Source organism: Blastococcus sp. SYSU DS0669 (genome assembly GCF_054050895.1).
In genome coordinates this window covers 1-41975 of sequence record NZ_JBJHAE010000027.1, presented here as the reverse complement: position 1 = coordinate 41975, position 41975 = coordinate 1, and the positions used below count along the sequence as shown (strand labels likewise).

General features: G+C 74.3%; 42 protein-coding genes. 12 read left to right on the top strand and 30 right to left on the bottom strand.

The window, feature by feature from the left end; all coding sequences use genetic code 11:
* Nucleotides 1–81: 81 nt before the first annotated feature.
* A complete protein-coding gene (locus ACI792_RS18995) occupies nt 82–1146 on the bottom strand; it encodes a BMP family lipoprotein (RefSeq protein ID WP_456579585.1) in 1065 nt (354 codons plus the stop codon).
* 249 nt (nt 1147–1395) lie between these two features.
* Between ACI792_RS18995 and ACI792_RS18990 the strand changes: the two genes are divergently transcribed.
* The gene (locus ACI792_RS18990) at nt 1396–2688 is read left to right on the top strand and encodes a D-alanyl-D-alanine carboxypeptidase family protein (RefSeq protein WP_456603969.1); all 1293 of its coding nucleotides are present in this window, start codon (nt 1396–1398) and stop codon (nt 2686–2688) included.
* Here ACI792_RS18990 and ACI792_RS18985 read toward each other — a convergent pair.
* The 4 genes from ACI792_RS18985 to hisC form a co-directional block, all read right to left on the bottom strand.
* A complete protein-coding gene (locus tag ACI792_RS18985) occupies nt 2591–3586 on the bottom strand; it encodes a YihY/virulence factor BrkB family protein (RefSeq protein WP_456603968.1) in 996 nt (331 codons plus the stop codon). The two genes, ACI792_RS18990 and ACI792_RS18985, sit on opposite strands and share 98 nt — an antisense overlap.
* Nucleotides 3587–3641: 55 nt before the next feature.
* Nucleotides 3642–4208 carry a 2'-5' RNA ligase family protein gene (locus ACI792_RS18980; RefSeq protein ID WP_456603967.1) on the bottom strand — a complete coding sequence of 189 codons (567 nt, stop codon included), beginning with the start codon at nt 4206–4208 and terminating at the stop codon, nt 3642–3644.
* On the bottom strand, nt 4205–5230 hold the full coding sequence (gene trpS, locus ACI792_RS18975) for a tryptophan--tRNA ligase (protein ID WP_456579589.1): 1026 nt from the start codon (nt 5228–5230) through the stop codon (nt 4205–4207). Before trpS ends, ACI792_RS18980 begins: the two co-directional genes overlap by 4 nt.
* An 83-nt stretch (nt 5231–5313) precedes the next feature.
* A complete protein-coding gene (gene hisC, locus ACI792_RS18970; RefSeq protein WP_456603966.1) occupies nt 5314–6423 on the bottom strand; it encodes a histidinol-phosphate transaminase in 1110 nt (369 codons plus the stop codon).
* 45 nt (nt 6424–6468) lie between these two features.
* Here hisC and galE point away from each other — a divergent pair, with 45 nt between their 5' ends.
* The gene (galE, locus tag ACI792_RS18965; protein ID WP_456603965.1) at nt 6469–7428 is read left to right on the top strand and encodes a UDP-glucose 4-epimerase GalE; all 960 of its coding nucleotides are present in this window, start codon (nt 6469–6471) and stop codon (nt 7426–7428) included.
* 7 nt (nt 7429–7435) lie between these two features.
* Here galE and ACI792_RS18960 read toward each other — a convergent pair whose 3' ends face one another.
* Together ACI792_RS18960 and ACI792_RS18955 are read right to left on the bottom strand one after the other, a co-directional pair.
* A complete protein-coding gene (locus ACI792_RS18960; RefSeq protein WP_456579592.1) occupies nt 7436–8767 on the bottom strand; it encodes a hemolysin family protein in 1332 nt (443 codons plus the stop codon).
* 232 nt (nt 8768–8999) lie between these two features.
* On the bottom strand, nt 9000–9209 hold the full coding sequence (locus ACI792_RS18955) for a hypothetical protein (RefSeq protein WP_456603964.1): 210 nt from the start codon (nt 9207–9209) through the stop codon (nt 9000–9002).
* A 328-nt stretch (nt 9210–9537) separates the two neighbouring features.
* Between ACI792_RS18955 and ACI792_RS18950 the strand changes: the two genes are divergently transcribed.
* Nucleotides 9538–9900, top strand: a complete 363-nt coding sequence (locus tag ACI792_RS18950; protein ID WP_456603963.1) for a CAP domain-containing protein — start codon at nt 9538–9540, stop codon at nt 9898–9900.
* Nucleotides 9901–9955: 55 nt separating this feature from the next.
* Here ACI792_RS18950 and ACI792_RS18945 read toward each other — a convergent pair whose 3' ends face one another.
* The 5 genes from ACI792_RS18945 to ACI792_RS18925 form a co-directional block, all read right to left on the bottom strand.
* On the bottom strand, nt 9956–10855 hold the full coding sequence (locus ACI792_RS18945) for an endonuclease domain-containing protein (protein ID WP_456603962.1): 900 nt from the start codon (nt 10853–10855) through the stop codon (nt 9956–9958).
* A 232-nt stretch (nt 10856–11087) separates the two neighbouring features.
* Nucleotides 11088–12302 (bottom strand): NADP-dependent isocitrate dehydrogenase, encoded by a 1215-nt coding sequence (locus ACI792_RS18940; RefSeq protein ID WP_456579595.1) that lies wholly within the window; start codon nt 12300–12302, stop codon nt 11088–11090.
* Nucleotides 12303–12387: 85 nt separating this feature from the next.
* The gene (gene mdh / locus ACI792_RS18935; RefSeq protein ID WP_456603961.1) at nt 12388–13341 is read right to left on the bottom strand and encodes a malate dehydrogenase; all 954 of its coding nucleotides are present in this window, start codon (nt 13339–13341) and stop codon (nt 12388–12390) included.
* A 48-nt stretch (nt 13342–13389) separates the two neighbouring features.
* The gene (locus ACI792_RS18930; RefSeq protein ID WP_456603960.1) at nt 13390–13689 is read right to left on the bottom strand and encodes a DUF3017 domain-containing protein; all 300 of its coding nucleotides are present in this window, start codon (nt 13687–13689) and stop codon (nt 13390–13392) included.
* Nucleotides 13690–13691: 2 nt separating this feature from the next.
* Nucleotides 13692–14561 carry a bifunctional methylenetetrahydrofolate dehydrogenase/methenyltetrahydrofolate cyclohydrolase gene (locus ACI792_RS18925; RefSeq protein WP_456603959.1) on the bottom strand — a complete coding sequence of 290 codons (870 nt, stop codon included), beginning with the start codon at nt 14559–14561 and terminating at the stop codon, nt 13692–13694.
* Nucleotides 14562–14657: 96 nt separating this feature from the next.
* On the opposite strand from ACI792_RS18925, the gene ACI792_RS18920 reads away from it, so the two are divergent.
* Nucleotides 14658–15179, top strand: coding sequence for a hypothetical protein (locus ACI792_RS18920; RefSeq protein ID WP_456603958.1), 522 nt, complete (start codon nt 14658–14660; stop codon nt 15177–15179).
* 3 nt (nt 15180–15182) lie between these two features.
* Here ACI792_RS18920 and ACI792_RS18915 read toward each other — a convergent pair whose 3' ends face one another.
* The 9 genes from ACI792_RS18915 to ACI792_RS18875 all read right to left on the bottom strand — a co-directional run bounded on the left by ACI792_RS18915 (nt 15183) and on the right by ACI792_RS18875 (nt 24410).
* The gene (locus ACI792_RS18915) at nt 15183–15794 is read right to left on the bottom strand and encodes a pentapeptide repeat-containing protein (protein ID WP_456603957.1); all 612 of its coding nucleotides are present in this window, start codon (nt 15792–15794) and stop codon (nt 15183–15185) included.
* A 128-nt stretch (nt 15795–15922) separates the two neighbouring features.
* On the bottom strand, nt 15923–17473 hold the full coding sequence (purH, locus tag ACI792_RS18910) for a bifunctional phosphoribosylaminoimidazolecarboxamide formyltransferase/IMP cyclohydrolase (RefSeq protein ID WP_456603956.1): 1551 nt from the start codon (nt 17471–17473) through the stop codon (nt 15923–15925).
* Nucleotides 17470–18096 carry a phosphoribosylglycinamide formyltransferase gene (purN, locus tag ACI792_RS18905; RefSeq protein ID WP_456603955.1) on the bottom strand — a complete coding sequence of 209 codons (627 nt, stop codon included), beginning with the start codon at nt 18094–18096 and terminating at the stop codon, nt 17470–17472. Before purN ends, purH begins: the two co-directional genes overlap by 4 nt.
* A 94-nt stretch (nt 18097–18190) precedes the next feature.
* A complete protein-coding gene (locus ACI792_RS18900) occupies nt 18191–19387 on the bottom strand; it encodes a cell division protein PerM (protein WP_456603954.1) in 1197 nt (398 codons plus the stop codon).
* An 85-nt stretch (nt 19388–19472) separates the two neighbouring features.
* Complete coding sequence (locus ACI792_RS18895; RefSeq protein WP_456603953.1) at nt 19473–20609, bottom strand: hypothetical protein; 1137 nt, start codon at nt 20607–20609, stop codon at nt 19473–19475.
* 147 nt (nt 20610–20756) lie between these two features.
* Nucleotides 20757–21632 (bottom strand): succinate--CoA ligase subunit alpha, encoded by an 876-nt coding sequence (gene sucD, locus ACI792_RS18890; protein ID WP_456560410.1) that lies wholly within the window; start codon nt 21630–21632, stop codon nt 20757–20759.
* 31 nt (nt 21633–21663) lie between these two features.
* Nucleotides 21664–22824: an ADP-forming succinate--CoA ligase subunit beta gene (gene sucC, locus ACI792_RS18885; protein ID WP_456603952.1), complete on the bottom strand. Its 1161-nt coding sequence runs from the start codon at nt 22822–22824 to the stop codon at nt 21664–21666.
* 100 nt (nt 22825–22924) lie between these two features.
* Entirely contained in the window at nt 22925–23335 is a 411-nt protein-coding gene (locus ACI792_RS18880; RefSeq protein ID WP_456579607.1) for a cobalamin B12-binding domain-containing protein, read from the bottom strand.
* Nucleotides 23336–23378: 43 nt separating this feature from the next.
* The gene (locus ACI792_RS18875) at nt 23379–24410 is read right to left on the bottom strand and encodes a hypothetical protein (protein WP_456603951.1); all 1032 of its coding nucleotides are present in this window, start codon (nt 24408–24410) and stop codon (nt 23379–23381) included.
* Nucleotides 24411–24594: 184 nt separating this feature from the next.
* Here ACI792_RS18875 and ACI792_RS18870 point away from each other — a divergent pair, with 184 nt between their 5' ends.
* Nucleotides 24595–25488: an esterase/lipase family protein gene (locus ACI792_RS18870; RefSeq protein ID WP_456603950.1), complete on the top strand. Its 894-nt coding sequence runs from the start codon at nt 24595–24597 to the stop codon at nt 25486–25488.
* A 224-nt stretch (nt 25489–25712) separates the two neighbouring features.
* A complete protein-coding gene (locus tag ACI792_RS18865; RefSeq protein WP_456603949.1) occupies nt 25713–26522 on the top strand; it encodes a M23 family metallopeptidase in 810 nt (269 codons plus the stop codon).
* A 213-nt stretch (nt 26523–26735) separates the two neighbouring features.
* Here ACI792_RS18865 and pcrA read toward each other — a convergent pair whose 3' ends face one another.
* Entirely contained in the window at nt 26736–29036 is a 2301-nt protein-coding gene (gene pcrA / locus ACI792_RS18860; protein WP_456579611.1) for a DNA helicase PcrA, read from the bottom strand.
* A gap of 313 nt (nt 29037–29349) precedes the next feature.
* On the opposite strand from pcrA, the gene ACI792_RS18855 reads away from it, so the two are divergent.
* Entirely contained in the window at nt 29350–29643 is a 294-nt protein-coding gene (locus ACI792_RS18855) for a chorismate mutase (RefSeq protein WP_456603948.1), read from the top strand.
* Between the two features lie 15 nt (nt 29644–29658).
* Here ACI792_RS18855 and ACI792_RS18850 read toward each other — a convergent pair whose 3' ends face one another.
* Nucleotides 29659–29952, bottom strand: coding sequence for a hypothetical protein (locus ACI792_RS18850; RefSeq protein WP_456603947.1), 294 nt, complete (start codon nt 29950–29952; stop codon nt 29659–29661).
* Between the two features lie 59 nt (nt 29953–30011).
* On the opposite strand from ACI792_RS18850, the gene ACI792_RS18845 reads away from it, so the two are divergent.
* Entirely contained in the window at nt 30012–30743 is a 732-nt protein-coding gene (locus ACI792_RS18845) for a PIG-L deacetylase family protein (protein WP_456603946.1), read from the top strand.
* 119 nt (nt 30744–30862) lie between these two features.
* Here the strand turns inward: ACI792_RS18845 and ACI792_RS18840 are convergent, their stop codons facing one another.
* Together ACI792_RS18840 and ACI792_RS18835 are read right to left on the bottom strand one after the other, a co-directional pair.
* On the bottom strand, nt 30863–31543 hold the full coding sequence (locus ACI792_RS18840; RefSeq protein ID WP_456603945.1) for a response regulator: 681 nt from the start codon (nt 31541–31543) through the stop codon (nt 30863–30865).
* Nucleotides 31540–32718 (bottom strand): ATP-binding protein, encoded by a 1179-nt coding sequence (locus tag ACI792_RS18835; RefSeq protein ID WP_456603944.1) that lies wholly within the window; start codon nt 32716–32718, stop codon nt 31540–31542. The genes ACI792_RS18840 and ACI792_RS18835 overlap by 4 nt, the downstream gene beginning before the upstream one ends.
* Nucleotides 32719–32842: 124 nt before the next feature.
* On the opposite strand from ACI792_RS18835, the gene ACI792_RS18830 reads away from it, so the two are divergent.
* Both ACI792_RS18830 and ACI792_RS18825 read left to right on the top strand, forming a co-directional pair.
* Nucleotides 32843–33766 (top strand): PspC domain-containing protein, encoded by a 924-nt coding sequence (locus ACI792_RS18830; protein ID WP_456603943.1) that lies wholly within the window; start codon nt 32843–32845, stop codon nt 33764–33766.
* Nucleotides 33759–34052 (top strand): hypothetical protein, encoded by a 294-nt coding sequence (locus ACI792_RS18825; protein ID WP_456603942.1) that lies wholly within the window; start codon nt 33759–33761, stop codon nt 34050–34052. Before ACI792_RS18830 ends, ACI792_RS18825 begins: the two co-directional genes overlap by 8 nt.
* A gap of 67 nt (nt 34053–34119) precedes the next feature.
* Here ACI792_RS18825 and ACI792_RS18820 read toward each other — a convergent pair whose 3' ends face one another.
* From ACI792_RS18820 to guaB, 4 genes are all read right to left on the bottom strand, one after another.
* Entirely contained in the window at nt 34120–35196 is a 1077-nt protein-coding gene (locus ACI792_RS18820) for a sodium:calcium antiporter (RefSeq protein ID WP_456603941.1), read from the bottom strand.
* Nucleotides 35197–35437: 241 nt separating this feature from the next.
* Complete coding sequence (gene guaA, locus ACI792_RS18815; protein ID WP_456603940.1) at nt 35438–37000, bottom strand: glutamine-hydrolyzing GMP synthase; 1563 nt, start codon at nt 36998–37000, stop codon at nt 35438–35440.
* Between the two features lie 2 nt (nt 37001–37002).
* Nucleotides 37003–38130 (bottom strand): GuaB3 family IMP dehydrogenase-related protein, encoded by a 1128-nt coding sequence (locus ACI792_RS18810; RefSeq protein WP_456603939.1) that lies wholly within the window; start codon nt 38128–38130, stop codon nt 37003–37005.
* Between the two features lie 3 nt (nt 38131–38133).
* Nucleotides 38134–39660: an IMP dehydrogenase gene (gene guaB / locus ACI792_RS18805; protein WP_456603938.1), complete on the bottom strand. Its 1527-nt coding sequence runs from the start codon at nt 39658–39660 to the stop codon at nt 38134–38136.
* A 137-nt stretch (nt 39661–39797) separates the two neighbouring features.
* Here guaB and ACI792_RS18800 point away from each other — a divergent pair, with 137 nt between their 5' ends.
* Nucleotides 39798–40196, top strand: a complete 399-nt coding sequence (locus tag ACI792_RS18800; RefSeq protein ID WP_456579625.1) for a DUF5319 family protein — start codon at nt 39798–39800, stop codon at nt 40194–40196.
* 206 nt (nt 40197–40402) lie between these two features.
* On the opposite strand, the gene ACI792_RS18795 is transcribed toward ACI792_RS18800, so the two are convergent.
* Nucleotides 40403–41113, bottom strand: coding sequence for a response regulator transcription factor (locus ACI792_RS18795; RefSeq protein WP_456603937.1), 711 nt, complete (start codon nt 41111–41113; stop codon nt 40403–40405).
* 363 nt (nt 41114–41476) lie between these two features.
* On the opposite strand from ACI792_RS18795, the gene ACI792_RS18790 reads away from it, so the two are divergent.
* Entirely contained in the window at nt 41477–41776 is a 300-nt protein-coding gene (locus tag ACI792_RS18790) for a WhiB family transcriptional regulator (RefSeq protein ID WP_091929063.1), read from the top strand.
* Nucleotides 41777–41975: the final 199 nt, after the last annotated feature.

Here is a 41975-nt window from a genome sequence, read left to right as displayed (position 1 = left end):
GCGCGGGCCCCCCCCGGCCCCCCCCGGGGGGTTGTGGGCGGGGGGGGGCCGCGGGCAGCGCGCGGCCCGCCCCACCCTGGCTCACGGGGTCGTCGGGACCGTGATCTCGCCCGAGATGATCTGCTGGCGGTAGTCCTCGATCTGCTGCTGGATGTCGTCGATCTGCCCACCCGAGGTGGCCAGGCCGACGCCGTCGCTCTCCAGGTCGTTGAGGATGTCGATGCCGCCCTGGACGTTGCCCTCGGAGTAGTCGGTGATGAACGACTCCACCGCGTTGTCCACCCGCTTGAGCATCGAGGTCATGATGACCGCCTGCAGCGCCGGGTCGTCGACGGTCTGGTACTGGTCGGAGTCGACACCGATCGCCCGGTTGCCGGTGTCGGCGGCCGCCTGGAAGACGCCGCTGCCCGAGCCGCCCGCCGCGTGGAAGACGATGTCCGCGCCGGCGTCGTACATGCTGCGGGCCAGGATCTGGCCGCGGGCCGGGTCACCGAAGCCGGAGAAGTCACCGGCGGGGGAGATGTACTCGACGTCGACCTGGATGTCCGGGTTGACGGCCTTGGCGCCGGCCGTGAAGCCGGCCTCGAACTTCTGGATCAGCGGCATCTCGACGCCGCCGACGAAGCCGACGTGGTCGGTCTCGCTCTTCAGCGCGGCGGCGACGCCGGCGAGGAAGGAGCCCTGCTCCTCGGCGAACAGCAGGCCGGTCGCGTTCTCCAGGCCCATGTCGGCCACGGAGGAGTCGACGACGGCGAACGTGGTGTCGGGGAACTCCTCGGCGACCTCGGCGATCGTCTCGGCGTAGGCGAAGCCGACGCCGATGACCGGGTCGTAGCCGGCCTCCGCCAGGTTGGCCAGCCCCTCGACGCGGTCGGAGCCGTCGTCGTTCGGGCTGAACTCCTGGACCTCGCCGTCCAGGGCCGTGATCGCCGCCTCGACACCGGCGTACGCCGAGTCGTTGAACGACTGGTCACCACGGCCGCCGACGTCGTAGGCCAGGCCGACCTGCGGTCCACCTTCCGCGGCGGCACCACCGCCGGTGTCACCACCGCCCGCCGCGGGCTCCTCGTCGCTCGCGCAGGCCGCCAGGGCCAGGCTGCCGGCCAGCAGCAGCGCCGCGGCCTTCGTCATCCGCGCTCGGCGCAAGACGGTCTCCTTTTCTGGGGGAAGCTCCCGCCGCATGGCGGGCTCTCCCGGGTGTGGGTTGCTCGCGCCCCGGAGCCGCCCCGAGGGGTGGCCCGCAGGGGGCACGACCCCGGACGCTAACCGCGGTGACGGGGCCCGCTACCACCTCTCGCCCGGACTGAGACCCGATCGTTGCGAACACTCCTCCGTTCGGGGCCGCGCCTCCCCTGGGGCCCGTGTCCCACCTCACGTCCGCCTAGCCTCCTCGTCGTGGGAGGACGACGGGCGACCTGGCTGGCGGCCGCCGCCGCTGTCCTCGCGATCGCGGCCGGGCCGGCGCCCGCCGTGGCGGGTCCCCTCCCGACCTCGACACCGACGGCGGCGCCGCGCCCCACGGTCGACCCGGCTGCGCCCACGCCGACCGCGCCGCGCACCGCCCTGCCACCCCGGGGCACCGCGCCCGACGGCAGCACGGTGGGCGGCGAGCGGCTGCGGACACGGGGCGTGGTCGTCGCCGACGGCGCTCCCCCGCTCCCCGACGGCCTCGCCGCGTCCGGGTGGCTGGTCGCCGACGCCGGCTCGGGCGCCGTCCTGGCCGCCCGCGACCCGCACGGGCGCTACTACCCGGCGAGCACGCTCAAGACCCTGACCTTCCTGACGCTCGCGCACCGGCTCGACCCGGGCCAGGTGGTGGTCGGCACGGAAGAGGACGAGCGCGTGGAGGGCAGCCGCGTGGGGCTGGTCGCCGGCGGGCAGTACCCCGTCCCGCTGCTGTTCCGGGCACTGGTGCTGCAGTCGGGCAACGACGCCGCGACGGCCCTGGCGCGGGCCTTCGGCGGTGAGGCGGCCACGCTCGCCGAGATGAACCGCACGGCGGCCGCGCTGGGGGCCTACGACACGGTCGCCGGCTCCCCCTCCGGCCTCGACGTCGCCGGGCAGTCCTCCTCCGCGTACGACCTGGCGCTGATCTTCCGCGCGCTCGTGGAGGACCCGGTCACCGCCGAGGTGCTGCGCGTCCCGACGGCCGACATGCCGGCGGTGGAGGGCCGGTTCCCCGGCTACCAGATCCAGAACCAGAACCCGCTGCGGACGACGTATCCCGGCAACCTGGGTGGCAAGACCGGCTTCACCGACGCCGCCCGCCACACCTTCGTCACCGCCGCGGAGCGCGACGGCCGCCGGCTGGTGGTCAGCGTCCTGGACACGGAGAACCGGCCGCTGACCGCGGCCGACCAGGCGGCCCGCCTGCTCGACTGGGGGTTCGCCGTCCCGGCCGCCGTCCCCGGGGTCGGGCGGCTGGTCCGACCGGGTGATCTGGTCGCCGCGACCCCGCGGCCGACCCCGCCGCCGACCAGCACCGCGCCCTCCCCGTCGCTGCGGCGCACGGCGCTCGCCGCCTCCGAGGCGCAGCCGGCTCCCGCTCCGTGGGCCCTCGCCGTCCTCGCCGGGGTGGGGCTGGGCGCGGTCACTGCGATCGTGCGTCGACGTCGCCGGCCGTCTCCCGCTCCGGTGGCCGGCCGGCCGCCTCCACCGCCGGCAGGGTGGCGGTCCAGGCAGCGGTGAAGAAGGCGAACCGGAAGACGATGTTGATCCAGACGAGGATGCCGACCGCGCCACCGAAGGCCGAGGCGGTCACGCTGCCGGAGATCAGCGAGAGGTAGAGGTTCCCGATCAGCTTCATCACCTCGAAGCCGGCCGCGCCGAACAGCGCCCCGGGCAGCAGGCGGCGCACGGGGTGCGGGGTGGAGGGGACCACCTTGAGCAGCCACAGGAAGACGACGACGTCGCCCAGGAACGCCAGCGCCAGGCTCGCCACCGTGGCGAGCAGCGCGAGGCCTGGCGCGCCCTCGAGCCCGAGCACCCCGAGGAGCCACGACGTCGCCCCCGTCGCGACACCTGTCAGCGCGAGGCTCAACAGGCCGACCGCCCCGAGCAGCAGCAGGGCCAGGAGGTCCTGCACGTTGTCCCGGAGGAACTCCGGCTCCTCGGCGCGCCCCTTCCAGATGCGCTCCATGCCGATGCGCAGCTTGTCCATCGCCCGGAGGCCGGCGTAGACGAAGCCGACCAGCCCGATCACGCCGACCACCTCGGCGGAGCCGACCGCCCCGCGCAGGTCGGCCACGAGGTCCTCTCCGGTCCTCCCCGGGAAGGTGGTGCGGATGGCCTCGTAGAGCTCGCGCTGGAGCAGCTCGTCCCCGGCCAGCACGAGACCGATGCCCGAGGCGACCAGGAGCAGGACGGGGAACAGCCCCAGGAAGACGAAGTAGGTGACGCCCGCCGCCATGAGGTCGCCCTGCGTCCGCCGGTAGCGCCCGCCGGCCCGGGCCACGTGGTCCAGCCGGGGCGACCGCCGGCGGGCGGCGTCGACCGTCCTCTCGACGCGGTCCCACGCGCGCGACGGCCACCCCTTCCGGACGGCTGCCTCCTGGTCGGGGGCCTCGCGGGTGGGGGTGGAGCTCACCGCCCGAGTCTGGGGCCTGCCCCGTCCCCTCGCAGGGTCCTGACGCGGTGCCGGCTCAGTGCGCGGGGCCGGTGAGGGGGTACTCGCGGGCGACGACCCAGCTGCCGGCCGCCGACTGCTCGAACTCGGTGAAGTGCTCCACCCGGAACTCGGCCGAGAGGTCCTGCAGCCCGCAGTAGGCGAGCTCCAGCATGTCCGCCGGCACGTCGTGGGCCACGGTGACGTGCGGGTGGTACGGGAAGGAGAGCGAGCGGGCGAGCGGGCCCTGGCGGACGTCGTTGGCCAGCAGCTCGCAGTTGCCGATCCCCCGCGCAACGGTCACGAAGACCACGTCGGAGACCGGCGTGAAGGTGCCGGTGCCGGCCAGGTGCATGTCGAACGGCGGGTGCGCGGCGGCGACGGCCGCGAGGTGCTCGGTGATGGCGTCGCGGTCCGCGACCGGCACCTCCGTCGGCGGGAGCAGGGTCACGTGCGGCGGCACCAGCGCCGCCTGCCGGTCGCCGACCTTGGTGCGCCAGTCGACCAGCAGCGCCGACCAGGGCTCGGGGACGGGCACGATCACCCCGAGCACCGCCGTCTCCGGTCCGGTCGCCAGCCGGCCGACGAAGGTGTCGTCGTTCATGCCGCCGGCCCGGCCGGTGGGAGGAAGCCGACCCGCTCGTACACGGCGGCCAGCGTGCGGCCGGCCACCTCGCGGGCCCGCGCGGCGCCCGCGGCGAGCAGGCGCTCCAGCTCGGCGCTGTCGGCCAGCAGCTCGGCCGTGCGCCGCTGCACGGGGGCGAGGGCGTCGGTGACGACCTCGGCGAGCTCCTTCTTCAGGTCGCCGTAGCCGCGGCCGGCGAAGTGCTCCTCGAGCTGGGCGATGCTCCGCCCCGAGAAGGCGGAGTGGATGGTGAGCAGGTTCGTGACGCCGGGCTTGCCCTCGGGGTCCGCGACGACCTCCCGCCCGGTGTCGGTGACCGCGGAGCGGATCTTCTTCGCGGTGACCTTCGGGTCGTCCAGCAGGTTGACGCAGCCCGCCGGCGGCAGGCTCTTGCTCATCTTCTTGTCCGGCGACTGCAGGTCGAGGATCTTGGCGGCGCCGGCGGGGATGTAGGCCTCGGGGAGCGTGAAGGTCTCGCCGTACCGGCCGTTGAACCGGCCGGCCAGGTCGCGGGTGAGCTCCAGGTGCTGCCGCTGGTCCTCCCCCACCGGGACCCGGTGGGCCTGGTACAGCAGGATGTCGGCGGCCTGCAGCACCGGATAGGTGAACAGCCCCACCGACGTCGGGCCGGCCCCCTCGCGCGTGCTCTTGTCCTTGAACTGCGTCATGCGGCTGGCTTCCCCGAAGCCGGTGAGGCACTGCAGCACCCAGGCCAGCTGGGCGTGCTCGGGCACCTGGCTCTGCACGAACAGGGTGCTGCGGGCCGGGTCGACGCCGAGGGCGATCAGCTGCGCCGCCGACACCAGGGTGCGCTGCCGCAGCACGGCCGGGTCCGGCTGCTCGAGGGTGATCGCGTGCAGGTCGACGACGCAGTAGAAGGCGTCGTGGTCCTCCTGCATGCTGACCCACTGCCGGAGGGCGCCGACGTAGTTCCCGAGGTGGAAGGAGTCCGCCGTCGGCTGGATGCCGGAGAGGACGCGGGGAAGAGCCACGTCGGCCATCAAACCAGCCGGGGCCGCCGTCCGTTCCGGGCTCCCCCGTTCCGCCCGGGCGCCGGCCGTCGGTACGGCCCGGTCAGCGCTGGTCAGCGGAGCGCGTCGGGCAGCGCGTCGTCGAGCGCGGCCAGGAAGACGTCGTCCTCCTCGGGCGTGCCCACCGTGACCCGGATGCCCTCGCCCGCGAACGGGCGCGTGATGACCGCACGGGACTCCAGCGCGGCCGCGAGCTCCGCCGTCCGCTCGCCGGTCGGCAGCCAGACGAAGTTGGCCTGGCTGTCGGAGACCTCCAGGCCCCGGTCCCGCAGGGCGGCGGTCAGCCGCTCGCGCTCGGCGACGACGGCGGCGCACCGGGCCCGCACCTCGTCCTCGCTGGCCAGCGCCGCGACCGCCGCCGCCTGGGCGACCATGCCGACGCTGAACGGCAGGTGGGTCTTGCGGACGGCCTCGGCGACCGCGGGGTCCTCGGCGAGCAGGTAGCCGACGCGCAGCCCGGCCAGCCCCCAGGCCTTGGAGAAGGTGCGCAGCACGGCGACGTTGGGCCGGCCGCGCATCAGCTCCACGCCGTCGGGCACCCGCGGGTCGGTGACGAACTCGCGGTAGGCCTCGTCGAGGACGACCAGCGTCTCCGCCGGCACCGCGTCGAGGAAGCGCTCCAGTTCCGCGCGGTGCACCGCGGTGCCCGTGGGATTGTTCGGGTTGCAGACGAACACCAGCCGGGTGCTGTCATCCAGCGCCGCGGCGAGCGCCTCGAGGTCGTGGGTGTCGGGCGACCCACCGGGCCGGCCCGGCACCAGCGGCACCTGGACCGCGCGGGCGCCGGCGACGCGGGCCAGCAGCGGGTACATCTCGAAGGAGCGCCAGGCGAAGGCCATGCTCGTGCCCGGGTCGTTGTAGGCCTGGGCGAGCTCCTGGCAGATGGCAACGGCCCCGCAACCGGTGGCGACCTGGGCGGGGTCGACGCCGTAGCGCTCGGCCAACGCCCCGGTGAGGACGACGGCGCCGTTGTCGGGGTACCGGTTGGTGCCGGCGACCGCGGTGTTCACCGCCTCGACGACGGCGGGCAGTGGCGGGAACGCCACCTCGTTGCTGGCGAGCTTCACGGCGCGCTCGACGCCGATCTCGCGGGCGAGGTCGGCCGGGTTGCGGCCGGGCCGGTACGCGGGGAGCGACTGCACCGCCGGTCGGGCACTGACCACGTGGACCTCCACCTCCCGGGGGCCCGCCCTTCTAGGGTGTGCCCCATGCGCGTACTCGTCGCCGGCGGCGCCGGCTACATCGGCAGCGTAGTGACCGCCGCCCTGCTCGCCGGGGGGCACGAGGTCACCGTGCTCGACGACCTCTCCACCGGGCACGCGGACGCGGTGCCCGAGGGCGCGGCGCTGGCGGAGGTGTCGCTGCACGACTCGGCGCCGGTGCTCGCCGAGGTCCGCCCCGAGGCGGTGCTGCACTTCGCGGCCAGGTCGCTGGTGGGCGTCTCCCAGCAGCAGCCCGAGGACTACTGGCACACCAACGTGGGCGGCTCCTTCGCGCTGCTGGAGGCGATGCGGGCCGCCGACTGCCGGCGGATCGTCTTCTCCTCCACCGCGGCCACCTACGGCGAGCCCGACCAGGTGCCGATCCGCGAGGACGCGCCGACCCGGCCGACCAACACGTACGGGGCCTCCAAGCTCGCCGTCGACCACATGCTCACCTCGTACGCGGTCGCCCACGGCTTCGCCGCGGTGAGCCTGCGGTACTTCAACGTCGCGGGCGCCGCCTACGGGCTCGGGGAGCGGCACGCCACGGAGACCCACCTCATCCCGATCGCGCTGCAGGTCGCGGCCGGGCAGCGGGAGTCCATGACCGTCTACGGCCAGGACTACCCGACCCCCGACGGCACCTGCATCCGCGACTACGTGCACGTCGAGGACCTCTCCGACGCGCACCTGCTCGCGCTGCCCGCGCCGGCGGCCGGGGAGCACCGGATCTACAACCTGGGCAACGGCACCGGCTTCTCGGTGCAGGAGGTCGTCGAGGCGGCACGCGAGGTGACCGGCCACCCCATCCCGGTGACGATCGGCGAGCGACGGGCCGGCGACCCGGCGCAGCTGGTGGCCTCCAGCGACCGGCTCCGCGCCGACCTGGGCTGGGCCCCGAAGCACACCGACCTGGTCGGCATCGTCCGGGACGCCTGGGACGTCGCCCAGGCCCGCCGGGGCTAGCTCTGGGCTAGCTCGCCTCGGTCGACTCCGAGGCGTCCTCGGGGACGGCGGGGGCCGGCGGTGGGCCGACGCGCAGGCGCGCGATCCGCCGGCCGTCGAGCTCGAGCACCTCGATGCTGCGGCCCTCGACCTCGACGGTGTCGCCCACCTCGGGCAGCCGGCCCAGCTCGGCGAGGACGAAACCGGCAGCCGTCTCGTACGGCCCCTCGGGCAGCCGCAGGTCGGTCGCGTCGGCGAAGTCGTCGAGGTTGAGCAGGCCGTCCACCTCGCGCGGCGCGTCGGGCGCCTGCCGGGCCTCGGGCGCGACCTCCTCGTCGTACTCGTCGTAGATCTCCCCGATGACCTCCTCGATGAGGTCCTCGAGGGTGACGATGCCGTCCGTGCCGCCGTACTCGTCGACGACGATCGCGAGGTGCTGGTTGTCCCGGCGCATCTCGCTGAGCACCGTGAGGACGGCGGCGGTGCCGGGCAACCGGGTGACCTGGCGGGCCAGGTCACCCACGGTCGCCGCCCGTCCCGCCGGGTGGTTGGGCAGGAACAGGTCGCGCACGTGCACGAACCCCACGACGTCGTCCTGGTCCTGGCCCGCGACGGGGAACCGCGACCAGTTCGACTCCGCGACCAGCTTGGCGGCGCGGCTGGCGGTCATCGAGGCCTCCAGGAACTGGACCTCGGTGCGCGGCGTCATCACCTCGCGCACCTCGCGCTCGCCGGCGCGGAAGACCTCGTCGATGAGCCGGCGCTCGTCGCTGCTCAGCGACTCGTGCGCGGCGACCAGGTCGCGCAGCTCCTCCTGGCTGATCGACTCACCGCTGGCCTTGGGGTCACCTCCGACCAGCCGGACGAGTCCGTTGGTGGACTTGGAGAGCAGCCAGATGATCGGCCGCGACAGCTTGGCGATGGCGTTCAGCGGGGCGGCGACCATCAGCGAGAAGCCCTCGGCCCGCTGCAGGGCCAGCCGCTTCGGGGTCAGCTCGCCGACGACGAGGGACACGTAGCTGATCGCGACGGTGACCAGGACCAGCGCCAGCGTGCCGGCCAGCCCTTCGCCCACGCCCTGCGTCTGCAGCCAGTCGGCCAAGGGCGCCGACAGGGTGCTCGCACCGAACGCGGCGGAGAAGAACCCGGCGAGGGTGACGCCGACCTGCACGGCGGCGAGGAACTGGTTGGGGTCCCCGAGGAGCTTCTGCACCGCCTGACCGCGGCGGCCACCCTGCTCGGCCATGGCCCGCACCTGCGACTCCCGCAGCGAGACCAGCGCGATCTCCGCACCGGCGAACGCGCCGCCGATCATGATGAAGACGACGACCATGACGATGTTGAGCCATACGTCGCTCACCGGCGGCGTGCTCCTCAGGGGTTCGGGGTGGGCGGACCGTTCCATGGTGCCGGGTCCATGCTGCCCGCCGGTGGCCCGCGCACGCTCGGGGGCCCCTGCCGGGTGGCGTGAGGGTGGACACGCCGACGGCCTTCCCCGGGGCTCCGAACACGATAGTCTCGTTCCGATAACGGACCGTGCTCATCTTGAGGACCCGCATGCACCACCGGCCGTCCGGTCCCCCGCTCCCCGCTCACCGCTCCTCCGCCGCCGCCGGCAGCGCGCGACGCCGCCGTCTGCCACGGGTGGGGCTCGGCCTGGCGCTGACCTCCGTGGTCACCGCCGTTCTCCTCACCGCCCCGGTGGTCTCGGGCCCGGAGGTGAGCCCGCGCGCGATCGACGCGTCGTCCTCGGCCGGGTCGGCTCCCGGCTCGTCGACGTCGGTGTTCCCGGGCGCGCCCACGCAGCCCGAGGTCCCGGGCGACGCCGGTGGCGACCAGCCTGCGGGCGCCGTCCCCGGGCCGGCACCCGAGCCCTCCGGCTCCGCGGGGACCCCGACCGCGCCGGCCGCCCCTGCCCCGGCCGCCACGAGGGCCCCGGCTCCACCGCCGGCTCCTGCTCCGGCCCTCGCTCCGGCCCCCGCACCGGCTCCGGCCCCCGCACCGGCTCCGGCCCCGGCTCCGACCCCGGCCCCTGCTCCCGCTCCCGCCGTGACGCGCGCCGCACCCGCACCACCTCCTCCGGTGGCCCCGCCGCCCCCCGCTCCCGCGGTCGCGCCGGCGGCTCCGGGGGTGGAGGGCGAGGTCCTGGCCCTGGTGAACGCCGAGCGCGCGAAGGCCGGGTGCGGCCCGGTGGGCGGCGACGCCGGGCTCGCCTCGGTCGCCCGGGCGCACAGCGCCGACATGCGTGACCGCGGCTTCTTCGACCACGTGAACCCCGACGGAGTCGGCCCGTTCGACCGCGCCGACCGCGCGGGCGTCTCCGCCCGGGCCGAGAACATCGCCCGCGGCCAGTCCGGGCCGGCCGCCGTCATGACCTCGTGGATGAACAGCCCCGGGCACCGGGCCAACATCCTGAACTGCGGGCTGACCCGGCTCGGCGTCGGTGTGGCGACCGGCAGCGGCGGCCCCTGGTGGACCCAGCTGTTCGGCTGACCCCGCCCGCACCCGAGCCCAGCGAGATCCGCCATGTCGGGCTCGCCGGCGCCGATCAGACCCCGATCCGGCGTCTCTCGGCTGACACCACCAGGGTGCGTAGCTGTGCGAGCAACCTTTCGGGACTCCGCAGGTCCGCCGCGGTCACGTGCAGGACCGTCCACCCCGCAGCCACCAGGCGGTTGAGCCTGCGGCGGTCGCGGCGGAACTGGTCCGGCGCGCCGTGCCAGGCGCCGTCGTACTCCAGCGCGATGCGGAGGTCCGGGAGAGCCAGATCGACCCGTGCGACGAAGCCTTGGGCATCCCGGACGACGTGCTGCGGCACCGTCGGCAGCCCGGCCAGCGCGAGCACGACGCGCAGCCGGGACTCCTGGGGCGACTCCGCCCGCGGGTCCACGAGCGAGACCGCCCGGCGGCACCGACTGGCGCCCCGCACTCCTCGCAGCCCCGAAGCCGCCTCCGACAGCGGCACCAGCCCCACGACCCGGGCCGCGACCAGCGCATCGAGCGCCGGGACCGCGTCGAGCAGCGGCTCGAACCGGGCGAGGTCCACGCCCGTCCGCACGCCGGTCGTGAACCGGAAGGGTCCCCTCTGCACCACGTCGAAGTCTTCGACCGCGGTCCGCCGGACGGCCAGACCCGCCGCCGCACCGCAACGCGACGACGGCGGCACGATGAATTCGACGGGGCTCTGCGCATCGACGAGCCCGGTGACGCCGTGCAGGTAGGCGGCCGTGCGGCCCCAGAACACCGCGCGGTCCGGCGCGAGCAGCCGGGCACCGCGCACGCGGAGGCCGAACGACTCCGGCAGCCGCGCGTCGGCGTAGATCCCGTGGAACAGCCGCCGCCACGCTGAGCTGCGCAACTCTTCCGCCGTCAGCACGCCGTCGGCGACGACGTCACGGCCGCGGAAGACGGCACCGTGCAGGACCTCGGGACGGCGAGCGCTGGGCACGACGGGAGCCTGCCGGGGACGGCGGCGCTCGGCGGGCGCCGTCCACAGGCCCGGCGAGACGCGCCAGACCGGGCCTCCGGGGGGTCCGTGAGGACCGATGCGGCGCATCTGGGCAGCGGGCAGGCCCCGGATGCGCGGCGGCCCCCGCACCCGCAGGGGGTGCGGGGGCCGCCCGGCCCCGTCCAGAGGCTCACCCCGAGCCTGCGAGGGGTGAGGAGGACGGGGTCCTTCTTCAGGCCATGGCCTTCTTGAGGTTGGTGTCGATGGCCGCCAGGAAGTCCTGGGTGGTGAGCCACGGCTGGTCCTTGCTGATCAGCAGCGCCAGGTCCTTGGTCATCTGACCGCCTTCGACGGTGTCGATGCAGACCTTCTCCAGCGTCTCCGCGAAGCGGGTCACCTCGGGGGTGCCGTCCAGCTTGCCGCGGTGGGCCAGGCCCCGCGTCCAGGCGAAGATCGACGCGATCGGGTTGGTCGACGTCTCCTTGCCCTGCTGGTGCTGGCGGAAGTGCCGGGTCACCGTCCCGTGCGCGGCCTCGGCCTCGACGGTGCGGCCGTCGGGGCTCATCAGCACCGAGGTCATGAGGCCCAGCGAGCCGAAGCCCTGCGCCACGGTGTCGGACTGGACGTCACCGTCGTAGTTCTTGCAGGCCCAGACGTAGCCGCCCTCCCACTTGAGGGAGGCGGCGACCATGTCGTCGATCAGCCGGTGCTCGTAGGTGATGCCGGCGGCGTCGAACTTCTCCTTGAACTCGGCCTGGAAGACCTCTTCGAACAGGTCCTTGAACCGGCCGTCGTAGGCCTTGAGGATCGTGTTCTTGGTGGAGAGGTAGACCGGGTACTCGCGCTGGAGCCCGTAGTTCATCGAGGCGCGCGCGAAGTCGCGGATCGAGTCGTCGAGGTTGTACATCGCCATCGCGACACCGCCGCCGGGCGACTGGAAGACCTCGTGCTCGATCGGCTCCGAGCCGTCCTTCGGCGTGAAGGTGATCGTCAGCGTCCCCTCGCCGGGGAACTTGAAGTCGGTCGCGCGGTACTGGTCACCGAAGGCGTGACGGCCGACGACGATCGGCTTGGTCCAGCCCGGCACCAGCCGCGGCACGTTCTCCATGATGATCGGCTCGCGGAAGATGACGCCCCCGAGGATGTTGCGGATCGTCCCGTTGGGCGAGCGGTACATCCGCTTGAGGCCGAACTCCTCGACGCGCGCCTCGTCGGGCGTGATCGTCGCGCACTTGACGCCGACGCCGTGCTTCTTGATGGCGTTCGCGGAGTCGACGGTGATCTGGTCGTCGGTCGCGTCCCGCGATTCGATGCCCAGGTCGTAGTACTCCAGGTTGACGTCGAGGTAGGGGAGGATCAGCTGGTCCTTGATGAACTGCCAGATGATCCGGGTCATCTCGTCGCCGTCGAGCTCGACGACGGTGCCCTCGACCTTGATCTTGCTCACGCATTCTCCTTGTGAGGTCACGGCCCCGTCCCGAGGCTCGCCCCGAGCTTGCGAGGGGTGAGGAGGACGGGGTCCTTCTACTTCTTCAGAGGTCGGCTACGTCGGCCTGCTTCGCGCGCACTGCTTCGGCCGCCTCGCGCAGACCCGCCACTTCGCTCTCCGCCAGGTCGCTCTCGACGACCCGGCGGACGCCTTCCCGGCCGATCTCGGCCTCCACCCCGAGGTAGACCCCCGAGATGCCGTACTCGCCGTCGACCCAGGCGCACACCGGCATGACGGCGCCGGAGTCCTCCATGACCGCGCGGGCCATGCGGGCGGCAGCGGCGGACGGAGCGTAGTAGGCCGACCCGGTCTTGAGCAGGGCCACGACCTCCGCACCACCGTTGCGGGTGCGCTGGACGAGGTGCTCGATGCGGTCGGGCGCCATCACCTCGGACAGCGGCTTGCCGTCGACCGTGCAGCGCGACGGCACCGGGACCATGGTGTCGCCGTGCGAGCCCAGCGTCAGGGTGCGCACCGAGGAGACGGGGACGCCCAGCTCCTCGGCGACGTTGTTGGTGAAGCGCGCCGTGTCGAGCATCCCGGCCTGGCCCATGACCCGCTGCTTCGGGAAGCCGGTGGCCAGCTGCGCCAGGGCGGTCATCTCGTCGAGCGGGTTGGAGACGACGATGACGACGGCGTCGGGCGAGGTGCGCGCGATGTTCTCCGCGACCTGCCGGACGATGCCCGCGTTCGTCTCGATCAGATCCATGCGGCTCATGCCGGGCTTGCGCGGGAGGCCCGCGGTGATGACGACGACGTCGGAGCCCTCGGTGCCCTCGTAGGAGCCGCCTCCGACGCCGATGACCTCGGTCTCGAATCCCTCGATCGGCCGGGACTGGTTCATGTCCAGCGCCAGGCCCTCGGGCTTGCCCTCCACGATGTCGGTGAGGACGACGGTCTCGAAGACGTCGTACTCAGCGAGCCGGAGCGCGGTGGTGGAGCCGTAGAAACCGGCACCGACGACGGTGACCTTGCCGTTCCTGGGCTGCTTCGCCATGGCCGTCAACCTAGCGGTGCTCGGCGCCTCGTGCCGCCCCGGGGACCCTCACGTCCCGGGGATGGCCAGCGCGACGGCGGTGAGCGTGATCCCGGCACCGGCGAGCAGCACGACGTCGACCGCCCGGCTGCGCACCGCGAGGAAGCCGACCCGGCGTACCGGGAGGAGGAGCCGCAGCAGTGCTGCGCCGACCATCGCCAGCCCGATGACGACCAGCCCCCGGCGCCAGTGCTCGAAGGTGACCAGCAGCAGCCCGGACCCGACCACGACCAGCACCGCCAGCAGCGGCAGCTGCCGCACCAGCCCCGCGAGGAAGGGGCGGCGGACGTAGAGCGGCGGGCGGGTCACGGTCAGGCCGAGAGGGCCTCGAGCGCGGCGGCCCGCTCGGCGGCGAGCACGACGTTCTGCAGCAGCATCGCCCGCGTCATCGGCCCCACCCCGCCCGGGTTCGGTGCCACGTGGCCGGCCACCTCGACGACGTCCTTCGCGACGTCGCCGGCGATCTTCCCGTCCACCCGGCTCACGCCGACGTCGAGGACGGCGGCCCCGGGCTCGACCATCCCGGCGGTGATCAGGCCGGGCACACCGGCTGCGGCCACCACGACGTCCGCCGAGCGCACGTGCGCGGCGAGGTCCCGGGTCCCGGTGTGGCAGAGGGTGACCGTCGCGTTCTCGGTGCGCCGGGTGAGCAGGAGGCCCAGTGGCCGGCCCACGGTGATGCCGCGGCCGATGACGACCACCTCCGCGCCGGCGATCGGCACGTCGTAGCGGCGCAGCAGCTCCACGATGCCGACCGGTGTGCACGGCAGCGGCCCGGGGACGTTCAGGACCAGCCGGCCGAGGTTGACCGGGTGCAGGCCGTCGGCGTCCTTGGCCGGGTCCATGGCCTCCAGCACCCGGCTCTCCTCGATGCCCGCCGGCAGCGGCAGCTGCACGATGTAGCCGGTGCAGCCGGGGTCGGCGTTCAGCTCGGCGACGACGGCCAGCACGTCGGCCTCGGTGGCCGTGGCCGGCAGCTCGCGCTGGATGCTCGCGATGCCGACCTCGGCGCAGTCGGAGTGCTTGGCGTTGACGTACCACCGGCTGCCGGGGTCGTCACCCACCAGCAGGGTGCCGAGACCGGGCCGGTGACCGGCCGCGGAGAGAGCGGCCACCCGCTCGGTCAGCTCGGCGCGGATCGCCGCCGCGGTGGCCTTGCCGTCCAGGATCGTCGCGGGCACGCGCACAGTCTGCCGGAACGGCTCCCGCCGGCGTCGGTGCGGCCCTAGGGTCGAGCGCAACGGGGCGCCCGGCCCCGCCGACCCCGGAGGTGCGCGATGACCGAACGCGACCACGGCGCGACCGCGTCCTACGGCACCGGACCGGCGGCGACCGACCCCGCCTACTCCGACCGCCCGGTGGCCTTCCGCGGGCCGGAGAGCCTGGGCGGGCTGCTGCTCATCCTCGCCGGGATCGTCGCCGCCGTCAGCCTCCCCCTGGACTGGCTGCGGGACCGCGACGACAGCGGGTGGTCGCTGGTGCGCGATGCCTTCGACGACCTCGGGCGAGTGTTCGACGACGGCGGCTGGCAGCCCCTGGCCATCGTGCTCGGTGGTGGACTCCTGCTGCTCCTCGGCGTGGCGCTGTGGCTGCCCGCCCGCAGCCACCGGTTCGTGGGGCTCCTGGCGCTGGTGGTCAGCGGGATCGTGACGGCCGCGGTGCTGGTGCCGCTCGCCGACGCCGGCTGGGACCTCGGCTTCTTCGGCCCCGGTTTCTGGTGCGCGATCGCCGTCGCCGTCCTCGGGCTGCTCGGCTCGCTCAAGGCCGCGCTCACCGGTCCCCGGTACGTGACGAGGTAGCCCTCAGGCCTCCACGCGCGCGCCGTGGGCGCGGGCGAACTGCACCGCCTGGACGGCGTCGAGCCGCACGTCGGTCAGCTCGAAGGAGCGCCAGTTCAGCTCGTCGGTGGAGGCGCCGCGCAGGTCGGCCCCGCGCAGCTTCGCGTTCTGCAGCCGCGCCCGGTCCAGGTCGGCGGAGCTGAGGTCGGTGCCGCGCAGGTCGGCGTCGGTGAGGTCGGCCTCCCGGAACCGCTGCCCCGACAGCTGCAGCGCCGAAAGGTCGACCCCGCGCAGCGACGTCCACGACCAGTCGCAGTCGATCGCCGTCAGCGGCCGCAGCTGCGCGCCGGCGAAGTGCGAGCCGGTGAGCTTGCAGCCGTCCAGGGTGGTGTCGAACAACCGCGCCCGGTCGAAGCGGCAGGAGAGGAAGGCCGTGCCCAGGTGCCGCGAGCCGCCCATGCGCACACCGGTGAGCACGCAGTCCTCGAAGACGCAACGGCGGGTGACCAGCTCCTCCAGGCCGGCGTCGTCGAACCGGCACCGGCGGAAGGTGACGCCGTCGAGCTGCACCCCCCACCAGTCGACCCGCGCGAAGTCCTCCCCCTCGACGACGGCGCCGGCCTCCGGCGGCCGCACGTGCGGGCGGGACGAGAACGCCCGTGGCCCCGTGTGGGGACCCGCGCCGAGCCTGCGAGGTGTGGGGGGTTGAAGGACCCCGTCCCCCTCACCCTTCGCAGGCTCAGGGTGAGCCTCTGGACGGGGCCTCAATGGGCGAAGTGGCGGGTACCGGTCAGGTACAGCGGCACCCCGGCCCCGGCCGCGGCCGCGACGACCTCCTCGTCGCGCACCGACCCACCGGGCTGGACGACGGCGCGCACCCCCGCGTCGAGCAGCACCTGCAGGCCGTCGGCGAACGGGAAGAACGCGTCGGAGGCGGCGACGGCGCCCGCGGCCCGCTCCCCCGCCCGCGCGACCGCGAGCCGTGCGGAGTCGACCCGGTTCACCTGGCCCATGCCCACGCCGACGGTGGCCCGGTCGTGGGCGAGCAGGATCGCGTTGCTCTTCACCGCGCGTACCGCCCGCCAGGCGAAGACCAGGTCGTCGAGGCCCGCGGCGTCCAGCGGCTCGCCGGTCGCGAGGGTCCAGGTGGTGGGGTCGTCGCCCGCGGCGTCGATGCGGTCCCGGGTCTGCAGGAGCAACCCGCCGCTGATCGGGCGGGACTCCACGCCGTTCTCCGGCAGGTGCGGCAGCCGCAGCAGCCGGATGTTCTTCTTGCCCGTCAGCACCGCGACGGCGTCGTCGGTGAAGCCGGGGGCGACGACCACCTCGGTGAACACCTCGGCCACCTGCTCGGCCATGGTCAGGTCGACCTCGCGGTTGGCCGCGATGACGCCCCCGAAGGCCGACACCGGGTCGCAGGCGTGCGCCTTGCGGTGGGCCGCGGCGATGTCCGCGCCGACGGCGATGCCGCAGGGGTTGGCGTGCTTGATGATCGCCACGCACGGCTCGTCGTGGTCGTGCGCGGCCCGCCAGGCGGCGTCGGTGTCGACGTAGTTGTTGTAGGACATCTGCTTGCCGTGCAGCTGCTCGGCGTGGGCGAGCCCCGGCCTCTCCGAGCGGTACAGCGCGGCGGCCTGGTGCGGGTTCTCCCCGTAGCGGAGGACGTCGGCCCGCTCCCAGCTGCCACCCACCCAGGCGGGGAATCCGCTGTCGTCGTCGGGGGCGAGCACGTTCCCCATCCACGAGGCGACGGCGACGTCGTAGGAGGCGGTGTGCCGGAAGGCGGCGGCCGCCAGTCGTCGCCGCTCGGCCAGCGTGAAGCCGCCGGCGGAGACCGCGGTGAGGACGTCGTCGTACCGGGCCGGGTCGACGACGACGGCGACCGAGGGGTGGTTCTTGGCCGCGGCGCGCACCATCGCCGGCCCGCCGATGTCGATCTGCTCCACGCACTCGTCGGGGGCGGCCCCGGAGGCCACCGTCTCGGTGAACGGGTAGAGGTTGACGACGACCAGGTCGAAGGCGGCGATGCCGAGCTCGGCGAGTTGCGCGACGTGCTCGTCCTTGCGCCGGTCGGCGAGGATGCCCGCGTGCACGGCGGGGTGCAGCGTCTTCACCCGGCCGTCGAGGCACTCGGGGAAGCCGGTGACCTGCTCGACCGGGGTGACCGGGATGCCGGCGTCGGCGATCCGGCGCGCGGTGGCCCCGGTGCTCACCAGCTCCACCCCGGCGGCGGCCAGCCCGCGGGCGAGCTGCTCGACGCCGGACTTGTCGTAGACGCCCAGCAGGGCGCGGCGGATCGGGGTGCGGTCGCTCATCGGGTGCTCTTCCTCGTCCGGTGGGGGGTGGTCGGGGGCGCGGCGACGACGGCCGCCACCGTCTCCACCAGGAGCTGGCGCTCCACGTCCTTGATCCGCTCGTGCAGCGTCGCCTCGTCGTCCCCGGGGAGCACCGGCACCTCGCGCTGGGCGAGCACCGGGCCGGTGTCGACTCCGGCGTCGACGAGGTGCACGGTCGCGCCGGTCACGGCGGCGCCGGCCGCCAGGGCGTCGCGGACCGCGTGCGCCCCGGGGAACGCCGGCAGCAGCGCCGGGTGGGTGTTGACGAGCCGACCCTCGAAGGCGGCGAGCACCGCCGGCCCGACGATCTTCATGAAGCCGGCCGAGACGACGAGGTCGGGCTCGAACCCGGCGATCCGCTCGGCCAGGGCGCGGTCCCAGGCGGGCCGGTCGGGGTGCTCGCCGAGGGCGCAGACGAAGGTGGGCAGCCCGCGCCGCCGGGCGTGCTCGAGCCCCGGGGCCTCGCGGTCGGCGCCGACGGCGACCACCTCCGCCGGGTAGCCGGGGTCGTCGGTGGCCTCCAGCAGGGCCTCGCACAGCGATCCGGTCCCCGACAGCAGGACGACGACCCTCGCCCGGGCAGGAGACGCGTGGGCGGGCACGGCGCCGACCCTATAAGGACCCCCTCGCCCTCCACCGCTCGCACGCTCGCGGCGGGCCCCTGCGAGGGAGCCGGGCGACGGGATCCTGCTCCTTTCAGCCCAGGGCCCGCCAGCGGGTGATCGCGCCGGCGAGAGCCGCGGCGATCGCCGCCTGCGCCGCGATCGCGATACCGGTGGCCACCGGTGCGGCGCCGACCGGCGAGAGGGCGCCGTCGCCGAGCGTGCCCCCCGCGGTCCAGGCGAGCAGCCCGGCGAGCAGGCCGAGCAGCGACCCGGCCAGCAGCCCGGCGAGACCGGCGACGACCGAGCCGCCGTCCCGGTCGGTGAACCACCGGCCCAGGGTGACCCCGGTGACCAGGCCCGCCACGGCGGGGATGACCTGCGAGACGAAGGCGACCAGCGGCACCGCCTGCGTGTCCGGCAGCGCCGCGAGCAGTGGCAGCGCGGGGACGCTGCCCAGCGTGACGCCGTGCACGGACACCAGCGTGCCGGTGCCCACGGAGAAGCCCGGCCCGGCGGCCAGCCCGAGGACGGCGACCGCCGCGTTCGGCAGGTAGAGCGCGCTCAGGCCGAGCAGGCCGAGGGCCCCCGCGCCCGCCCCACCGAGCGCGCCGGAGACCGCGGCGTACCCCGAGGCGTCGCTGGCCAGCGCCACCGCCACCACGAGGAAGGCCAGGGCCAGCGCGGTCAGCAGCCCGGCGAGGACCCCGCGGAGCACCGGGCGGACGACGCCCGGCAGCCGGTCCAGCCCGGCGTCGACGAGCCCGGACTCGCGGCCCGCGCCCCACCCGACGGCGAGCAGCGTCAGACCCGCCGGGAGCAGCAGCGTGCGCGGCCAGCCGGTGCCGGCCGTGTTGCCGTCCACCGCGAGCGCGAGCAGCCAGGTGAGCGCCAGGTGGACGAGCACCACCGTCGCCGCCGCCCGGGCCACCGACCGGCCGTGCGCCCCGTCGTCCAGGACCCGGACGGCGACCCGCCCGGCCCACGACAGCCCCCCGGCCGCGAGCAGGGTCAGCAGCAGAGGTGCCAGCGCCAGGGGGCCGGAGGCCGGCCGGAGCTCGGCCCCGTGCGCGAGCAGCCACAGCCGGGTGCCGAGGGCCGCCGACCCGCCGGCCGACATGCCGCCGGCCGGGTCCAGGGTCTGCACGACGACCAGCGCGAGCCAGAGACCGACGAGCCCGACGACCGTGACGGCGGCCGCGCCGAGGGCGGCCAGGACGGCCGGGGGTGCCGGCCACCCGGCCGACCCGGCGTCCCGCCGGAAGGGCAGACGTGCGAGCAGCGGGACCACCTCACCACTCTCGCAAGCTCCCGCGGCCGATGTCCGCCGCACGCGCCGAGCCGGCCGACCTCCAGCGACCGCGCCGGGACGCCGGTCAGGTGTCCGTGCCCGGCCGGTCGCTCTGCGTGGTGCCGGACGCCTCCCCGGAGGCCGTCGAGCCGCCGGGGCCGCCGGTGCCCCCCGGGAGCTCCTCGGACGCGGGCCGCGCCTGCTGCGGCGGCCACGGCGCCTGCTGGTGCGGGTAGGGCTGCCACGGCGCGTAGGGCTGACCGTGCGGCGCGTAGGGGTAGGGCTGGCCGGGCCACTGCCCGCCGTGGTGCTGCACGACCGGCCGCGGGGGGCGCTCCCGCAGCTCACGGCGCAGGGCGAGCACCGCCACCACGGTGATGGCGACGCCGGTGAGGAAGCCCAGCAGCGCCCAGAACGAGAAGGCGTACCGGAGGGTGTCCAGCCAGGAGAAGAGGGTGAGCGTGAGCCCCAGACCGGCCAGGCCGGCGGTCACCGCGGAGCGGGGGAAGGTGAGCGTCGTCCGGACGAAGGCGGGGAGGACGGCCCAGGCCGTCGCCAGCAGGAAGAGCACGAAGGCGGCCACCACCATGCCGTCCTCGAAACCGCTGAAGGTCACCCCGAACGTCGCGTCGCCGAACCGCCACCAGGGCAGGAAGCCGACGAGGAGGAACAGCAGCGTGCCGCCCGCGACGGCGAGATCGGTCCAGGTCAGCCGCCTGGGGTCGACGGAGAACTCCGCGCCCCCCGGCCGCCCCCCGGTCGGCTGACCCGGGCCGTACGGCGGCGGTCCGTACCCTGGCGCGTAGGCCGGCTGACCGTAGGCCGGCTGCCCGTAGGCCGGCGGGGGTGCACCGTAGGGCTGCGACCCGTACGGGGGCTGCCCGTAGCCCTGCCCATAGGGAGGCTGGCCGTACTGCGGCTGCCCGTAGGGGGCCTGCCCGTACGGGGGCTGCCCGTACGGGGGCTGCCCGTACTGCGGCTGCCCGTAGCCCTGCCCATGGGGAGGCTGGCCGTACTGCGGCTGCCCGTAGGGGGCCTGCCCCTGCGGGGGCTGGCCGTAGGGCGCCTGCCCCTGCGGGGGCTGTCCGTGCGGAGCCTGGCCGTGCGGCTGCTGCCCCGGCTCAGCCGTCCGCGGGGCCTCGTGCGCCTGCCCCTCGGGTGGCTGGGCACCCGCGGGAGAGCCGCCGTCCTCGGGCGGCTGCGGGGGCTGGCTGGCGGTCACGGTGATCTCCTCCGGACGGAACGGGTGCGCGTCGATCGTGGCGGTCGGGGCGCGGCGCGCGCAACGGCGCACCACGGCCCGGACGCACCGCTGCCCGGTGACCAGGAGGGTCACCGGGCAGCGGGGCGGTCGGGGGGGCAGAGTCCGCTAGCCGACGATCTCGCGCATGAGCTGCGCGGTCTCCGACGGCGTCTTGCCCACGCGCACGCCGGCGGCCTCCAGGGCCTCCTTCTTCGCCTGGGCGGTGCCGGCCGAGCCGGACACGATGGCGCCGGCGTGGCCCATCGTCTTGCCCTCGGGCGCGGTGAAGCCGGCGACGTAGCCGACGACCGGCTTGGTCACGTTGGCCTTGACGAAGTCCGCGGCCCGCTCCTCGGCGTCGCCACCGATCTCACCGATCATCACGATGGCCTCGGTCTCCGGGTCGTCCTGGAACGCCTGGAGCGCGTCGATGTGCGTGGTCCCGATGACCGGGTCGCCGCCGATGCCGATCGCGGTCGAGAAACCGATGTCCCGCAGCTCGTACATCATCTGGTAGGTCAGCGTGCCCGACTTCGACACCAGGCCGATCTTGCCCTGCTTGGTGATGTTGGCCGGGATGATGCCGGCGTTGCTGCGCCCGGGGCTGATGAGGCCGGGGCAGTTCGGGCCGATGATGCGGGTCGAGCCACCCTGGGCGTGGGCCCAGAAGTAGGTCGAGTCGTGCACCGGGATGCCCTCGGTGATGACGACGGCGAGCCCGATCTGGGCGTCCACGGCCTCGATGACGGCGGCCTTGGCGAACGGCGGCGGCACGAAGATCACGCTGACGTCGGCGCCGGTCTCCTTCATCGCCTCGGCGACGCCACCGAAGACCGGCACGCTGGTGCCGTCGAAGTCGACGGACTGGCCGGCCTTGCGCGGGTTGACGCCGCCGACGATCGCGGTGCCCGAGGCGAGCATGCGCTGCGTGTGCTTCATGCCCTCGGAGCCGGTCATGCCCTGGACGATGACCTTGCTGTTCTCGTTGAGGAAGATCGACATGTCTCTGGTGTCCTGTCGGGAGTCGGGGCGATCAGGCGGCGAGCTCGGCGGCCCGGCGCGCGGCGCCGTCCATCGTGTCGACCAGGGTGACCAGCGGGTGGTTGGCCTCGGCGAGGATCCGCCGGCCCTCCTCGACGTTGTTGCCGTCGAGGCGGACGACCAGGGGCTTGGTGGCCTCGTCGCCGAGGATGCCCAGGGCCTGGACGATGCCGTTCGCCACGGCGTCGCAGGCGGTGATGCCGCCGAAGACGTTGACGAACACGCTCTTGACGGCCGGGTCGGAGAGGATGATCTCCAGGCCGTTGGCCATCACCTCGGCGGAGGCGCCGCCACCGATGTCGAGGAAGTTGGCCGGCTTGACGCCGCCGAACTCCTCACCGGCGTAGGCGACCACGTCGAGGGTGCTCATGACCAGGCCGGCACCGTTGCCGATGATCCCGACCTCGCCCTCGAGCTTGACGTAGTTGAGGTCCTTCTCCTTGGCCCGCGCCTCGAGCGGGTCGGCGGAGGCGGCGTCCTCGAGCGCGGCGTGCGCCTCGTGGCGGAAGCCGGCGTTCTCGTCGAGGGTGACCTTGGCGTCGAGGGCGAGCACCGTGCCGTCGGGGGCCTTGGCGAGGGGGTTGACCTCGACCAGCGTCGCGTCCTCCTTGCTGAAGACGTCCCACAGCTGGACGGCGATCGCGATGACCTGGTCGCGCACCTCGGCGGCGAAGCCGGCGGCGTCCACGATCTCGGCGGCCTTGGCCGTGTCGACACCCTTGCTGGCGTCGATCGGGATGCGGGCCAGCGCCTCGGGGCGCTCGACGGCGAGCTGCTCGATCTCCACGCCGCCCTCGACGCTGGCCATGGCGAGGAAGGTGCGGTTGGACCGGTCGAGCAGGTAGGAGAAGTAGTACTCCTCGGCGATGTCGCTGGCCTGGGCGACCATCACGCGGTGCGTGATGTGGCCCTTGATGTCCAGCCCCAGGATGTCCTGGGCGCGCGCCCTGGCGTCCTCGGGGTTGTCGGCGAGCTTGACGCCGCCGGCCTTGCCTCGACCGCCGGTCTTCACCTGGGCCTTGACGACGACGGTCTGCCCGATCTCGCGGGCGATCGCCTCCGCCTGCTCCGGGGTTTCGGCGACGCCGCCGGGGAGCACGGGGACACCGTGCGAGGCCAACAGGTCACGGGCCTGGTACTCGAAGAGATCCACGAAAAGGCACCGTAGCCCGCCCGCAACCGCGCCGCTGCCCCGGGCCGGGAGGGAGCGGGTCGGGGGTGGGGTGCGTCACACGTGGGCAGGCGCTCCGGCGTCAGGCGCCGGCGGGCTCGCCCACGTGCTCACGTACCCACTCGACGATCTCGGTGGTGGTCGCCCCGGGCGTGAAGATGCCGGTCACGCCGATGCGCCGGAGCTCGGGGACGTCCTCCTCCGGGATGATCCCGCCGCCGAAGACGACGACGTCGTCGACGCCGCGCTCCCGCAGCAGCTCGGTGAGCCGGGCGAAGAGCGTCATGTGCGCGCCGGAGAGGACGGAGAGGCCGACGGCGTCCGCGTCCTCCTGCACCACCGTCTCGACGATCTGCTCGGGGGTCTGGTGCAGGCCGGTGTAGACGACCTCCATCCCGGCGTCGCGCAGCGCTCGCGCGACCACCTTCGCCCCGCGGTCGTGCCCGTCCAGGCCCGGCTTGGCGATGACCACCCGGATACGTTCGTCCACCACGGCTGGGAGCTTAGGAGCTACCCGCCCCGGGGAGTGGCGCGGGTCACGCCCCGGCGCGACGGGCCCGCCAGGCGAAGGCAGTGAGCCCCGTCAGCCCGAGGCCCGCGAGGAGCAGGCCGGCGCCGGGCACCGTCCACACCAGCTCGTCGGACGAGGCGGCGTCGCGCAGCCCCGCCAACCCCGCGCCGAGCACGGTCACGGCGACGGCGAGCAGCCCTCCGACCGCGGCCAGCCGCGGTCGCAGCGACGGCGCGATCACCGCGCAGAGCAGCAGCGTGCCGGCGAGCAGCAGCCCACCGAGCAGCGCGAGCCCCGGCCGCTCGAGCAGCGCCTGCGGCCCCTCCTGGGTCACGACGACCCGCATGCCGGTGGCCGGGTCGATCTGCAGCTGCTCGGGGACGTCGGCGGCGGGCAGCGCGAGGGAGAGCACCGCCGCCACCCCGAGCAGCACCGCGGCACCGGCCAGCACCGAGCGGACCGGGTCCAGGGGGCCGCGGTCGTCCATGACCGTCCGACCCCAGGCCGCCGCGCCGACGACGCCGGCGAGCGCCGTCAGCACCAGCGCGGCGACCCCGAGCACCCAGCCGGCCCCGACCTGGACGCTGCTGGTGAGCACCCGCTCGCCGGCCAGCACCTCCACGCCCGGGCGCGCCGTCGAGCTGCTGCCCCGGTAGAGCTCGATGAGCAGCTCCCCGACGGCCAGCGCACCGGCGACGGAGGCGTAGGCGAGCCCGAACTTCGGCACCGCCCGGCGGAGCAGGGTCACCCCGACCGCCAGGTGGACGAGGGGCACCAGCAGGGTCGCCAGCGCTCCCCCCACCCCGCGCACCTGGCGCAGCTCCTCCCCGCCGACCACGAGGTACGTGGGCACGGCCGCGAGCACCCCGGCCAGGCCGGCGAGCACCAGCAGCAGGCCGCAGAGCCGCACCGTTCCGGGCACGGCGCCGACGACCACCCGGTCCCCGGCGGTCACCGGGGAGGCGGCGCTCGGCGCGGCGGCCTCCCGGCGGGCCGAGGCCCTGGCCCGGGCCGTCCCGGTGCGGTCGGTCCGGTCGCGGTGGTCGCGGGTGGACACGTCTCCCCCTTCGGCAGCGTGGTCACGAACAGGACTCGATCGACGACCGACGATGTCAATCGTGTGACGCCCGACACATCAGCGCTTTACCGTCGGGTGAACGGAGCACACACGGGGGCAACGCACCGGCGGAGCGACCCGAACCCGCGGTCCCGCCGGGCGGCTCCAGACGGGGAGAACGGCCATGCGCCGATCGAGCGAGCTCGACTCTGCTCAAGGGTGGCACACCGCGGACGACGCCGAGGCCACGCCACGGGGACTGCGCGCCCTCTGCTCCCCGGCCGGGATCGCCGGCGGCCTGACCGAGCTCGCCTGGGTCGGCGCGCACGCCCTGATCTACCCGCTCGGCGCCCGCATGGAGCGGCTGCGCACCGACCCGGGCAAGCGGACCGGCGAGCTGCCCCCCACGGTCCGGGCCCTCTACGCCGTCGACCCGCTGGCCGCCCGCACCCCCGTCCTGCTGGTCCACGGGCTGATCGACAACCGCTCGGTCTTCGCCGTCATGCGGCGGAGCCTGCGCAGGCGCGGGTTCGCGTCCGTCTGCTCCTGGAACTACAGCCCCTTCCTCACCGACGTCGCGCGCGGCGCCACCGAGCTCGGCGAGCACATCGAGCGGATCTGCGAGCAGACCGGCCACGACCGGGTGCACGTCGTGGGGCACAGCCTCGGCGGCCTGATCGCGCGCTACCACGTGCAGCGGCAGGGCGGCGACCGGCGGATCGGCACGCTCGTGACGCTCGGCACACCCCACCGGGGCTCGGTCCTCGCCCACATCGCGCCCACGCCGCTCATCCGCCAGCTGCGCCCCGGGTCGCCGGTCCTGGAGGAGCTCGAGGAGCCCGCGCCGCACTGCCGGACGCGCATCACCGCCCTCTACAGCGATCTGGACCAGGTGGTGCTGCCCACGCGCTCCGGCCGCTGCGACCACCCCGATCTGGGCGCGCGCAACGTGCTCTTCCGCGGCGTGGGCCACATGTCCCTGCCGATCCACCGGGGCGTGCTCGACGAGGTGGCCGCGACCCTGGTCGGCGCCCGCGACCCCGGCGCCGCCGACGCACCCTTCGCCGCCGTCGCCTGACCGACCAGGCGCGGCTCCGGCGCCGTGTCGACTCGTCGACGTGACGACACGTGCACGTCGCGACACGCAGCGTCCGGTGCTTGGTCGGGCCATGACGGATCGTTACGGTCCGATCACGGCGTCGGGACGACCGGCGGACCCCACTCGGGCGTCCTCGCCGTCGTCGCTCCCCCGACGGACGCCCTCCGGGCGCTCGCCGGGCAGGTCGTCCGGGAAGGTCCACCGTGACTCGCAGCAGTGCCCAGGTGCTGGAGGGACCGCCGTCCGACGTCGTCGTGGTGCCCCGGCCCCGCGCCGCAGCAGAGGGTCCGGTCCGCACGCCCCTCCCGACGCCCGCCCTCGCCGCCGAGGCCGAGGTCCTCGACGAGCCCCGCGCGCGGCGCCGCCTGCCCCACCCGCCGGGCCGCCGCGCCCCCCTCTGGCTCGCGGCGCTGGTCGCCGGAGCCGTGCTCGCCGGCATCCCGGCCGTCACCGGCGACCACGGGAACGTCTCCGCCTCCGCCTCGGACTACGGGCTCGGCGTCAGCACCGAGGTGAGCTTCGCCGGCGGCCTGGAAGGCGCCGACGCCCGCCGCGGCATCACCGAGGCCGAGGCCCAGGCGCGGCTCGGCGAGCTCGCCGCCTCGCGCGCCGCCCGGCAGCCCAAGATCGTCGCCCCGACGCAGGGCACGCTGACCACCTGCTTCTGCCGGCGCTGGGGGACCATGCACTACGGCCTGGACCTGGCCGCGCCGCTGGGCACCCCCATCGTCGCCGCGACCGACGGCGTCGTCGTGCGGGCCGGCCGCGCCTCGGGCTACGGCAACGCCGTCTACATCCAGGACGCCGACGGCAACGTGCACATCTACGGGCACATGCGCTACTACAACGTCTCGGCCGGGGACCTCGTCACCGCCGGCGACCAGATCGCCAAGATCGGCAACGAGGGCCAGTCCACCGGCCCGCACCTGCACTACGAGATCCACCGCGGCGGGATGGACGGCCGCCCGATCGACCCCCGGGCCTGGCTGGCCGAGCGCGGGGCCTTTGTCTGACCTGTCGGGCTCCGCCCGATCAACCGCGGCCAGCGGCCGTCCCGGCCTGCGTTGAGCCGTTTCTGCCACGCTCGTCGGGGACCCTCCGGGCCCATGACACCGTCGTCCTCCGGACGACACCGCGACCAGGTGCCGTCCCCTGACTGACGGAGCCGCTTCGTCCTTCGGTCGCGGAGGCCTCCGGCCCCCACTCCTCAGGACAGAGCTGACCCCCTACAACTTCACGAGGGGGGCGTAGCGGAGGACGAGGCGCTTCGTGCCGCCGGAACCGAAGTCGACCGTGGCCTGCGCCTTGTCGGCCACGCCGGTCACCTCGACCACGGTGCCGAGACCGAAGGCGTCGTGGCTCACCCGGTCGCCGACCTCCACCGAGACGATCTGCCGGTTGCCCACGCCGCCGCGCAGGCCGCCGGTGGACAGCCCCGTCGCCGCCACCCGCGTCTGCGCCGACCGGTAGCCGGTCGAGGGCGCGGGCACCGGGTCGGTCCGCTCCCAGTGGATGGTCTCGGCCGGGATCTCGTCGAGGAACCGCGACGGCGGGTTGTAGGCCGGCTGCCCCCAGCTGGTGCGCACCGTCGCCCGGGAGATGAAGAGCCGCTGGCGCGCCCGGGTGATGCCCACGTAGGCCAGCCGGCGCTCCTCCTCCAGCTCGCGCGGGTCGCCCAGCGCGCGCAGGTGCGGGAAGACGCCGTCCTCCATGCCCGTGAGGAAGACGACCGGGAACTCCAGCCCCTTGGCGGTGTGCAGCGTCATCAGCGTCACCACGCCGGCGTCGTCGCCGGACACCGGGATCTGGTCGGCGTCGGCGACCAGCGAGACCTGCTCCAGGAAATCGGTGACCGAGCCGCCGGGATTGGCCGCCTCGAACTCGGCGGCCACCGAGATGAGCTCGTTGAGGTTGTCGACCCGGCCCTCGTCCTGGGGGTCGGTGCTGGCCTGCAGCTCGGCGAGGTAGCCGGTGCGGTCGAGGATGCTCTCCAGCAGCGCCGCCGGGCCCGAGCCGGTCTCGACCAGCTGCTCGAACTCCTCCAGCAGCGCGACGAACTCCTGCACCGCCTTGAGGGAGCGGGTCGCGAGCGCGCCGATCTCCGAGCACCGCCGCAGCGCCGAGCCGAAGGCGATCCGCTCCCGGTCGGCGAAGGACTCGATGCACGACTCCGCCTTGTCGCCGATGCCGCGCTTGGGCACGTTGATGATGCGGCGCAGGCTCACGACGTCCGCCGGGTTGGCCACCAGCTTCAGGTAGGCCAGCGCGTCGCGGACCTCCTTGCGCTCGTAGAACCGCACCCCGCCGACGACCTTGTAGGGCATGCCGACGCGGATGAAGACCTCTTCGAACACGCGGGAGGCGTTGTTCGTCCGGTAGAAGACCGCGATGTCGGCGGGCCGGACCGCGCCCTCGTCGACCAGGGCGTCGATCTGCTCGGCGACCCAGGCGGCCTCGTCGTGCTCGTTGTCGGCGACGTAGCCCTCGATCAGCTCGCCGTCGCCCGAGTCGGTCCACAGGTTCTTGGGCCGCCGGCCGGTGTTCTTGGCGATGACGGTGTTCGCGGCCTTGAGGATGCGCTGGGTGGAGCGGTAGTTCTGCTCCAGCAGGATCGTCGTGGCCTGCGGGTAGTCGCGCTCGAACTCGTCGATGTTGCGGATGGTCGCGCCGCGGAAGGCGTAGATCGACTGGTCGGCGTCCCCGACCACGCAGAGCTCGGCCTGCGGGACGGGGCCCTCTCCCGTCCCGGTCAGCTCGCGCACCAGCATGTACTGGGCGTGGTTGGTGTCCTGGTACTCGTCGACCAGCACGTGCCGGAACCGGCGGCGGTAGTGCTCGGCCACGTCGGGGAAGGCCTGCAGCAGGTGGACCGTCGTCATGATCAGGTCGTCGAAGTCCATGGCGTGCGCCTCGCGCAGCCGCCGCTGGTAGAGCGTGTACGCCTCCTTGAGCACCTTCTCCGGCGCCGTCTGGGGGCTGAACGACTCCTCGTCGACGAGCTCGTTCTTGAGGTTGGACACCTGGTTGGACAGGCTCCGGCCGGGATAGCGCTTGGCGTCCAGGTCGAGGTCGCGGGCGACCATCGTCATCAGCCGGATCGAGTCGCCCTGGTCGTAGATCGTGAACGACGACTTCATGCCGAGCTTGCCGGCCTCGGCGCGCAGGATGCGCACGCACATCGAGTGGAAGGTCGACACCCACATCGACCGCGCCCGCGGCCCCACCAGCGCGGCGACCCGCTCCTTCATCTCGCCCGCGGCCTTGTTGGTGAAGGTGATCGCCAGGATCTCCCCCGGCTGCACCCCGCGGGCGCCCAGGAGGTAGGCGATCCGGTGCGTGAGCACGCGGGTCTTGCCCGAACCGGCGCCGGCGACGATGAGCAGCGGGCTGCCCTCGTGGACGACGGCGTCGCGCTGCGGGCCGTTGAGGCCCGCGAGCATCCGGTCCAGTTCCCGCCCGAGCGAGCCGGGAGCGGAGCGCTGCAGGGCGGCGGTGCCGGGGAGGGACTGCTGGAGGCTGCTGCTCATGAACACAGCTCCGCTGAGGAACCGGAAGCTCGGGAAGCGCTCATCCGTGCCACTGTAAGCCGGACGGGTGACGGTCCCCGCGGGCCCGGAACCGCCCGCACCACCCGCCCCACGCCCCGGCGCGGTGCGCACCCCGGCGGTGCTGTGGCACACTCGGCCCGTGCTCGCCACCGTCAGCTTTTTCTACGGCCACCGGGATCCGGTGTCCGTCACCGCTGGCTGAGCACACGCCGCAACAGACGCCCCGGGCCCGAGGAGCCCGGGGCGTTTCTCGTTCTCGGACCTCCCGGCCCCCACACCACCGAGGAACCCGATGAGCACCCCCACCGCCACCCCCGTCGGGGGCCCGGCCGCCCCCGCGGATCCCGCCGACCGCATCGGCACGCTGCGCGGCGCGATCGACGCCTGCGACGCCGAGATCATCGAGCTCGTCCGGCGCCGGCTGGAGATCAGCCAGGAGATCGGTGCGCTGCGCGCCGCCTCCGGCGGGACCCGGCTCTCGCTCTCCCGCGAGCAGCAGGTGCTCTCGCGCTTCCGCACCGCGCTCGGCCCGGACGGCGCCGCCCTGGGCATGGTGCTGCTCCGCCAGGGCCGCGGCCGCCTGTAGCGCCGGGACGGCGGCTCAGGGGCCGCTGCGCCAGACCTGCGAGTCCTCGTCGCCCATCGCGGCCACCTCGAACACCCGGCCGGGGCGGGCCTCGTTCGCCTCGTCGGCCAGCTCCATGCCGAGCACGAGGGCCGCGTCGAGGTCCTCGGCCTCGCACTCGGTGGCCAGGCGCAGCACCGCGCGGTCGGGCTCCCGCCACAGCCGCAGCTCGGGGTCCTCGGGCCGCAGCACCGCGCGGAGGGCGTCGATCGCGGCGTCGTCCAGGGGCGCGGAGGACCGGAGCGCGACGGTCAGCGTGTAGCCGGGCACCCCCCGAGTCTGCGGGAACGGCGCCCGGGCTCCGCGCCCGGCCCACCTACGCTCGCCGCGTGACCCTCCCCCAGCCGAAGCCCGCCGAGCACGTCGAGCGCGCTCTGTGCGTCCTGGCCCACCCCGACGACGTCGACTTCGGCAGCGCCGGCACCGTGGCGACCTGGACGGCGGCCGGCACCGAGGTGACCTACCTGATCGTCACCGACGGCGACGCGGGCGGGTTCGACGACACCCCGCGCGAGCAGATGGGCCCGCTGCGCCGGGCCGAGCAGGTGGCGGCGGCCGCGGAGGTCGGCGTCACCGACGTCCGATTCCTCGGCTACCCCGACGGCCGGCTGGAGCTGACGCTCGACCTGCGCCGCGACATCACCCGGGTCATCCGGCAGGTGCGTCCGCAGCGGGTGCTGACCAGCTCCCCCGAGCGGTTCTGGGAGCGGATCGGCGCGAGCCACCCCGACCACATGACCGTCGGGGAGTCGACGCTGCGCGCGGTCTACCCCGATGCGCGCAACCCCTTCGCCTTCCCCGAACTGCTGGCCGACGAGGGGCTCGACGCGTGGACCGTCGCCGAGGTCTGGCTGGGCGCCAGCCCGCGCGCCGACCACGCCGTCGACGTCACCGACGTCGTCGACCGCAAGCTCGCCGCGCTGCGCCGGCACGTCACGCAGGTGAGCCACGTCGAGGACCTCGACGACTTCCTCACCGGCTGGATGCGGCAGACCGCGCAGCGGCTGGGACTGCCGGCGGGCCGCCTCGCCGAGGCGTTCCACGTCGTCCACACCGCCTGACCCCGGGACGAAGCGCCGACCGCAACACCGGGCCCCGCCGGCGCCACGCGGACGCAACACCGGCCCGTATCGTGCCGCCCGAGCGGACGCGGGCCACCCCGGGCTGCGGCGTCCGGCACCTAGAGCAACCGGTTGGTCGCCGCCCAGCGGGTGAGCTCGTTGCGGTTGGAGAGCTGCAGCTTGCGCAGCACGTTGGAGGCGTGGGACTCGACCGTCTTCACCGAGATGAACAGCCGGGACCCGATCTCCCGGTAGGTGTAGCCGCGGGCCAGCAGCTGCATCACCTCCCGCTCCCGGGCGCTCAGCAGGTCCAGCCCGGGGTCGGTGGCCTCCTCCGCCGGCTCCGGTGCGGCGGCGCCACCGGCGGCGAAGGCATCGAGCACGAAGCCGGCCAGCCGGGGGCTGAAGACGACGTCGCCGTCGGCCACCCGGCGGACCGCGTCGAGCAGGTCGGGCCCCGAGATCGTCTTCGTGACGTAGCCCCGCGCCCCGGCCCGGATCACGGCGATGACGTCATCCGCGGCGTCGGACACCGAGAGGGCCAGCCACTTCACCTCGGGCAGCTCACCGCGGAGGGTCTCCAGGACCGCGCGGCCGCCTCCGCCGGGCATGTGGACGTCGAGCAGCACGACGTCGGGTCGGGTGGTGCGGATCCCCTCGACCGCGGTGGCGACGTCGGCGGCCTCGCCCACGACGGCCACCTCCCCACCCAGCTCGGCGCGCACGCCGGTCCGCACCATGGCGTGGTCGTCCACCACGAAGACCCGTGGGGTGCTGCTCTGCTGCTCGACCGGCGTCACGCGCTCCTCCTCGGCAGGACCAGCTCGACCTCGGTCCCCTCACCCGGCGTCGACCGGACCAGGGCCGAGCCTCCCAGCCGCGCCAGCCGGCCGTGCACCGAGTCCCGCAGCCCCCGGCGGTCGTCCGGCACCGTGCCCGGGTCGAAGCCCTTGCCGCGGTCCCGGATAAAGACCGACACCTGGTCGGCGGTCACCTCGGTGTACAGGTCCGCCGACGGCTCGCCGGAGTGCTTGGCCGCGTTGACCAGCGCCTCACGGGTCGCGGCGCCGAGGGCGGCGAGCTCCTCGTCGACCGGGGCGTCACCGACGACGACGGGGTCGACGGTCAACGCGTGGTCGGCCTCCACCTCGGCGACCATGCCGGCCACCAGCCCGGCCCACGTGCCGCCCTCGCGGACCGCGGCGGGGTCGTACAGCCAGGCCCGGAGCTCCCGCTCCTGGCTGCGGGCCAGCCGGCTCACCGCCTGCGGCTCCTCGGCGTTGCGCTGGATCAGGGCGAGCGTCTGCAGCACCGAGTCGTGCAGGTGCGCGGCGACGGCCGCCCGCTCCTCCGACCGGATGCGGGCGGCGCGTTCCTCGGCGCGGGAGTCGAGCAGCCGCCGCCAGAGTGGGGCGGTGGCCAGGACGACGCCGGTGAGGATGAGCAGGGTGGCGGCGAACCCGTTGCGTGCGTTGGCCAGCTGGCCGGTGGTGGCGAGCAGGAGGAACAACCCGACGCCGAGGACGGCGACCCCACCGGCCAGGGCCCAGCGCACACCAGCGACGGCGAGGGTCCGGTCGGTGTCCAGCTGCCGCCAGATCACGGTGAGCCCGCCGGCCAGCAGGATCAGCGGCAGCACGACGTCGGAGCTCGTCCACTGGCTGAGCTGGCCGAGCAGGCTGACGGCGATCAGGCCGAGCACGACCAGCGCGATCCACTGCCGGGCACCGGCCGGGCGCCAGCCCTCGGTCACCGCGGTCGGCTCCCCGGGGGCGGCGACCGGCATGGTGAGCCACAGCAGCGCGTAGGCGATGATCCCGAGCCCCGTCGTCGCCAGCAGCACGAACGCCACCCGCACGACCAGCGGGTCCTGGCGCAGGTGCGCGGCGGTGCCGGCCGCGACGCCGGCGACGAGGCGCCCCTCGCGCGGACGCGCCAGGGGCGGGCGCGGCGGCAGGCGCAGGTCGGTGGTCACGCTACCGATCGTCGCACCGGCGGCCCGCCCGCCGACACCGGTGATCACCCCGGAAAGGGAACCAGGGTCGGTTCGGGGGGTTCCCTGATGGTCACCGGCCCCGCCGGTCGGCACGCTTGCTGCCATGACCTCCGCACCCCCTCCCGCTCCCCCCGCGGTGGAGCCGCCCCCGTGGTCGCCCCCGCCCGACCGCGCCCCGTTGCGCCGCAGCCGCAGCGACAAGGTGATCGGCGGCGTCAGCGGCGGCCTCGCCGAGTACAGCGGCGTCGACGCGCTCCTGTGGCGGGTCGGCTTCGTCGCCCTCGCCCTCGCCGGCGGCACCGGCGTCCTGGTGTACCTGCTGCTGTGGCTGCTCATGCCGGTCGCGGCGGACGGCACCCCGTCGGCGCCCGGGCGCCCGTTCCTGCCGTCACGGGCCCGGGGGCCCGTGGCCCCCCGGTCGCCGGTCCCGGGCATCACCATCGCCGGGCTGCTGATCCTGATGGGGCTGCTGGCCCTGCTGTCCCGGCTCACCGGCTGGGACCCCGGGCCGGCCGCCTTCCTCGGCACGGCGCTGCTCGTCGTCGGCGCCGGTCTTGTCGTCGCCGCCGTCACCGGTGGCCGCACCGCCCGCGGGGGGCTGATCACCCTCGGGGTGCTCCTGTCCCTGGCGCTGCTGATCGCCACGGCCACGCCCTCCGGTGGGGACGGCGTCGGCGACCGGACGTACCGTCCCCAGACCGCCGCCGACGTCCGGGAGGTCTACAGCGGGGGCATCGGCGACCTGACCGTCGACCTCTCCGACGTGCCCCTCGACGACCTCGACGAGGCCCTCGAGGTGCGGGTCGAGCACGGCATCGGGAACGTCGAGGTGATCGTCCCCCGCTCCGCCGACGTGCGGGTCTCCGCGGACCACGGCGTGGGCCAGGTCGACGTCTTCGGCTCCACCACGTCCGGGAGCGGCTACGTCGCCGGCCTCGGTACCGCGGACTGGACCGACGACGGCGAGGCCGAGATCGAACTCGAGATCCACAGCGGTATCGGACAGGTGGAGGTGTCCCGTGGCTGACTACAGCGAGTTCCCGACCACGCCGACGGCGTGGCAGGAGCAGCAGTGGCAGATGGTCCGTCCCCTGGAGACCGAGGACCAGCCCGCCCCGGAGCCACGGCGCAGGGTCGACCTGGTCGCCCTCGTCCCGGGTGTCCTCTTCATCCTGCTGGCGCTGTCGGCGCTGGTCGGGGTCGACCTGCCGTTCAGCCTCTTCGAGGACGGCACCCTCCTCTGGCTCCTCCTCGTCGGGGCCGGCGTGGCCCTGCTGGTGCGGGAGCTCCGCAGACCGCGCAGCCGGGGCTGACCGGCGGGAGGGACGGAGGGCGAGGGCCCGGGAGCGACCGCTCCCGGGCCCTCGCCGCGTCCTGCGGTCACGCGTAGACGGCGAGGACCACCGTGCCCACGTAGATCAGGGGGATCGAGACGCCCTCGAAGCCGATCCACTTGCGGTCGCGCATGAGCAGCCCCGCAGCGAGTACGGCGGTCATGAGCAGCGTGCCCCCGACGAGGATCAGGCTGGTCGGGCCGGCGTCCCGGTAGATCGGGCCCTCCAGGTAGCCGACGTCGGCCACGGAGATCATCAGGATGTCGTAGACGTTGCCGCCGACGATGTTGCCGACGCCGAGGGTCAGCTGGCCCATGCGCACCGCCGTCAGCAGGACGACGAGCTCGGGCAGCGAGCTGATCGCCGTGGTGAGGGTGAAGCCGAGGACACCGCTGTCGAGGTCGGTCCGGGCGATGACGCTCAGCCCCGCCCTGCCCACCAGCCAGCCGGCCACACCGGTGACCAGGCCGAACGCGGCGAGCAGGCCCCAGAGCCGTGCGGTGGAGCGCTCGTCACCGTTCCCGTTCCCGTTCCCGTCCCCGGCCCCGGCCCCGGCCTCATCGCTGTCACCGTCGCCGTTGCCCTCGTCGTCGTCCGCCGTCTGGTCGGTGTGCTTGGGCTGCCACATGGGTTCGTGCTGCATCCGCCGGAGCAGCACCAGCCCGTAGCCGTAGAGCGCGGGGATCAGCAGCGTCAGGGGGTGGATCCACCCCAGCCGCAGGTCAGGGGTGGCGTACGCGATGACCGGGAGCGCCAGCATCGCGATGAGCAGGACGGACTGGAGGACGTTCTGCAGCGACGCCGCCGCGTGTTCCAGGTTGACCCGCCGGTAGAGCAGGTCGGCGATCGCCAGCCACACCGTCTGCAGGGCGATGCCGCCGACGGGGTTGGCCAGGGCGAACCCGGGGTCGCCCTCGAGCGCGCCGGTGAGGACCGTGACGTTGCCCGGCAGCGAGGTGACGGCGCCGAGGAGCAGGGCGCCGCCGATCGCGTCACCGAGCCCGGTCCGCTCGGCGAGGGTGTCCGCGACCCGGGTGAGGCGGACACCGACGACCACGATGACGACGGCCATCGCGGCCAGCACGCCCAGGCTCGGAAGGAGCGGCCACGCCGAGGAGATCACTCGTCCTCCGGGTCCTCGACGTCAACGGCCGTCGTCAACCTGATCATGATCAGACCCGTCGCGCGCGCCGAGGCCACACGACGTCATGAAACCGCCAAGGTGACGTGCTGCAGCCCCCGGGGACGACGCGCTGGAACGGCCCCTGGTGAGGTGCCGGAACGGCCCCTCGTGAGGTGCTGGAACGGCCGTCCTGCAGGGGCCCGGCCCGAGCGTCAGCGAGGGCCGGGGGGCAGGAGGGTCCTCATTCCCACTCGATGGTGCCCGGCGGCTTGCTGGTCACGTCGAGGGTGACCCGGTTGATCTCCTCGACCTCGTTGGTGATCCGGGTGGAGATCCTCGCCAGCACGTCGTAGGGCAGGCGGGTCCAGTCGGCGGTCATCGCGTCCTCGCTGGACACCGGGCGCAGCACGACCGGGTGGCCGTAGGTGCGCCCGTCCCCCTGCACGCCGACCGAGCGGACGTCGGCCAGCAGCACGACGGGGCACTGCCAGATCTCGTCGTCCAGCTTCGCCGCGGAGAGCTCCTCGCGGGCGATGGCGTCGGCCTTGCGGAGCACGTCGAGCCGCTCGCGGGTGACCTCCCCGACGATGCGGATGCCGAGCCCCGGGCCCGGGAACGGCTGGCGCTGCACGAGCCGGTCGGGCAGGCCGAGCTGCCGGCCGACCTCGCGCACCTCGTCCTTGAACAGCGTGCGCAGCGGCTCGACGAGGGTGAAGGTGAGGTCCTCGGGCAGCCCGCCGACGTTGTGGTGGCTCTTGATGTTCGCCGTCCCGCTGCCGCCGCCGGACTCGACGACGTCGGGGTAGAGCGTGCCCTGCACGAGGAAGTCGACGGTCTCGCCGTGCGCCTGGGCGTCGGCGACGACGTCGGTGGCCGCCTGCTCGAACACCCGGATGAACTCGCGGCCGATGATCTTCCGCTTCTCCTCCGGGTCGCTGACCCCGGCGAGCGCGGCGAGGAACTGGTCGCTCGCGTCCACGACCCGCAGGTCCGCGCCGGTGGTGGCGGCGAAGTCCCGCTCGATCTGCTCGGTCTCGCCGGCCCGCATCAGGCCGTGGTCGACGTAGACGCAGGTGAGCTTGTCGCCGATCGCCCGCTGCACCAGCGCCGCGGCGACGGCGGAGTCGACCCCGCCCGAGAGCGCGCACAGCGCCCGACGGTCGCCGATCCGCTCGCGGATCGCGGCGACCTGCTCGTCGACGACGTTGCTCATCGTCCAGGTCGGCTCGAGCCCGGCGATGTCGAAAAGGAAGTGCTCGAGCACCGTCTGGCCGTGGGCGGTGTGCCGCACCTCGGGGTGGAACTGCACCCCGGCGAGCCGGCGGTCGACGTCCTCGAAGGCGGCGACGGGCGCACCGGTCGACGTCGCCGTCACGGTGAAGCCGGGCGGGGCCGCGCTGACGGCGTCGCCGTGGCTCATCCAGACGTTCTGCTCGACCGGGAGGTCCCCGAACAGCCGCGCCTGCGTGGTCACCGTCAGCGGGGTGCCGCCGTACTCGCGGTCGCCGGTGCGGGAGACGGTGCCGCCCAGGGAGGCGGCCATCGCCTGGAAGCCGTAGCAGATGCCGAACGCCGGAACGCCGGACTCGAACAGCGTCGGGTCCACCTGCGGGGCCTCGGGCGCGTACACGCTCGACGGGCCCCCGGAGAGCACGATCGCGGCCGGCTTGCGGGCCACGATCTCCTCGGCCGGCACCTCCGAGGAGACGATCTCGGAGTAGACGCCGGCCTCGCGGATGCGCCGGGCGATGAGCTGCGCGTACTGGGCGCCGAAGTCGACGACGAGGACGGTCGGGAACTCCACGCTCAGCCGCCGATGACCAGGTCGACCCGCTGGAACTCCTTGAGGTCGGAGTACCCGGTCTTGGCCATGGTGCGGGCCAGCGCACCGAACAGGTTGGTGCGGCCGTCCGCGTCCCGGGCTTCGCCGAGGAGCACGTCGGCCAGGGAGCCGGCCGGCTCGATCCGCGCGGAGGTGCCGCCGCGCGGCAGCCGCGGGTGCGCCGCGACCGAGTCCCACCACACCCCGCCACCGGGCGCCTCCGCCGCAGCGCGCAGCGGCTCCCCGAGCTGGACGGCGTCGGCGCCGCAGGCCAGCGCCCGGGCGATCGCGCCGCTGGTCTCGATCCGGCCGTTGGCGATGACGTGGACGTACCGGCCGCCGGTCTCGTCCAGGTAGTCGCGGCGGGCCGCGGCGGCGTCGGCGATCGCGCTGGCCAGCGGCACGCGGATGCCCATGACGTCGTCGGTGGTCGAGTAGGTGTCCGCGCCGACCCCGACGATCACGCCGGCCGCGCCGGTGCGCATGAGGTGCAGAGCGGTCGTGTAGTTCGCCGCACCCCCCACGATCACCGGGACGTCGAGGTCGGCGATGAACTCCTTCAGGTTGAGCGCGTCGCCCTGGCTGGTGACGTGCTCGGCCGAGACGATCGTGCCCTGGATGACCAGCATGTCCACCCCGGCCGAGAGCGCCGCGGGCGCGAGCTGCTCGGTGTGCTGGGGCGAGATCCGGATCGCCGTGGTCACCCCGGCGTCGCCCATCTCCTTGATGCGCGCGGTGATCAGGTCGGTCTTGACCGGCTCGGCGTAGACCTCCTGCAGCAGGGCCACCGGCGGGGCTCCGGCCGCGGCCGCCTCGGCGATCCGGCGGTACACCTCCGCCGGGTTGTCGTAGCGGGCCCACAGGCCCTCACCGTTGAGCACCCCGAGGCCACCGGCCTGGCCGACGGCGATCGCCGTCGCCGGGCTCATGACCGCGTCGCTGGGGCTGGTGACCAGCGGGATCTCGAACCGGAAGGCGTCGATCTGCCAGGCGGTCGAGACGTCGTCGACGTCGCGGGTGCGGCGGGACGGGACGATGGACACCTCGTCCAGGTCGTAGCCCCGGCGGGCGAAGCGGTTGAGGCCGATCTCGACGGTGTCGCGCACGTTCACGGTTCAGCGGCCTCGGTAGTTGGGTGCTTCGACGGTCATCTGGATGTCGTGGGGGTGGCTCTCCACGAGCCCCGCGGAGGTGATGCGGGTGAGCTGGCCGCGCTCCTTGAGCTCGGCGACGGTGCCGGCCCCGGCGTAGCCCATGGAGGCGCGCAGGCCCCCGACGAGCTGGTGGGCCACGCCCGACAGCGCCCCGCGGTAGGGCACCTGCCCCTCGATGCCCTCGGGCACGAGCTTGTCGTCGGAGAGGACGTCGTCGGCGAAGTACCGGTCGCGGCTGAACGACTGGTTGCCCCGCTTCTGCATGGCGCCCAGCGACCCCATGCCGCGGTAGGTCTTGTACTGCTTGCCGTTCATGAAGACCAGCTCGCCCGGGGCCTCCTCGACGCCGGCGAACAGGCCACCGATCATCACGGTGTCCGCGCCGGCGACCAGCGCCTTGGCGATGTCGCCGGAGTACTGCAGCCCGCCGTCGGCGATGACCGGGACGCCCGCCGGCCCGGCCGCCAGCCAGGCCTCGTAGATGGCGCTGATCTGCGGGACGCCGACGCCCGCGACCACGCGGGTGGTGCAGATGGAGCCGGGGCCGACGCCGACCTTGACCGCGTCCACGCCCGCGTCCACGAGGGCCTGCGCGCCCGCGCGGGTCGCGACGTTGCCGCCGACCACCTCCACGCCCTGGCCCACCCCGGCGCCGCCGCCGAAGTCCTTCTTCACCCGCGCGACCATCTCCAGCACCGCCCGCTGGTGACCGTGCGCGGTGTCGACGACGAGCACGTCGACCCCGGCGTCGACCAGCAGCCCGGCGCGCTTGTAGGCGTCCTCGCCGACGCCGAGCGCCGCACCGACGACCAGGCGCCCGTCGGCGTCCTTGGTGGAGAGCGGGAACTGGTCGCGCTTGACGAAGTCCTTCACGGTGATCAGCCCGCGGAGCCGCCCGGCGTCGTCGACCAGCGGCAGCTTCTCGATCTTGTGCTGGGAGAGCAGGCCGAGCGCGGTCTCCGGGTCGACGCCCACCGGGGCGGTGACCAGCGGCATCGGCGTCATGACGTCGCGCACCAGCCGGTTCATGTCCGTCTCGAACCGCATGTCGCGGTTGGTGACGATGCCCACCAGGACGCCCTCGGCGTCGACGACCGGGGCCCCGGAGATGCGGTAGCGCGCCGAGAGGGCGTCCACCTCGGCGAGGGTGTTCTCGGGCGAGCAGGTGACCGGGTTGGTGACCATGCCGGCCTCCGACCGCTTGACCAGGTCGGCCTGGCCGGCCTGCTCCTCGGCGGAGAGGTTGCGGTGCAGCACCCCCATGCCGCCGACGCGGGCCATGGCGATCGCCATGCGCGCCTCGGTCACGGTGTCCATCGCACTGGACAGCAGGGGCACCGCCAGGGTGATGCGCCGGGTCACCCGGCTGCTGGTGTCCACCTCGGCCGGGACGACGTCGGACGCCCCCGGCACCAGGAGGACGTCGTCGTAGGTGAGCCCGAGGCGGGCGAACTTCGCCGGCAGCTCGGGCACGGAGTCGGGCTGCATGTGCGCGGCCACCCTTCGGCGCGGATCGGGTCGGACACCGGTTCGACACACCTCGCGGGCGCGCGGGACCTGCTCTGATCGTAGGCGGCGGCGCGGAGGGGGCGTCGCTCCGCCTGCCCGGCGGCTACCGTGTGACCGTGTCTCCGTTCGACGACGCCTCCGGGCCCGACTTCGGCCCGGCCGACGGCCCCGCCCCTCCGCCCCTCACGATGGAGGAGCGCGCCGGGGTGCTCGACGACCTCGCCGAGCTCGAGGTCTTCCGCACACTGCTCGAGCCGACCGGCATCAAGGGCATCGTGGTCGACTGCCCCGACTGCGAGGAGGAGCACCACGTCGACTGGGCGCTGATGCAGGCCAACCTGCGTCAGCTCCTCGACGAGGGCCAGACCGGCCGGCACGAGCCGCCGTTCGACCCGAACCCCGACGACTACGTCAGCTGGGACTACGCCAGCGGGTACGCCGACGGCGTCGCGGCGCTGGCGGAGCGGGACGAGCCCAGCGGCGGGCGCACCGGCCGCCACGCCCGGGACGACTGAGCTGTGCACATCGTCGTCCTCCGGACGACACCGCGGCCAGGTGCCGTCCCCCTGCTGCGCTGAGCGCGTCCGTCGCGCCTGCGCGGGACCCTTCGGGCCCCACTCGGCGCAACCCTGCAGGTGCGTGACGCACCGATATACGTGTGGTGGCGGTCGACCGAGGTCGGATGACCGCCACCAGGCGCATCTGGGCGGTGCGCCTCCGGTCAGGACATGATGCCGCGGCGGAAGCCCGTCGCGACCGCCTCGGCGCGGTCCTTGGCGCCCAGCTTGCGGAACAGCCGCCGGGCGTGGGTCTTGATGGTGTCCTCGGACAGGTAGAGCTCCCGGCCGATCTGGGCGTTGCTCTTGCCCTGGCTCATCCCGGTGAGCACCTGCATCTCCCGCATGGACAGCGCCACGGCGGGGGTGGCGTCGCGGACGGTCGACCGCACGGTCGTGGGTGCCGAGCCGGCCAGCGGGGCGGCGCCGCTCCACGCGGGCGCCGGTGCGCTCACCTGCTGCGGGATCCGGCCGTCGGCGCGCAGCCCGAGCCGGGAGAGGCCCAGCCCCATCTCGATCGGGGTCGCGTCCCACCGCAGGTAGCCGCGGGCGCCGAAGGCCACGGCGGCCCGGACGCTGTCGGCGTCGTCGGGCGCACCGAGCACCAGGACCGGGAGACCCGGGTGCGTCCGGAGCGCCTGGGTGGCGGCGGAGAGCCCGGTGTCGACGGCGCGCTGGGTGCCGACCACCAGGACGTCGGGGGTGCGGGTGGCCAGGCGGGCCATGAGCGACTGCGCGTCACCGACCACCTCGACCCGGCCCACGAACGGCAGAGCGACCAGCCGTGAGGCGACGTCGTCACGCACCCGCCGTCGCTCGTCGTACACCCACACGGTCGCGCCGTGCACGGGTGCGCGCATCCTGTCGTCGATCACGCCAGCTCCTCGCTCCTCCCGGCCGCTCGGCGGCCGGGTCCCCCCACCGGTCGGGAAGGCACCCGACCGGGCGGCGCGGGGGTGGAGGGTCCACCGGGGGCCCTCCACCTCTGCGCCGGTCGGGCAGCCGGTCCGGGTGATCCCCCTCCCGGTCGTCAGCACGACCTGGAGTCACACTGATCGACCCGCAGGCGGCGGAACAGACGCCCTCACCCCGGGGGGTGAGGGCCCATGCGGCCAGGTGACGCAGCGCACACACGGCAAAAGTTGCGGATCGGCTGTGTTTGGAGGTGGGACGGCGAGGGCACCGGGCCCCATGCAGCCGGACAGCCCCCTCCGGCTCTACCGAGTCCTGGAGGAGACATGGCCGACATCCGCAGACTCCCGACGCCCGTCGCCGAGGTCTGGGACTGGCAGCTCCATGGCGCCTGCCGTGGCGAGAACACGTCCCTCTTCTTCCACCCCGACGGGGAGCGCGGGCCGGCCCGGGCGCGGCGGCAGTCCGCGGCCAAGGCCGTCTGCTCCCGTTGTCCGGTCGTCGACGCGTGCCTGAAGCACGCGCTCGCCGTCCGCGAGCCCTACGGCGTCTGGGGCGGCATGAGCGAGGAGGAGCGGGCCCGGCTGATCGCCGCCGAACCCGCCGCCGTCGCCGCCGGGGTGTAAGCCCGCCCTACGCACGCGAGAGGGCCCGGTCCAGGATTCCTGGACCGGGCCCTCTCGCGTGCTGGTGGCGTCCACCCTCACCGTGGGGGGGGGGGGGGGGGGGGGGGGGGGGGGGGGGGGGGGGGGGGGGGGGGGGGGGGGGGGGGGGGGGGGGGGGGTGCGGGTGGTGTGTGGGTGGATGGGGGTGGGGGGGGGGGGG

Bases quoted from the DNA above. Each gene is read 5' to 3' on its own strand.
- ACI792_RS18980 (WP_456603967.1), bottom strand. From the start codon at position 4,208: ATGAACGACGACACCTTCGTCGGCCGGCTGGCGACCGGACCGGAGACG.
- trpS (WP_456579589.1), bottom strand. From the start codon at position 5,230: ATGGCCGACGTGGCTCTTCCCCGCGTCCTCTCCGGCATCCAGCCGACG.
- galE (WP_456603965.1), top strand. From the start codon at position 6,469: ATGCGCGTACTCGTCGCCGGCGGCGCCGGCTACATCGGCAGCGTAGTG.
- mdh (WP_456603961.1), bottom strand. From the start codon at position 13,341: ATGGCGAAGCAGCCCAGGAACGGCAAGGTCACCGTCGTCGGTGCCGGT.
- ACI792_RS18920 (WP_456603958.1), top strand. From the start codon at position 14,658: ATGACCGAACGCGACCACGGCGCGACCGCGTCCTACGGCACCGGACCG.
- purH (WP_456603956.1), bottom strand. From the start codon at position 17,473: ATGAGCGACCGCACCCCGATCCGCCGCGCCCTGCTGGGCGTCTACGAC.
- sucD (WP_456560410.1), bottom strand. From the start codon at position 21,632: ATGTCGATCTTCCTCAACGAGAACAGCAAGGTCATCGTCCAGGGCATG.
- ACI792_RS18870 (WP_456603950.1), top strand. From the start codon at position 24,595: ATGCGCCGATCGAGCGAGCTCGACTCTGCTCAAGGGTGGCACACCGCG.
- pcrA (WP_456579611.1), bottom strand. From the start codon at position 29,036: ATGAGCAGCAGCCTCCAGCAGTCCCTCCCCGGCACCGCCGCCCTGCAG.
- ACI792_RS18855 (WP_456603948.1), top strand. From the start codon at position 29,350: ATGAGCACCCCCACCGCCACCCCCGTCGGGGGCCCGGCCGCCCCCGCG.
- ACI792_RS18830 (WP_456603943.1), top strand. From the start codon at position 32,843: ATGACCTCCGCACCCCCTCCCGCTCCCCCCGCGGTGGAGCCGCCCCCG.
- guaB (WP_456603938.1), bottom strand. From the start codon at position 39,660: ATGCAGCCCGACTCCGTGCCCGAGCTGCCGGCGAAGTTCGCCCGCCTC.
- ACI792_RS18790 (WP_091929063.1), top strand. From the start codon at position 41,477: ATGGCCGACATCCGCAGACTCCCGACGCCCGTCGCCGAGGTCTGGGAC.